This is a genomic window from Gordonia sp. PDNC005 (assembly GCF_016919385.1).
Classification (GTDB): Bacteria; Actinomycetota; Actinomycetes; order Mycobacteriales; family Mycobacteriaceae; genus Gordonia.
Genome location: NZ_CP070351.1, coordinates 109,303 through 166,252 on the forward strand (window position 1 = coordinate 109,303; position 56,950 = coordinate 166,252).

Annotated in this window: 53 protein-coding genes and 1 riboswitch (1 of these 54 cut by a window edge); of the genes, 24 read left to right on the forward strand and 29 right to left on the reverse strand. The window is 66.6% G+C overall.

The window, feature by feature from the left end; all coding sequences use genetic code 11:
- The 5 genes from JVX90_RS00650 to JVX90_RS00670 form a co-directional block, all read right to left on the reverse strand.
- A protein-coding gene (locus JVX90_RS00650) for a DUF485 domain-containing protein (RefSeq protein WP_205330585.1) crosses the window boundary here: on the reverse strand, positions 1–274 show its 5' portion. Its footprint begins 92 nt before the window's first position; only the first 274 of its 366 coding nucleotides appear in the window; the start codon lies at positions 272–274; the stop codon falls past the left edge of the window.
- A gap of 130 nt (positions 275–404) precedes the next feature.
- Positions 405–2,132 (reverse strand): cation acetate symporter, encoded by a 1,728-nt coding sequence (locus JVX90_RS00655; protein ID WP_205330586.1) that lies wholly within the window; start codon positions 2,130–2,132, stop codon positions 405–407.
- Complete coding sequence (locus tag JVX90_RS00660) at positions 2,129–2,545, reverse strand: hypothetical protein (RefSeq protein WP_205330587.1); 417 nt, start codon at positions 2,543–2,545, stop codon at positions 2,129–2,131. Before JVX90_RS00660 ends, JVX90_RS00655 begins: the two co-directional genes overlap by 4 nt.
- A gap of 1 nt (position 2,546) precedes the next feature.
- Positions 2,547–3,332 carry a LytTR family DNA-binding domain-containing protein gene (locus tag JVX90_RS00665; protein ID WP_205330588.1) on the reverse strand — a complete coding sequence of 262 codons (786 nt, stop codon included), beginning with the start codon at positions 3,330–3,332 and terminating at the stop codon, positions 2,547–2,549.
- Entirely contained in the window at positions 3,329–4,567 is a 1,239-nt protein-coding gene (locus tag JVX90_RS00670; RefSeq protein ID WP_205330589.1) for a histidine kinase, read from the reverse strand. The genes JVX90_RS00665 and JVX90_RS00670 overlap by 4 nt, the downstream gene beginning before the upstream one ends.
- Before the next feature lie 137 nt (positions 4,568–4,704).
- On the opposite strand from JVX90_RS00670, the gene phoA reads away from it, so the two are divergent.
- Positions 4,705–6,192: an alkaline phosphatase gene (gene phoA, locus JVX90_RS00675; RefSeq protein WP_205330590.1), complete on the forward strand. Its 1,488-nt coding sequence runs from the start codon at positions 4,705–4,707 to the stop codon at positions 6,190–6,192.
- A gap of 91 nt (positions 6,193–6,283) precedes the next feature.
- On the opposite strand, the gene JVX90_RS00680 is transcribed toward phoA, so the two are convergent.
- Positions 6,284–6,556 (reverse strand): excalibur calcium-binding domain-containing protein, encoded by a 273-nt coding sequence (locus JVX90_RS00680; RefSeq protein WP_240193987.1) that lies wholly within the window; start codon positions 6,554–6,556, stop codon positions 6,284–6,286.
- 241 nt (positions 6,557–6,797) lie between these two features.
- On the opposite strand from JVX90_RS00680, the gene groL reads away from it, so the two are divergent.
- Complete coding sequence (gene groL / locus JVX90_RS00685) at positions 6,798–8,423, forward strand: chaperonin GroEL (RefSeq protein ID WP_205330592.1); 1,626 nt, start codon at positions 6,798–6,800, stop codon at positions 8,421–8,423.
- Positions 8,424–8,646: 223 nt separating this feature from the next.
- Complete coding sequence (locus JVX90_RS00690) at positions 8,647–9,483, forward strand: RIO1 family regulatory kinase/ATPase (protein WP_205330593.1); 837 nt, start codon at positions 8,647–8,649, stop codon at positions 9,481–9,483.
- A 28-nt stretch (positions 9,484–9,511) separates the two neighbouring features.
- On the opposite strand, the gene JVX90_RS00695 is transcribed toward JVX90_RS00690, so the two are convergent.
- Positions 9,512–10,798: an amidohydrolase gene (locus JVX90_RS00695; RefSeq protein WP_205330594.1), complete on the reverse strand. Its 1,287-nt coding sequence runs from the start codon at positions 10,796–10,798 to the stop codon at positions 9,512–9,514.
- 57 nt (positions 10,799–10,855) lie between these two features.
- Here JVX90_RS00695 and JVX90_RS00700 point away from each other — a divergent pair, with 57 nt between their 5' ends.
- The 7 genes from JVX90_RS00700 (at position 10,856) to JVX90_RS00730 (ending at position 16,063) form a co-directional block, all read left to right on the forward strand.
- Positions 10,856–11,695 (forward strand): tyrosine-protein phosphatase, encoded by an 840-nt coding sequence (locus JVX90_RS00700; RefSeq protein ID WP_205330595.1) that lies wholly within the window; start codon positions 10,856–10,858, stop codon positions 11,693–11,695.
- Positions 11,692–12,255: a TetR/AcrR family transcriptional regulator gene (locus tag JVX90_RS00705; RefSeq protein WP_240193988.1), complete on the forward strand. Its 564-nt coding sequence runs from the start codon at positions 11,692–11,694 to the stop codon at positions 12,253–12,255. The genes JVX90_RS00700 and JVX90_RS00705 overlap by 4 nt, the downstream gene beginning before the upstream one ends.
- Before the next feature lie 51 nt (positions 12,256–12,306).
- Positions 12,307–12,741, forward strand: coding sequence for an SRPBCC family protein (locus JVX90_RS00710; RefSeq protein ID WP_205330596.1), 435 nt, complete (start codon positions 12,307–12,309; stop codon positions 12,739–12,741).
- 205 nt (positions 12,742–12,946) lie between these two features.
- The gene (locus JVX90_RS00715; protein WP_240193989.1) at positions 12,947–13,486 is read left to right on the forward strand and encodes a DUF6764 family protein; all 540 of its coding nucleotides are present in this window, start codon (positions 12,947–12,949) and stop codon (positions 13,484–13,486) included.
- Positions 13,487–13,568: 82 nt separating this feature from the next.
- Positions 13,569–14,528 (forward strand): polyphosphate kinase 2, encoded by a 960-nt coding sequence (ppk2, locus tag JVX90_RS00720; protein ID WP_223291310.1) that lies wholly within the window; start codon positions 13,569–13,571, stop codon positions 14,526–14,528.
- Positions 14,529–14,554: 26 nt separating this feature from the next.
- Positions 14,555–15,382, forward strand: coding sequence for a hypothetical protein (locus JVX90_RS00725; protein ID WP_205330597.1), 828 nt, complete (start codon positions 14,555–14,557; stop codon positions 15,380–15,382).
- Between the two features lie 9 nt (positions 15,383–15,391).
- Complete coding sequence (locus JVX90_RS00730; RefSeq protein ID WP_240193990.1) at positions 15,392–16,063, forward strand: rhomboid-like protein; 672 nt, start codon at positions 15,392–15,394, stop codon at positions 16,061–16,063.
- On the opposite strand, the gene JVX90_RS00735 is transcribed toward JVX90_RS00730, so the two are convergent.
- From JVX90_RS00735 to JVX90_RS00765, 7 genes are all read right to left on the reverse strand, one after another.
- Complete coding sequence (locus tag JVX90_RS00735) at positions 16,032–16,829, reverse strand: ABC transporter ATP-binding protein (protein WP_205330598.1); 798 nt, start codon at positions 16,827–16,829, stop codon at positions 16,032–16,034. The genes JVX90_RS00730 and JVX90_RS00735 overlap by 32 nt on opposite strands.
- The gene (locus tag JVX90_RS00740; protein ID WP_205330599.1) at positions 16,826–17,893 is read right to left on the reverse strand and encodes an iron ABC transporter permease; all 1,068 of its coding nucleotides are present in this window, start codon (positions 17,891–17,893) and stop codon (positions 16,826–16,828) included. Before JVX90_RS00740 ends, JVX90_RS00735 begins: the two co-directional genes overlap by 4 nt.
- Positions 17,890–19,083: an ABC transporter substrate-binding protein gene (locus JVX90_RS00745; protein WP_205330600.1), complete on the reverse strand. Its 1,194-nt coding sequence runs from the start codon at positions 19,081–19,083 to the stop codon at positions 17,890–17,892. Before JVX90_RS00745 ends, JVX90_RS00740 begins: the two co-directional genes overlap by 4 nt.
- Positions 19,084–19,115: 32 nt before the next feature.
- Positions 19,116–19,261, reverse strand: a riboswitch (cobalamin riboswitch).
- A gap of 12 nt (positions 19,262–19,273) precedes the next feature.
- Positions 19,274–21,316, reverse strand: coding sequence for a prolyl oligopeptidase family serine peptidase (locus tag JVX90_RS00750; RefSeq protein ID WP_205330601.1), 2,043 nt, complete (start codon positions 21,314–21,316; stop codon positions 19,274–19,276).
- Between the two features lie 317 nt (positions 21,317–21,633).
- Positions 21,634–23,007 (reverse strand): MFS transporter, encoded by a 1,374-nt coding sequence (locus tag JVX90_RS00755; RefSeq protein ID WP_205330602.1) that lies wholly within the window; start codon positions 23,005–23,007, stop codon positions 21,634–21,636.
- Positions 23,008–23,225: 218 nt separating this feature from the next.
- Positions 23,226–24,467, reverse strand: coding sequence for an NADH:flavin oxidoreductase (locus JVX90_RS00760; protein WP_205330603.1), 1,242 nt, complete (start codon positions 24,465–24,467; stop codon positions 23,226–23,228).
- Positions 24,464–25,042, reverse strand: a complete 579-nt coding sequence (locus tag JVX90_RS00765) for a TetR/AcrR family transcriptional regulator (protein ID WP_205330604.1) — start codon at positions 25,040–25,042, stop codon at positions 24,464–24,466. Before JVX90_RS00765 ends, JVX90_RS00760 begins: the two co-directional genes overlap by 4 nt.
- A 102-nt stretch (positions 25,043–25,144) precedes the next feature.
- On the opposite strand from JVX90_RS00765, the gene lpdA reads away from it, so the two are divergent.
- Entirely contained in the window at positions 25,145–26,530 is a 1,386-nt protein-coding gene (lpdA, locus tag JVX90_RS00770) for a dihydrolipoyl dehydrogenase (RefSeq protein ID WP_240193991.1), read from the forward strand.
- 85 nt (positions 26,531–26,615) lie between these two features.
- Here lpdA and JVX90_RS00775 read toward each other — a convergent pair whose 3' ends face one another.
- Together JVX90_RS00775 and JVX90_RS00780 are read right to left on the reverse strand one after the other, a co-directional pair.
- A complete protein-coding gene (locus tag JVX90_RS00775) occupies positions 26,616–27,857 on the reverse strand; it encodes an FAD-dependent oxidoreductase (protein ID WP_205330606.1) in 1,242 nt (413 codons plus the stop codon).
- Positions 27,854–29,395: an amino acid permease gene (locus JVX90_RS00780; RefSeq protein WP_240193992.1), complete on the reverse strand. Its 1,542-nt coding sequence runs from the start codon at positions 29,393–29,395 to the stop codon at positions 27,854–27,856. The genes JVX90_RS00775 and JVX90_RS00780 overlap by 4 nt, the downstream gene beginning before the upstream one ends.
- 126 nt (positions 29,396–29,521) lie before the next feature.
- Between JVX90_RS00780 and JVX90_RS00785 the strand changes: the two genes are divergently transcribed.
- The 3 genes from JVX90_RS00785 (at position 29,522) to JVX90_RS00795 (ending at position 33,100) form a co-directional block, all read left to right on the forward strand.
- Positions 29,522–30,106: a TetR/AcrR family transcriptional regulator gene (locus JVX90_RS00785; protein ID WP_205330607.1), complete on the forward strand. Its 585-nt coding sequence runs from the start codon at positions 29,522–29,524 to the stop codon at positions 30,104–30,106.
- 128 nt (positions 30,107–30,234) lie between these two features.
- Positions 30,235–31,458, forward strand: coding sequence for a Glu/Leu/Phe/Val dehydrogenase dimerization domain-containing protein (locus JVX90_RS00790; RefSeq protein WP_205330608.1), 1,224 nt, complete (start codon positions 30,235–30,237; stop codon positions 31,456–31,458).
- Positions 31,459–31,501: 43 nt separating this feature from the next.
- A complete protein-coding gene (locus JVX90_RS00795; RefSeq protein ID WP_205330609.1) occupies positions 31,502–33,100 on the forward strand; it encodes a thiamine pyrophosphate-binding protein in 1,599 nt (532 codons plus the stop codon).
- 70 nt (positions 33,101–33,170) lie between these two features.
- On the opposite strand, the gene JVX90_RS00800 is transcribed toward JVX90_RS00795, so the two are convergent.
- Positions 33,171–34,649 carry a cytosine permease gene (locus JVX90_RS00800; protein ID WP_205330610.1) on the reverse strand — a complete coding sequence of 493 codons (1,479 nt, stop codon included), beginning with the start codon at positions 34,647–34,649 and terminating at the stop codon, positions 33,171–33,173.
- On the reverse strand, positions 34,649–34,813 hold the full coding sequence (locus JVX90_RS00805; RefSeq protein WP_205330611.1) for a hypothetical protein: 165 nt from the start codon (positions 34,811–34,813) through the stop codon (positions 34,649–34,651). The genes JVX90_RS00800 and JVX90_RS00805 overlap by 1 nt, the downstream gene beginning before the upstream one ends.
- 126 nt (positions 34,814–34,939) lie before the next feature.
- Between JVX90_RS00805 and JVX90_RS00810 the strand changes: the two genes are divergently transcribed.
- Positions 34,940–36,328, forward strand: a complete 1,389-nt coding sequence (locus JVX90_RS00810; protein WP_205330612.1) for an NAD(P)/FAD-dependent oxidoreductase — start codon at positions 34,940–34,942, stop codon at positions 36,326–36,328.
- A 79-nt stretch (positions 36,329–36,407) separates the two neighbouring features.
- On the opposite strand, the gene JVX90_RS00815 is transcribed toward JVX90_RS00810, so the two are convergent.
- The 4 genes from JVX90_RS00815 to JVX90_RS00830 all read right to left on the reverse strand — a co-directional run bounded on the left by JVX90_RS00815 (position 36,408) and on the right by JVX90_RS00830 (position 41,818).
- Positions 36,408–37,001, reverse strand: a complete 594-nt coding sequence (locus JVX90_RS00815; RefSeq protein ID WP_205330613.1) for a TetR/AcrR family transcriptional regulator — start codon at positions 36,999–37,001, stop codon at positions 36,408–36,410.
- 114 nt (positions 37,002–37,115) lie between these two features.
- Complete coding sequence (locus tag JVX90_RS00820; RefSeq protein WP_205330614.1) at positions 37,116–38,276, reverse strand: acyl-CoA dehydrogenase family protein; 1,161 nt, start codon at positions 38,274–38,276, stop codon at positions 37,116–37,118.
- Between the two features lie 34 nt (positions 38,277–38,310).
- Entirely contained in the window at positions 38,311–39,747 is a 1,437-nt protein-coding gene (locus tag JVX90_RS00825; protein WP_205330615.1) for an aldehyde dehydrogenase family protein, read from the reverse strand.
- 28 nt (positions 39,748–39,775) lie between these two features.
- Positions 39,776–41,818: an acetate--CoA ligase family protein gene (locus JVX90_RS00830; protein ID WP_205330616.1), complete on the reverse strand. Its 2,043-nt coding sequence runs from the start codon at positions 41,816–41,818 to the stop codon at positions 39,776–39,778.
- A gap of 201 nt (positions 41,819–42,019) precedes the next feature.
- On the opposite strand from JVX90_RS00830, the gene JVX90_RS00835 reads away from it, so the two are divergent.
- Positions 42,020–42,895, forward strand: coding sequence for a 3-methyladenine DNA glycosylase (locus tag JVX90_RS00835; RefSeq protein ID WP_205332206.1), 876 nt, complete (start codon positions 42,020–42,022; stop codon positions 42,893–42,895).
- Positions 42,896–42,929: 34 nt separating this feature from the next.
- Here the strand turns inward: JVX90_RS00835 and JVX90_RS00840 are convergent, their stop codons facing one another.
- The 5 genes from JVX90_RS00840 to ramB all read right to left on the reverse strand — a co-directional run bounded on the left by JVX90_RS00840 (position 42,930) and on the right by ramB (position 47,339).
- Entirely contained in the window at positions 42,930–43,559 is a 630-nt protein-coding gene (locus tag JVX90_RS00840; RefSeq protein WP_205330617.1) for a hypothetical protein, read from the reverse strand.
- A gap of 143 nt (positions 43,560–43,702) precedes the next feature.
- Positions 43,703–44,344 carry a class I SAM-dependent methyltransferase gene (locus JVX90_RS00845; protein WP_205330618.1) on the reverse strand — a complete coding sequence of 214 codons (642 nt, stop codon included), beginning with the start codon at positions 44,342–44,344 and terminating at the stop codon, positions 43,703–43,705.
- Positions 44,344–44,877, reverse strand: coding sequence for a carboxymuconolactone decarboxylase family protein (locus JVX90_RS00850; protein ID WP_205330619.1), 534 nt, complete (start codon positions 44,875–44,877; stop codon positions 44,344–44,346). Before JVX90_RS00850 ends, JVX90_RS00845 begins: the two co-directional genes overlap by 1 nt.
- 50 nt (positions 44,878–44,927) lie before the next feature.
- Positions 44,928–45,863: an alpha/beta hydrolase-fold protein gene (locus tag JVX90_RS00855; protein ID WP_205330620.1), complete on the reverse strand. Its 936-nt coding sequence runs from the start codon at positions 45,861–45,863 to the stop codon at positions 44,928–44,930.
- Positions 45,864–45,914: 51 nt separating this feature from the next.
- The gene (gene ramB, locus JVX90_RS00860) at positions 45,915–47,339 is read right to left on the reverse strand and encodes an acetate metabolism transcriptional regulator RamB (protein WP_205330621.1); all 1,425 of its coding nucleotides are present in this window, start codon (positions 47,337–47,339) and stop codon (positions 45,915–45,917) included.
- 79 nt (positions 47,340–47,418) lie between these two features.
- Here ramB and JVX90_RS00865 point away from each other — a divergent pair, with 79 nt between their 5' ends.
- From JVX90_RS00865 to JVX90_RS00880, 4 genes are all read left to right on the forward strand, one after another.
- Complete coding sequence (locus JVX90_RS00865) at positions 47,419–48,189, forward strand: hypothetical protein (RefSeq protein ID WP_240193993.1); 771 nt, start codon at positions 47,419–47,421, stop codon at positions 48,187–48,189.
- Positions 48,190–48,555: 366 nt separating this feature from the next.
- Entirely contained in the window at positions 48,556–49,848 is a 1,293-nt protein-coding gene (gene aceA / locus JVX90_RS00870; protein ID WP_205330622.1) for an isocitrate lyase, read from the forward strand.
- A 127-nt stretch (positions 49,849–49,975) separates the two neighbouring features.
- Positions 49,976–50,863, forward strand: coding sequence for a 3-hydroxybutyryl-CoA dehydrogenase (locus JVX90_RS00875; RefSeq protein ID WP_205330623.1), 888 nt, complete (start codon positions 49,976–49,978; stop codon positions 50,861–50,863).
- 231 nt (positions 50,864–51,094) lie between these two features.
- On the forward strand, positions 51,095–51,847 hold the full coding sequence (locus JVX90_RS00880; protein ID WP_205330624.1) for a heparin-binding hemagglutinin: 753 nt from the start codon (positions 51,095–51,097) through the stop codon (positions 51,845–51,847).
- A gap of 292 nt (positions 51,848–52,139) precedes the next feature.
- On the opposite strand, the gene JVX90_RS00885 is transcribed toward JVX90_RS00880, so the two are convergent.
- Both JVX90_RS00885 and JVX90_RS00890 read right to left on the reverse strand, forming a co-directional pair.
- Positions 52,140–52,982, reverse strand: coding sequence for a polyphosphate kinase 2 family protein (locus JVX90_RS00885; RefSeq protein ID WP_205330625.1), 843 nt, complete (start codon positions 52,980–52,982; stop codon positions 52,140–52,142).
- Positions 52,979–53,755 (reverse strand): TetR/AcrR family transcriptional regulator, encoded by a 777-nt coding sequence (locus tag JVX90_RS00890; RefSeq protein WP_240194132.1) that lies wholly within the window; start codon positions 53,753–53,755, stop codon positions 52,979–52,981. Before JVX90_RS00890 ends, JVX90_RS00885 begins: the two co-directional genes overlap by 4 nt.
- 139 nt (positions 53,756–53,894) lie before the next feature.
- On the opposite strand from JVX90_RS00890, the gene JVX90_RS00895 reads away from it, so the two are divergent.
- The 4 genes from JVX90_RS00895 (at position 53,895) to JVX90_RS00910 (ending at position 56,749) form a co-directional block, all read left to right on the forward strand.
- Positions 53,895–55,109 carry a DUF445 family protein gene (locus JVX90_RS00895; RefSeq protein ID WP_205332209.1) on the forward strand — a complete coding sequence of 405 codons (1,215 nt, stop codon included), beginning with the start codon at positions 53,895–53,897 and terminating at the stop codon, positions 55,107–55,109.
- An 85-nt stretch (positions 55,110–55,194) separates the two neighbouring features.
- Positions 55,195–55,647: a helix-turn-helix transcriptional regulator gene (locus JVX90_RS00900; protein WP_205330626.1), complete on the forward strand. Its 453-nt coding sequence runs from the start codon at positions 55,195–55,197 to the stop codon at positions 55,645–55,647.
- 42 nt (positions 55,648–55,689) lie between these two features.
- On the forward strand, positions 55,690–55,983 hold the full coding sequence (locus tag JVX90_RS00905) for a DUF2516 family protein (protein WP_205332210.1): 294 nt from the start codon (positions 55,690–55,692) through the stop codon (positions 55,981–55,983).
- A 19-nt stretch (positions 55,984–56,002) separates the two neighbouring features.
- Positions 56,003–56,749 (forward strand): MerR family transcriptional regulator, encoded by a 747-nt coding sequence (locus JVX90_RS00910; RefSeq protein ID WP_205330627.1) that lies wholly within the window; start codon positions 56,003–56,005, stop codon positions 56,747–56,749.
- The last annotated feature ends 201 nt before the right edge of the window (positions 56,750–56,950 follow it).

Sequence of the window (56,950 nt, forward strand, 5' to 3'; positions counted from 1 at the left end):
GCACGTACGCGAACGTGATGGCGAACGTGGTCACGAACTGGAGCAGGCCGAGGATGAGACCGACGTTGATGTTGCCCCACACCTTGGTGCCCATGAAGTCGGTGGCGAACGCACCGAGCAGGACGTATACGGCGTACCAGAGGAGAAAGAACGCCGACATCGGGAAGACGAAGCGCCGGAGTGAGCTGCGGAGTTTGTGGAACTCGGGGCTGGCCTCGGCTACGAGGAACTCGTCTGATGACGGTTCGAGCCTGGCGGGAGGCTGGTCGGACACTGTGGACTCCTTAGTCGCGAACGGGGAAGCTCTTGACTAGAAGCGTGCGATGAGAGATCAGTCACAGGATGTCGGAATCGTGACGTGGTCCGCTCCGTGCGGTGAGCGGTACGTCGACGCCGACGAACGGTCATCCTCCCGGAGTGCGTTCCACACCGAGACCGAGACGCTCGGGGACGTGCATCGCGGCGAAGATCGCCGCCACGCGCGGCGGGACCGTGTCGCGAGTCGCGAGGCTGACGCCGACCATCGTGGCGAACGTCAGGGGCACGGTGATGGCGGCGGGGTAGTCGGTGAGGACTCGAGGCCAACCACCGAGGACGTCGTCCGAGACGAGTTCGCCGACCACCACGATCACCGAGGTCAAGGATGTGAGCCCGCCGACGACAAGACCGGCGACCGCTCCGGCGGCAGTGAGGCCGCGCCACCAGATGCCGAGCAACAGCAGCGGGCAGAACGTTGCTGCCGAAACGGCGAACACCAGGCCGACCGACCTCGACAGTTCGAGTGAGCCCGCACCGAGAGCGAGGCCGATGGGGACGAGACCGCCGATGACCGCGGAGATCCGGAAGCTGCGAACACCGGCGGGCAGCAGGTCGGTGGACATGACGCCGGCGATGCTGACCAGCAGACCCGACGACGTCGCCAGGAACGCGGCGACCGCTCCTGCCGCCACGAGTGCGGCGAGCAGCCGACCCCACACCCCGGACAGTGCCGCCTCGGGTAGGAGAAGTACGGCGGCGTCGGCGGTTCCCGTCGACAACACCTGCGGGGTCCAGATGCGTGCGAGTGCGCCGAGCACGGTCGGGAACAGGTAGAACACCGACAGCGCACCGATGACGTTGAGCGCGGTACGACGTGCGGCCCGTCCGTCCGGGTTGGTGTAGAAGCGGACCAGAACGTGGGGGAGCCCGACGGCGCCGAGGAACGTCGCGACGATCAGCGACAGCACTTGGTACAGCGGGTGTCCGCCGCCGAGCCCACCGCCCGACGCGGCCCACGCCGCACCGGTCTGCGGTGCGGACGACACGATCGGTGTCGCGGCTCCGGGAGCAAGTCGGATCGTCGCGCCCTCCTCGACACGGATGGTGCCGGCCGGCGGGGCCTGATCGTGGACGTCGGTGCCGTCGACCACCCCGTCGATCCTCACTCCGGACGGGTCGGAGACCGTCACGTCGACCGTCCGTCCGACGTCGACCGTCGTCGCGGTGTGGACCCGCGGCGGCAGGGGATCTCCGAGGGCCTCTGGGCCGTTCGCGAACAGCATGCCGAGGGCGAGTGCGGGGACGGCGACCGCCGTCAGCTTGAGCCAGTACGCGGCGGCCTGTGCGAACGTCACCGACCGCATGCCGCCGCCGACGACGTTGACGATCACCAGCGCGCCGATCACGACGACCCCGATCCACGGCGGCAGCCCCAGCAGGATGTCGAGGGTGAGGCCCGCACCCTGCAGCTGCGGGACGAGGTAGAGCATGCAGATCGCGACGACGACGATCATCGCGACCCGGCGTACACGTGGTGAAGCGAGTCGGAACTCGGCGAAGTCGGGGACCGTGTATGCGCCGGATCTGCGCAGCGGTGCCGACACGAACAGGAGCAGGGCCAGATAGCCCGCGGTGAAACCGATCGGATACCAGAGCGCGTCGGCGCCGTACTTGGCGACGAGGCCCGCGACTCCGAGGAACGACGCCGCCGACAGGTACTCACCCGCGACCGCCGCAGCGTTCCAGCCGGGGCCGATGCTGCGGGAGGCCACCAGGAAGTCGGACGTCGACCGCGCCCCTCGGCCCGCGTAGGCGCCGGCCGCCAGCGTGCCCGCCGCCGCGATCAGCACCGCGGCGAGAGTCCACCCAGTCACCGTTCCGCGCCTTCCTCTGCTCCTCGAAAGGTCGGCACGTCCTCTGCGGGGCCGTCGTCGGTGAGTAGCAGGAAGTCGCGTTCGGCCTGTTCCGCGAGACGCAGGTACAACCGTCCCGCGATGTAGAGGACGGGATACGGTGCGACACCGAGGATCAGCCAGTTGAGCCGGATTCCGAAGACGGTCGCCGTCGCGAACGGTTCAACGGTGGCGCCGAGGATCGGGATGGCGACGAACAGCAGAGTGACGGCCACCCCGAGACGCACAGCGAGCGCGAGCTGTGCGCGGACCAGACCCCGCACGAGGTGCTCGCCGACGCCGCTCTGCTCTGCCACTTGGACGCGAGTGCGGACCATTCGTGCGCCGCGTCGCTGGGACAGGACAACACGTTCGCGGGGCGGGACGTCTGGCACGTCAGCCCCCGGTGTCGCCGCGGATCGTGCGCATCGGGTCGCGGACCAGGCGGTCCTTCAGCTCACGGACCTGGCGGCGGCTGACAGGCAGTTCGACGGCCGCGGACCGACCGTTCGCCTGCACTCGGACCATCGTGGTGGCTCCCGCCGACCTCAGTCCGACGACCATCGGCAGGTTGACGAGATAGCTGCGATGGACACGGGCGAACCCGGCCGGCTGCCACCGGGTTTCAAGGGTGGACAGGGTGACCCGGACGAGGTGCGCTCCGGTGTCGGTGTGGAGGCGGGCGTAGTCGCCGACGGCCTCCACCCACGAGATCGAGTCGCGTCGCACCAGCGAGGTGACTCCGCCCGACTCGACGGGTATCACGTCGTCTGGCTCCGCGACCTCGGGTCCGGCCGGTTCGTCGTGGCGGGCGGTCACGTGCGCGACGACACGGTCGACGGCCTGGGCCAGGCGAGCGTCGCGCAATGGTTTCAGGACATAGTCGAGGGCGCCGATCTCGAAGGCGTCGACGGCGCGGTCGTCGTGCGCGGTGACGAAGACGACCGGTGGAGGCGACGCGTAGTTGGCGAGCACACCGGCGAGTTCCATGCCGGACAGCCCGGGCATCGAGATGTCGAGGAAGACGCCGTCGACGGTGTGGTCGGTGAGCTCCCGGAGCGCGCTCGTCGCGTCGGAGGCGGTGATCACCTGGCCGACGGCGTCGTGCCTGTTGAGGAGATAGGCGAGTTCGTCGAGGGCGGGGGCCTCGTCGTCGACGGCGAGGACTGTCAGACCGGTCATCGGTGGTGGGCCTCTCTCCCGTCTGTCGCCGGGTCGGCTCGGATGCCGGACGCGAACTTCGGGATCCGCATGCTGACCTTGGTGCCTGCGCCGACGGCTGTGTCGACCACTAGACCGTAGTCGTTGCCGAACGCCGACCGGAGACGTTGGTCGACATTGGTGAGTCCGACGTGCGCGCCGTCGGACTCTTTCGGCCCTGCCGGGTCGAGGGCGTCGATCGCCCCGGTCCGCAGCAGCTCGGGGTCCATTCCGACGCCGTCGTCTTCGATCGACAGGAGGCAGTCGGGGCCGGTGTTGCGAGCGATGATGCTGATGGTGCCGGTCTTGCGGCCTGCCAGGCCGTGGCGGACAGCGTTCTCCACGAGCGGCTGCAGGGCGAGGAACGGCACGACGACACCGAGTACTTCGGGCGCCACTTGGAGTTTCACCGTCAGACCGGGCCCGAATCGTGCACGTTCAAGGGTGAGGTATCGGTCGATGTTGCGGAGTTCGTCGGCGAGCGCCGTGTACTCGCCCGCCGCGCGGAACGAGTACCGGGTGAAGTCGGCGAAATCGAGGATCAGTTCGCGTGCACGATCGGGGTCGGTGCGGACGAACGAGGCGATCGTGTTGAGGGCGTTGTAGATGAAGTGCGGGCTGATCTGCGCGCGGAGTGCGAGAACTTCGGCGCGGTCGAGGCGGGCGCGGGACGCGTCGAGTTCTGCGAGTTGCAGCTGGCTGGCGGCATACCGCGCCACCTCGGTGATCGCACCGATCCGGCCTGGTCCGGGTTCGTCCGACGACGCCACCACCAGGACACCCGCACTTATGTCGTCAGTGAGCAGCGGAGCGGCCAGAAGATGTCGGGCGAGGGCCGAAGCACCTCCGGGGCCCGGAGCCGCCATCGGGCGCTGATCCCGCAGTGCAGCGGCCGCGAGTTTCGCCGCAGACGCGAGGACGGGCGACGTCCAGAGGCCCGCCTCGCCGTCGCTCGCGAGGAGCTCGGCGTCCGGACCGTACAGTGCGACGCCGTCGGCCGAGGTCAGCGCCAGAAGTGGTCCGACTGCCTCAGTCGCGGACTGCTCGGTGAGTCCGTCGCGCAGCGGACGCGCCGCCAGTGCCGCGGTCTGCAGGGTGTCGTAGACGGCCCGCTCGTGCGGAGTCACGACCACGCGTCGGGTCCGCAGTGCGATGACGATCAGCAGCGCCGCCAACACGGTCCCCAAGATCACGATGGTGATCAGTTCGCCCGACATGCTCCGACCCTAGCGAGCCGGAGTTCGCGGTGTTGAAGCGCTGAGAAAGTACGGCCGACTCGGGCGATCACTGTCCGTACGTCATCTGTTCAACCGACCGGTTCCGTCAGTTCATATTCAACTGTTGCCATACGTTCATGGCTCAGAAACACGGCAAGAAGAAGGTGCGCGCGATCAGCGCACTCGGCGCGGTGGCGATCCTCGGTGTCACCGGCGTCCTCGGCGCCTGCTCATCCGACGACGCAGTCGGCAATGACGGCGACAAGGTCGCCGGCGTCGACATCCAGCGAGCGGCGACGGGCGACATCACGAAGAACGGCGGCGCGCGTCGTCTGTCCGAGGATCAGACGCAGATGATCGCGGACTCGATTCAGAAGTCGGGCGCGAAGAACGTCATCCTCGTGATCGGCGACGGCACCGCGAACCAGGAGTACACGCTGGCCCGCGACTACGAGTACGGCGCGGCCGGGCAGCTTCCCGGCATCGATCAGCTCCCGTTCAGCGGCGACTACACGACGTACTCGCTGAACAAGGATTCGCACAAGCCCAGCTACGTCACCGACTCTGCGGCGTCGGGGTCGGCGTGGTCGACCGGCACCAAGACGTACAACGGCGGCATCAGCGTCGACGTGAACGGAAAGGCTCAGCGTTCGATCCTCGAGATCGCCAAGGCCAACGGACTCAAGACCGGTGACGTGACCACGACCGAACTTCAGGACGCCACCCCGGCCGTCCAGGTGTCGCACGTATCGCAGCGCAAGTGCTACGGCCCGAAGGCCACCCTGGAGAAGTGCCCGGAGAACGCCCTGGAGAACGGCGGCCTCGGATCGATCACGGAGCAACTGCTCGCCACCCGCCCCGACGTCACCCTCGGTGGCGGCTGGGAGACCTTCAACGAAGCCGCGACGGCTGGCGAATACAAGGGCAAGACCCTCGACGTCCAGGCCAAGGAGCGCGGCTACCAGGTGGTCCGCAGCGCGGACGAACTCGCCGGCGTCAAGGCCGCCGACCAGGACAAGCCGCTGCTCGGCGTTTTCGCCGACGGCAACCTGCCCCGCATGTGGTCCAAGGCCACTGCCGTCAAGGACGGCAACAAGCAGCCCGCCGTCAAGTGCACACCGAACGCGGAGTTCACATCGACCGTCCCGAAGCTCGGAGCGATGACGACTAAGGCGATCGACCTCCTCAAGGGGGACAAGGGGTTCTTCTTGCAGGTCGAGTCGGGCTCAGTCGACAAGGCCAACCACGACGCCGACCCGTGCGGTCAGATCGGTGAGACCGTTCAGCTCGCCGACGCGGTGAAGGCCGCCCTCGACTTCGCGAAGGAGAGCAAGGACACGCTCGTCATCGTCACCGGCGACCACGCGCATTCGAGCCAGATCGCCGAGACCGACGCGGAGCTCCCGATGCCGGGTCTCACCCGCAACCTGACGACAAAGGACGGCGAGACCATCACCGTCAGCTACGGCACGTCGCTCGAAGCCGGTGAAGAGCAGCACACCGGCGGCCAGGTGCGCATCGCGGCTTACGGCCCGGGCGCCGTGAACGTCACCGGACTCAGCGACCAGACGGATCCGTTCTTCTACATCACCGACCAACTCGGCTTGGACCGCGACAAGAAGTAGCGTCGGCCGCGAAAACTACACGCCACAGCGCGAACGTCGTCCTATGTGGAGGCGTACGCGCTGTGGCGTGCACATTTCGCGAGGAGGTCCGCTACTTCTTCTCGCAGGCGACGCCGTCCTTGTCCCGATCCAGGTGAGTGTTCTTCGAGTAGACGGCCCGATTGACTGCGTAACCGCGGGCGGGCTTGCTCTTGCCCTTGACCAGGTCTCGACCGCCGGGACGGGCGACGCCGTGTCGGAAGTCCTTGTTGAGTGCGGAGCAGTTGGCGTAGCGCTTGGCGGGAGCGGCGTCGGCGTCTGGGTGCGGGGCGACGGCGACGACGGTCAGTGCGATGGCTGCGGCTGTGCAGATTCTGGTGATCACCGCCGAACAGTATGCGGCCGCGAACAGTGTCGGAAAGTCCCAGAACGGGTACCCACAGGTCATCAGATCGACCTTGCACTCTCCATGTGCGAGTGCTAAAACGGAGATTGGCACTCGCGGCATGTGAGTGCCAGGTCGGAACGATGAGATCGGTTCACAAGACACCCCGATCGTCCGTCGCGGGCATCGAGTCCGGCACTACAGAACTTAGTGTCACCCCCCACCGGAGGATCACTTACCAATGGCAAAGCAGATTGCTTTCGACGAAGAGGCCCGTCGCGGACTCGAGCGCGGCCTGAACAGCCTCGCCGACGCCGTCAAGGTCACCCTCGGCCCCAAGGGCCGCAACGTCGTCCTGGAGAAGAAGTGGGGCGCCCCCACGATCACCAACGATGGTGTTTCCATCGCCAAGGAGATCGAGCTCGAGGACCCGTACGAGAAGATCGGCGCAGAGCTGGTCAAGGAAGTCGCCAAGAAGACTGACGACGTCGCGGGCGACGGCACCACCACCGCCACCGTGCTCGCTCAGGCACTGGTCCGCGAAGGTCTGCGCAACGTTGCAGCCGGCGCGAACCCGATGGTCCTCAAGCGCGGCATCGAGAAGGCCGTCGAGGCCGTCACCGCATCGCTGCTCGCTTCCGCCAAGGAGGTCGAGACCAAGGAGCAGATCGCTGCGACCGCAGGCATCTCGGCAGGCGACCAGAGCATCGGCGATCTGATCGCCGAGGCCATGGACAAGGTCGGCAACGAGGGTGTCATCACCGTCGAGGAGTCGAACACCTTCGGCCTGCAGCTCGAGCTCACCGAGGGCATGCGCTTCGACAAGGGCTACATCTCCGGCTACTTCGTCACCGACGCAGACCGCCAGGAAGCTGTTCTCGAAGACCCGTACATCCTGCTCGTCTCGGGCAAGATCGGCACCATCAAGGACCTGCTCCCGCTGCTGGAGAAGGTCATCCAGGCCGGCAAGCCGCTGCTGATCATCGCCGAGGACATCGAGGGCGAAGCTCTCTCGACCCTCGTCGTGAACAAGCTCAAGGGCACCTTCAAGTCCGTCGCCGTCAAGGCTCCGGGCTTCGGCGACCGCCGCAAGGCCATGCTCGCCGACATCGCCATCCTCACCGGTGGCGAGGTCATCAGCGAAGAGGTCGGCCTCTCGCTGGAGACCGCGGGCCTCGAACTGCTCGGCACCGCCCGCAAGGTTGTTGTCAGCAAGGACGAGACCACCATCGTCGACGGTGCAGGTGACGCGGAGGCCATCGCAGGCCGTGTCGCGCAGATCCGCTCGGAGATCGAGAAGAGCGACAGCGACTACGATCGCGAGAAGCTGCAGGAGCGCCTGGCCAAGCTCGCCGGCGGCGTTGCAGTCATCAAGGCCGGCGCTGCCACCGAGGTGGAGCTCAAGGAGCGCAAGCACCGCATCGAAGACGCTGTGCGCAACGCCAAGGCCGCCGTCGAAGAGGGCATCGTCGCCGGTGGTGGCGCTGCACTCCTGCAGTCCGAGTCCGCGATCGACGGCCTGTCGCTGGAAGGCGATGAGGCAACCGGTGCGAGCATCGTCAAGGTCGCACTCGCGGCTCCGGCTCGCCAGATCGCGATCAACGCAGGCCTCGAGCCCGGCGTCGTCGCCGACAAGGTCCGCAACTCGCCGATCGGCACGGGCCTCAACGCCTCGACCAACGAGTACGAGGACCTGCTCGCCGCAGGCATCAACGACCCGGTGAAGGTCACCCGCTCGGCTCTGCAGAACGCAGCGTCGATCGCGGCTCTGTTCCTCACCACCGAGGCCGTCATCGCCGACAAGCCCGAGAAGAACGCCATGCCGGCAATGCCGGGCGGCGACGAGATGGGCGGCATGGGCTTCTGATCTCCTGATCAGAAAGTTCACTGCAGAACTCACCGAAGGCCGGTCACCCCGAAACGGGTGGCCGGCCTTCGGCGTTAATTCAGTTGCTCCGGCCCGCGCTGGGCGGCACCATCTCTGGTGTCGGACGAGCAACACGGCTCGCTCCAGAAGAAGGGAAGTGACATGCATATGACTGCCGTCGGCGCTACCTCGAACCGCCACATCACTTCTCCCTGGAGCCACCATGACTTCGTCCGACGAGGCGTCCACCGACGCTGACCTCTACACCTTCGACTACCGCCCGATCGGCGATCCGGGCGACCACCAGCGGTTCACCCGATACTGGGACGTCGAACCATTGCAACGCGGCCCGCAGCCCGTCCCAGACTGGCTCGTCACCGATCGTGCCGCCGTCGAAACCGACCTCGGCGTCCTCAAGACAGGCAAGGAAGCCGACGTCCACCTCCTCGAACGCTCGGTTGCCGAATCGAGTTGTGTTCTCGCGGCCAAGCGGTACCGAGACGACGACCATCGCTCGTTCCGCCGCACCACGAGCTACACCGAAGGGCGTCGAGTCCGCGACTCTCGGGTGACGCGTGCACTGGCGAAGAAGTCGTCGTTCGGCCGCGAGATGGCCGCAGGGCAATGGGCGCAGGCCGAGTGGGAGTCGCTGCAACGCTGCTGGACGGCCGGTGTGCCCGTGCCGTATCCGGTCCAGATCGACGGCACCGAGATCCTGATGGAACTCGTCACCGTCGACGGGAATCCAGCGCCTCGGCTGGCTGCCGCACGTCCCGATCGAGATCTCCTCGCGGACTGGTTCGACCAGCTCAGGGCCGCGATGACAGCCATGGCTGGAGAAGGTTTCGTCCATGGTGATCTGTCGCCGTACAACGTCCTCGCGGCGGCCGACCGGCTCGTGATCATCGATCTCCCGCAGATGATCGACCTCATCGCCAACCCGAACGGCTCCGACTACCTGCTGCGCGACTGCGTCAACATGTGCGGCTGGTTCGTCCGACGCGGCTTGAACGTCGACCCGCAGGAACTGTTCGGTGAGGTGATCGCAGCGGCGTGGTGACGTCAGGGCCCGCTCGTCGCAAACGCGGTCAGAGCGGGTCGAGCAGACCCAGAACCGAGTACGCGGCGATCTTCGTCCCGAACGCGATGGCGGCGAGATCGACCACGTAGTTCGGGTTGTGCGGGTAGTACGGGACCAGCTCACCTCTGGACAGGGCCTCCGCGAACACCTCCGGCGCGGCGACGCCGACAAGCACGTAGTTGAACGGAAGGTCGGTGTGTGGGCCGCGGAGCATGTGCGCGTCCTCCGATCCGGTCACCGCCGGCATGTCCGTGATGACCTTGTCGGCGCCGATGATCTCGCCGAGGGACGTCGACATGGAGACGGCGAGGTCGGGGGTGTTCACCAGTGGCGGCGACCCTCCCTTCATCACGATTCCGGGCAGCTTGTCCTCATCGACCCCGGCCGCCCGCGCGATGGAGTCGGACACGGTGCGGATCGCGCCGAGCAGCGCTTCGCGGACGTGTGGTTCGAACCAGCGGAGATTAGCCTTGACCAGCGCTTCGGACGGGATCACGTTGTTGTCGGCGCCCGCCTGGATGGAGCCCACAGACAGCACGGCTGTCGCACTCGGTTCGACCGTCCGCGCGACCAGGGAGGAGAACTCCAGTGTCGCCTGAGCGGCCATCCGCACCGGATCCTTGGTCTTGCTCGGCATCGAACCATGACCGCCGACCCCGTGGAAGTGAACGTCCACCTGATCCGTGCCCGCCATCCGGGTACCGGGCGGATTGATCACCGTGCCGACTGGGCCGGGCGCGGTGTGCAGTCCGATCAGGACGTCGGGTGTGGGGATGAAGTTGTACAGGCCGTCGTCGAGCATCGCCTGTGCGCCCATGATGAGTTCTTCGGCCGGCTGGCCGATGAGGACGACGGTGCCCGACCAGGAGTCGCGGACCGACACCAACGCGTTCGCCATGCCGATGAGCCACGTGACATGTGCGTCGTGCCCGCAGAGGTGACCGACGGGAACTTGCGTGCCGTCGTCGCGAGTGGCGGTGACGGTGCTGGCGTAGTCGAGTCCGGTCTCCTCGCGGACGGCGTTGGCGTCCATATCGGCGCGATACATGACCACCGGTCCGGGACCGTTTCGGAACGTGGCCGCGATGCCGGTCTTCCCGATGCCTTTGGTGACGTCGAAGCCCAGGTTCTGCAAGGCCTTCTCGATCAATCTGGCCGTTCGTATCTCTTCAAAACCCAGTTCGGGGTTTCGGTGAATGTCTTTGAACAGGTCGACGAGTCGGACGTTGTCTGCGTCGATGATCTCATCCACGCGGGCGATCAGATCCTGGGGCAGGGAGCGTGCAGTCACCATGCCTGCCAGCGTATCCGTGCCGCGCAAGGAGTCTCTTCGAATAGGACTCACGGCATAATGACGGTCATGTCCCCAGACGTGAACACTCCCGCAACCGTGTCGCCGCCCGGTGCGCCGAGCCCGGTCGAATCGCTCGTCAACCTCCGCGACCTCGGCGGCTGGACGGGTTCGGACGGCAGCACCGTGCGGACCGGGATGCTGTTCCGGTCAGCGGACTTCCGTCCCCTCACCGACGACGACGCGCCCGCATACCAGGCGCTCGGCGTCCGAACCGTTTACGACTTCCGCTCAGCAGGTGAACGCGAATCGGCGCCCGACCCGACGTTCGACGGAGTGTCCAACGTCGGACTCGACGTGTTGGCGGACTCGTCGATGGCCGTCCCGGCGAACCTCGCCGAGTTCTTCAGCGACCCGGCGCTTGTCGCGAAGGCGGGCGAGCAGCTCAGCGGCGGCAAAGCAGCCGAGGCCATCACGTCCACCTACCGCGACCTCGTGACCCTGCCCAGCGCTCGGGCCGCCTACCGTCAGTTCTTCGCCGGGCTCGCGGGCGGCGCCAATCCGTCGCTGTTCCACTGCACCGCGGGGAAGGACCGGACCGGGTGGGCTGCGGCAGCCTTCCTGACGCTGCTCGGCGTGAGTCACGACGACGTGTTGACCGACTACCTGCTCACCAACGAGCGACTCGTTCCGTCGTTGCAGCCGATCTTCGACAAGTTCGCCGCTGCCGGCGGCGATCCGGCAGTGCTGCTCCCGGTCTTCGGCGTCCGCGAGGAGTTCCTCGCCGCATCGTTCGAGGAGGTCGACCGCGTTCATGGAACCATCGAGCGATACTTCGCCGACGGCCTCGGTATCAACGCGGACACCCAGGCGACGCTCCGCGCGACCTTCCTGGCATGACGTCGCAGCGCGTGAAGATGGTGGCCGCGGCGGCCGACCTCATTGCGCGCAAAGGCGTCGCAGGGACCTCGATCGGCGACGTCCTGGCTGCAGCCGACGCGCCCAGGGGCAGCGTCTACCACCACTTCCCCGGCGGTCGTGCGGAGGTGATCGGGGCTGCGGTCGAACGAGGAGCATCGCGGGTGGACGATGTGATCGTCCAGGGTGCGCGGGTGTCGCCGGCCGACGCCGTGGCCGACATGACGTCGATGTGGCGTCGAATCCTCACCGACTCCGATTTTGAGGTCGGCAGCATCACCGCCGCGGCGGCCCTCGCTCGGAAAGCCGCACCGAACGTGGCGAACATCGCCGCAGCCCGGTACGTCCGCTGGGAGCAGTTGCTGTCCGTCAGCCTCCGGGCCCACGGATTCGACACCGACCAGGCCTTATCCGTCGCCGCCACCGTGCTCGCCGCACTGGAGGGAGCGGTGATCCTGTGCCGCGCACGCCAGAGCGTGGAACCCCTCGACCGAGTCGCTGACCAGTTGCAACAGATGGTGAGATCTCCTGCGGGCCGGTGATTTCGGGCAAGAGGCGCAGCCTCGGTCGTGACTGCGGGGTAAGTTCTTCCCATGGCTGTCTCTGCAAGCACTGAATTCGACATCGACGCACCGCCGTCGGTGATCATGGAAATCCTTCTCGACGTCGAGTCCCTGCCGGAATGGTCGGGCCCGCACAAGTCCGCGAAGATCATCACCGAACACGAGGACGGAAGTCCGGCACGCGTCGAAGCATCCGTCAGCGCAGTCGGTATGACCGACGACCAGGTGCTCGACTACACCTGGACCGACAACTCCTGTTCGTGGAGCCTCGTCGAGAGCTCACAGCTCAGCGAGCAGCAGGGCACGTACACGGTCACGCCGAAGGGCGACGGTTCGCACGTCAAGTTCGACCTGAGTGTCGAGCTCAAGATCAAGCTGCCCGGCCTGATCGTCAAGCGTGCTCAGAAGATGGCCGTCGACACCGCCAAGAAGGGGCTCACCGACGAGGCCAAGCGTCGCGCTTGATCTGACTTCTGACGCCAAGGCCGCCGGGACGAGAGTCTCGGCGGCTTTTTGTTTCGCCGGCCCTTTCGACTCGCTTCGAGGCCGGTCTCGGGGCAGTGTCAGCGGGATAACGATTCATGGCACATAGCGGGGGCGGTTGTGGCGAAGGTAACCTCATCTTGAGACTGATCGAGCTACAGCAGCGCTAGGCGCAGAAGGACGGGACGTGCGTATTTCATCTGGTCACAAAGGTTTTCGGGTCATCGGCGCGCGAACCGTCATCGCCACCCTCGCATGCGGTGGCGCATTCGGCCTGATGGCACTCTTCGGCGGCGGCGACGCCGGTGCAGCGACCAACTGCAACGCCGTCGACAACGCCCGCACCGAGCACGCGAACGGGCAGAGCCACTGCATCGCCAACGCCGGACCGGGGTCACGGGCGAACGCCCAGGACACCAGCAACAGCGGGATCGCGACGGCCGTCGCCACCACCGGAGGCAGCGCGACGAGCAAGAACCTGCAGCCGGGCTCGCAGGCCCTCTCGAGTGGCATCTACGGCGGCAACGCCTACTCGATCACCACGGGACCGAAGGCAGAGTCGGTGGCGATGGCCCGCCGCGGCGGCACGTCGATCGCCATCGGCGGCTGGGGCGGCCAGGCGTACGCAGGCCCAGGTGGAACCTACTGTTCGGGCGGCTTCGGCGCCGCCTACGACAGCACCACGGGCGCCTACTGCCTCAAGACCGGCTCGATCAACATCAGCTGATCGGATGTTCGGCTTGTGCATCGCCGCGAGGGCGGGACTTTCGTACCCTGCCGAATCGGGCTGCTCGGGATAACCTGTGCCCGTGGAGAACGTCGACGGCTATGTGCAGCCTCAGCAGAACATCGGTCCGGACCTGAGCGTCGTGTCGGGGCGGGAGGCGTTGCAACAGCTCGTCGACCTGCGCGACACCGGCAACTTCACCGTTGTCGACGACGATGACGACGACCCGATCCTGTTGACGCTGCCTGAGCGGAACGTCGTCGACACGTGGCGCGAAGACTACCCGTACGAAGAGCGCATGAGCCGCCGTGAATACGAGGTCACCAAGCGTCGCCTGCAGATCGAACTGCTCAAGCTGCAGAAGTGGTCGAAGCAGACCGGCCAGCGGCATCTCTTCCTGTTCGAGGGGCGTGACGCGGCCGGCAAGGGCGGCACGATCAAGCGCTTCAACGAACACCTCAATCCGCGCGGCGCGCGCGTCGTCGCACTGGAGAAGCCGTCGGAGCGGGAGTCGACCGAGTGGTACTTCCAGCGGTACGTGCAGCATCTGCCCGCCGCAGGTGAGATGGTCTTCTTCGACCGCTCCTGGTACAACCGGGCAGGCGTCGAACGAGTGATGAGTTTCTGCACGCCGGACCAGTACGACCAGTTCATGCACCAAGCGCCCGCTTTCGAGAAGATGCTCGTCGACGACGGCGTGCACCTCGTGAAGTTCTGGTTCTCGGTGACGCCGCTCGAACAGCGGACTCGTTTCGCGATCCGTCAGATCGACCCGGTCCGCCAGTGGAAGCTGTCACCGATGGACCTCGCGTCGCTCGATCGTTGGGACTCGTACACCGACGCCAAGGAACGGATGTTCGCCGACACCGACACCGACCATGCCCCGTGGACGGTTGTGAAGAGCAACGACAAGAAGCGCGCCCGGATCAACGCGATGCGGTATGTGCTGAGCCTGCACGATTACGACGGCAAAGACGCGTCGATCGTCGGGGCGCCAGACCCGCTCGTCGTGGGCCGTGCCCGCGACCTCGTCGGCGAGTAAGCCGAGCAGCCGGTAGCCTCGAACGGGTGCGAAGTCTTGTCTCCGGCCTGTTCACCGTTGTCGCGATGGTCTGCATGATCGTCGCCGTCCCCAGCATGTGGGTGTCGCAGCGAGTCGTGTCGACGGAGGGATTCGCAGCGTCCGCGGCGGACGCGGCACGCAACACCGAAGTGCAGGACTACTTCGCCGAGAAGGTCGCGGCAGCAGTCGTCGACCAGACGAGTGTTCCACTCGCCGGGCCGATCGTGGAGCCGCTCGCGACCAACTATGCGCGGAGCGAAGGCTTCGTGATGGACTTCGAGCAGATAGCGCGGCAGCAGCACGACTGGCTGTTCAACGCGCCCGGTCCGGACACCGACACTCACGTGATGGACGTCAACATCACGCCGATGGTCAACCGGGTGCTGGCGACGGCGCCGCTGCCGACACCGATCGTCGTCGACAAGGCGATCTACGTCGGCATCGATCAGCACCGACTGACGGCGGGCTCGCTCGAGTCGTCCGGCGAGCTGATCGACAAGACATCGTGGCTGACGCTGATCGCGGCGGCGATCGCGTCCGTCGTCGCGTTGCTCACCGCCAACCGTCGAAGCACAGTGCTCGCGTGGCTCGGCGTAGGAGTCGTCCTCGCGGCGCTCGGCGCATACGGGGTGGCGCAGTACATCAACACTCTTGCGGGCGACAAGGCCGCCGACACCGACGAAGCCGCTCGCCGCACCGTTGAAGTCGTCGCGGACGGGGTCTCGTCCGATCTCGTGCAGGTGTCGCTGATCGTCGGAGCCGTCGGAGCCGTCGTGATCGCCGTCGGACTAGTGTCTCGTGTCGTCGCAGGACGACGCGCCTACAGATACTGACCACGTCCGATGGCGACCACGTCCGGCAGCAGATCTCGGGCGGTGGTTCGCGGGGTCGTCGGCTGGGTTCGCAGTGCACCCGCCACCTACCTCTGGCTGATGGTGCTCCTGGCGACGACAATAGTCCAGCACGTCGTGTCGCCCGGGTCCCTCGACGACATCCTCGGTCGTCGATCGACGAACCTCGAGAACCTGTCGGAGCACCCCCTGCGGCCGATGGTCACCAGCCTGTTCTGGCTCGACGGCGCGTACTGGCTGCCTTACGTCGTGGCGTTCACCGTGTTCCTCGCCGTCGCCGAACGGTGGCTCGGCACCGCACGGTTCGTGGCAGTCGGCCTCGCCGGACACGTCCTGGCCACACTGGCGAGCCAGGGACTCCTCGATCTCGCGATCGGGCACGGTCGGGCCGACCCCACTCTGCGCGACGCGATCGACGTCGGCGTCAGCTATTTCGTGGCCGCGGTGATAGCCGTTCTCGCTTACCGGCTCCGGTCCCCGTGGCGGTGGGTCTACGCCCTGATCGCGCTAGCGACGGTGATCACGCCCTTCGCTGCGGGGACACCGGACTTCACCGACGCCGGGCACCTGATTGCGATGCTCATCGGACTGGCCATGTACCCCGTCACACGCGGCAGACCGCGCCTGCAGCTCACCCGAGAGTCGTTCCGCTTCCGTCGATGACAAAAGTCAGCTGATCGGCATCGAAGCGGAGACGTCCACGATCGAACGCTGCAGACACCGATCCGTCGGCGGCGAGCGCACTAGGCGTGCCGGTTGTCATGGTTCCGTCACCACGTAGCAGCCAGACCTCGTCGGACAGGCGCATGACGAGTTCCAGTTCGTGCGACGACATGAGGACGGCTATGCCCTGTTCGCGGGCCAACGTCGCGAGGAGATCGAGGAACTCGACCCGCGACGGCGCATCCAGGTGCGACGTGGGCTCGTCGAGGACCAGCAGCTCCGGCTCCTGTGCGAGAGCGCGCGCGGCGAGCACCCGTTGCCGTTCACCGTCGGACAGGTCGTGGAACGGTCGGTCGGCCAGAGCCGTCGCCCGGACGGCGTCCAACGCCCGGTCGGTGATGCGACGGTCGTCGTCGGAGAGTCGCCCGGTCGGAGACAGGTAGGGCGTGCGGCCGAGGGAGGCGACCTCCCGGGCCGTGAGCGTGCCGGGATCGACGGTGTCGGTGGTGACCACGGCGACGCGGCGTGCCAACCCGGCTGGCTTCAGCGTCGCGACGTCGGTGCCGTCGGCGAGGACCGCCGAACCCGCCAAGGGCGGCTGCAGACCGCATACGGTTCGGAGCAGTGTCGACTTGCCCGCACCGTTCGGTCCGATCAACGAAGTGAGGCGGCCAGTCTCCGCGACGGCCGACAGGTTCGAGGCGACGGTGCGGCCTCTCCGCCCCCGATATCCGACGGTCAGCTTCTGCAGTTCGAGCCCGCTCACACCGCACCTCCCTGCGCGCGCCCGCGGATCAGGACGGTGATGACGACCGGTGCCCCGATGAGAGCGGTCACCGCGTTCAGCGGCAACGACATGTGATCACCGGGGAGGTCGGCGAGGGCGCCGCACCAGATGGCGAGGGTTGCGCCGAGAAGCGCGCACCCCGGGATCAACGAGCGGTGATCGGAGGTCCGGAGCAGCCCTCGGACAAGGTGCGGAATCACCAGGCCGAGAAATCCGACGGGCCCGCAGAACGCCGTCACCACACCGGTGAGGAGGGCCGCCGACAGCAGAGTGACGGTTCGGGCGACGCGGAGATCAACACCCATCGAGCGGGCGTAACCCTCCCCGAGAAGTAGGGCGTTCAATGGTCGGACGGTGAAGAACACGATCAGAATCGTCACGGCCACGATCGGCGCCGCCACCTGGATGTCGCTCCACGACGTGGACGAGAACGTTCCGAGCCCCCAGATCATGTACTTCTGGACCGAGGTGGGATCGGCGTAGACGATGAGGACCGCGACGAGCGCGCCGGTCACCGAGCCGAGCATCACGCCGATCAGCAGGAGCGTGACGGCGTTGCGGACCCACACGGCCATCAGCAGAATCACGCCGAGCACTGCCGCCGCCCCCGCTGCGGCGGCCAACACGATGCCCAGACGCCCCCATCCGGCGAGGACACCGACAAACGCCGGTCCGCCCGCGCCACCTGCGAGAGCGACGATCGCCACGCCGAGACTCGCACCCGAATTGGCGCCGAGGATGTACGGGTCGGCGAGCGCGTTGCGGAACAGTGTCTGCATCTGCAAGCCTGCGACGCCGAGAGCGGCGCCGGCGATTGCCGACGTCGCGATCCGAGGCAGTCGGACCAGACGCAGAATCGCATCGTGGCCCGCATCCGACGCCGTGCCGCCGGTCAACACGTGCACGACGTCGGACAGCGGCATCATCACCGCGCCGATCGCGGCCGTCACCAACACTGTCACCACGGCTAAGACGATCAGCCCCGCCCAGGTTCCGGCGGCGCTGCGAGCCTTCACGGTCTCGACGACGACGGGAGTCGTCACCGCTGTGGGAGCTGAAGGTAGAACGTGAATCTGTGGTCGGGGAAGAGATCGGGATGCAGGATCGCCGCGAGGTCGGCGAGTACGAGGTCCGGGCGGAGGACGCCGCGCTCCCAGTAGTCGTTCCCGCCCGTCGCGCTCATCGCTTTCGTCGCGTTCCACGCACGCTCGGCGGGCTGTGCGAACACCCGGTACCGCTCGTCTTGCTTGTACAAATCTGGGAGTGACGCGACGGTCATGTCAGAGAGGAGCCATGCATCGGCGTTACGAGACTTGTCGATGACGGACTCGATCGAGAGGCGGAGTGAGCCCGTCGACTGGTCCGATGCCCACGGGTAGTCGCCGCCGGCGTCACGCACGAGCCGTCCGAAGTAGTTGCCGCCAGCGGCGAGCGTCCACGCGCCGTTCTCGATGCCGCCGAGCAGGACGTCGGTCCTCGGTGCGTTCGCCGTCTTCTGCTGCACCGTCGTGTACTCCGACTTGATGGTGTCGAAGGCGTCGGCGGCCTTCGTCTCGGTGCCGGTCAGTGCGGCGAAGAACTTGATCCACTCGGCCCGGCCGAGGGGACTCGCCTCGAGCCAGTCGGCGTTGGCGAGGACCGGGACACCCGCCTGCCGGAGTTTCGCGTACGACGGGTCCTCGTTGCCGTCGGACACCAAGACGTCGGGCTGCCCAGCAATCACCTTCTCGACGTTCGGCACACCCGCGTCGGCGTACTGGACCACGTCGCCGTCGTCGATCCGCGCGCGGATCTCGGGGGTGGACACGTAGTCCGTGGAGCTCACGCCGGTCACCGTGTCGGCGGCGCCCAGCGCCGCCATCGCGGGCAGGTGTGTAGTGGAACCCGAATACATGGTGCGGATCGGCACCTGCACCTGCGGCGCATCCGTGAGAGCGCCGTCGAGCCTCGGCGCGGGTGCACCGCAGCGAACCAGCACGTACGACACGGGCTGCGCGCCCGGTGACGGTTCCTTGACCGTCACCACCTGGTACGACTTGTGGTACTCGATCGCCAGTCCCGACGCATCGGAGATCGTCGACTTGTCGGGGAAGTAGTCGGTGTTCGCGTCGAAATCGGTGATGCAATCGCGGGCGGAACCCGCATCGTTCGACGACGCCCCGGAACATCCTGCGACAGCCAACCCGGTGACGAGCAGACACGCGATCGTGGCCTTGCGGATATGCGGGTGCACGGCATCCGCCTCTCTCGGGGACACTCCGCCCCGACGACGAGATCAGCTCGAGCGGAGGTCTGGCTGCCGCGTGAAGCGGTCACAGTGGCGGGTACCGCGTCGGATTCACACCGACTTCCCGCGTCGAGGCTGGTTGACGCCATGAACGTAACACGCCGCCCGAACCTCATTCTCTTCCCGGCGCAAAGGGTCAGCGATCAATTGCGCCGACGGTGCGCCAGAGGAATTCGTAGGCGAGGGCCGATTTGAACGCCGCCTGCTTGTTGTCGGCCGCGCCGCCGTGACCTCCCTCGATGTTCTCGTAGTACCGGACCGGTTGGCCTGCGGCTTCGAGCGCAGCGGTGAACTTCCGGGCATGACCGGGGTGAACACGGTCGTCGCGGGTCGACGTCGTGACCAGCATCTGCGGGTAGTCGACGTCGGACCGAACGCGCTGATACGGCGAGTACTCGGAGATGAACTCCCACTCCGCCGGGTCGTCGGGGTCGCCGTACTCGGCCATCCAGGAGGCGCCGGCCAACAGGAGGTGATACCGCCGCATGTCGATCAGCGGCACCTGGCAGACCAGCGCGCCGAACAACTCCGGGTACGTGGTCGCCATGACGCCCATCAACAAGCCGCCGTTCGATCCGCCCTGTGCAGCGAGTGTCTGAGGGGTCGTGAATCCTCGTGTCACAAGATCGCGCGCCACCGAGGAGAAGTCCTCGTACACGAGGTGACGTCCGGCTTTCACCGCTTGTGTGTGCCACGACGGCCCGTACTCGCCGCCTCCGCGGATGTTCGAGTACACGTAGATCCCGCCGCGCGTGATCCAGTTCCGTGCGGCCACCGCTGCATAGCTGGGCGTCAGAGAGTTTTCGAAGCCTCCGTACCCGTAGAGCAGGGTCGGGCCCGACTCGACGTCGTTGCGCTTGATCACGAAGTAGGGGACCTGGGTGCCGTCGTCCGATGTCGCGAAGAACTGCTGGGTGCTCACATTCGACGCGTCGAACCGCTCCGGCGACGATTTGATCGGCGTCACCCCGGACACGGCGTCGCCGTACAGCAACGTCGGAGCCTGTGTGAACGAGCTCGACGACAACCAGATCTCGTCGCCGTGATCGGCGTCGGTGTCGAGCACCCCGACCGTCGCGAAATCCGGGACGCCCGGCAGCTCTGCCGGCGTCCACGTGCCGAACTCCATCGACTGCAGCCGGGTCGCGACGTCGTGCAGCGTCACCAGGATCAGCCGTGTCGCCGTGATCGCGTACGTCTCCAGGCTGGTGTGCGCGTCCGGCGTGAACAGCACGGTATGCGTGCGGTCGCCGTCGAGGAAGCGCTCGTAGTCGAACGCCAACAGGCAACCGGCGGGCCGGGCCACACCGTCGACCGTCCACTCGGACTTCGGTGTCACCAGCATCACGTCGTGCCGCACCGAGAAGTCGGCGTCCGACGGGACGTCCACCTTGCGCAGCTCACCGTCCCGGAGTTCGAACTGCTCGGCGTTGTAGAAGTCCGTCGACCGGTACACGAAGTGCCGCGGAAAACCGGGCGTCGGATCGAACGAGGCTCCGACCGCGACGTCGTCGACGGAACCGGTGAACACTGTCGTCGCCGCCGCGAGGTCGGTGCCGCGCGTCCACCGTTTCACCACGCGCGGGTAACCCGACGACGTCCACGATCCGGCGCCGTCGGGCTGCTCACCGAACTCGGTGCCCACGTACACGGCGTCCCGGTCGATCCAGCCGACGTTCGACTTGTTCTCCGGCAGCACGAAGCCGTCGTCTACCCACGAGCGCGACGGGATGTCGAACTCGCGGACCACTGTCGCATCCGCGCCGCCGCGGGACAGCGAGATCAACGCGCGGTCGTAGTCGGGGCGAAGCACCGACGCCCCGCTCCACACCCAGTTCTCGTCCTCCGCAGTCCGCAGGGCGTCGACGTCGATCAAGACGTCCCACTCGGGCTCGGCGGAACGGTACGACTCCAGCGTCGTCCGCCGCCACAGTCCGTACGGGTTGGTCCCGTCTACCCAGAAGTTGTAGACGAACTCGCCACGCCGCCGCACATACGGGATCCGATCGTCCGACGACAGGATCTCCAGCGTGTCCGACTGCATCTGAGTGAACCGCTCGGACGAGGTCAGTTCGGCGACAGTCGGCTCGTTGTGGGCGCGCACCCAGTCGAGCGCCTCGTCCCCGGTCACGTCTTCCAGCCACAGGTACGGGTCGTCGGTCGTGTTCGTCTCAGCCACGTGGTTCAGGCTACCGGCGTCGTGGTGGCCCGCTGTCCGTCTCCACTGTGCGCGGTGCGGCCGGCGGGGCGGGTCGCCTCCTCGGCAGTCCTCGCGGACTCGCCTGGCGGCTCGCTCGCTGTGACCGGAGTTCCCACGCTCTTTGAGCGAGCGTTGCCCACTGCTCCTTGAGCGAGCTTGCGAGTCGAAAGGTCCCGGTCTCACTGCCTTTCGACTCGCTCCGCTCGCTCAAGGAGCAGTGGGAAAGCTCGCTCAGTGGGAAAGCTCGCTCAAGGAGAAGTACAGGCAGTGGACGAGCTTGCGTGAGGAAGCAGGGGTCAGCGGGAGGGGAGGGCTGGTTCCTGGGCGTCGTCGACCTCAGCGTCGGGCTCGGCGCTGGGGATCTCGGTGCCGCGGAGGGATGCGCCCGCAGTCTCCTTCAGGAAATACAGGGCGACCATGCCGATCACACAGGCGGCCATCATGTACGCGGCGGGGAAGAGGTGCCAGCCCGTGTCGCCGACCACCCAGTCGTTCACCAGGGGAGCGGTGCCACCGAAGGCAGCCGTCGACACATTGTACGAGATCGCAAAACCCGCGTAGCGAACGTGAGTCGGGAACATGGCGGGGAACGTCGCAGAGATCGTCGCCAGCTGCGGGATGTAGAGCAGTCCGAGCACCACGAAGCCGACGATCGCCCACGCGAAGCCCTGGCCCATCAGCCAGTACATCGGCAACGCGAACACGAACAACCCGATCAACGACGCCCACCACATCGGTTTGCGGCCCGTCGAATCCGACCAGCGGCCGAACACCGGGATCATCAGCATCATGAGGACCTGTCCGATGAGGACCACCCATGAGCCGCCCGACTCCGACAGTCCGATCGTGTTCTTCAGATAATCCGGCTGGTACGCGAGCAGCGTGTAATTGGCGACGTTCAACGCCACGACCATGCCGAACATGATGAGAATCGGACGCCAGTAGCCGACGATCGCCGTCTTCAAGAGTTCGAGGCCCGACGGTTCGCGCTTGCGTTTGCGATCCACTTCGGCGAAGACCGGCGGATCGTCCAACTGGGAACGCAGGTAGAGGCCGACGAGGCCGAGCGGGAGGGCGACGAGGAACGGAATGCGCCAGCCCCACGATGCCATCTGGTCCTCGTCGAGGATCGAGTTCAACAGCAGGACGAACGCGGTGCCCGCCGACAGGCCCGCCATCGTGCCGAATTCGAGGAAACTGCCGAAACGGCCTCGCTTGCGGTCCGGCGCGTACTCGGCCATGAACGTCGCGGCCCCGCCGTATTCGCCACCCGTCGAGAATCCTTGAATCACCCGTAGCAGGATCAGAAGGGCCGGAGCCCAGACGCCGATCGATGCGTGCGTCGGAAGCAGGCCGATCAACGCGGTGGCAAGGGAGATCAGCAGGATCGTCAAGGCGAGAACGTGCTTGCGTCCCACCTTGTCGCCGATCGGCCCCCACACGAAACCGCCGAGCGGCCGGAGGAGGAACGACACGGCGAAACCGAGCATCGTTCCGGTTGTTCCCCACGCTCCGGGAAAGAACGCCTGGGTGAGATATGTGGTGGTGGCGGCGTAAACGCCGTAGTCGTACCACTCTGTCGCATTGCCGATCGCGGATGCCGCGATCGCTTTGCGGACCATGGTGGCCGGTGGTGCTTCGAAGTCCTTGGTGGACGGCGAGTCTGTCATTCTGGTTCGTCGATTCGTGCTCGAGGAGTCGATGTCTCCGGGTCAGGTGGACTGGGTCTCGCGGCCGCGCTGAGCACGGCGGTTACCACTTCCTGACGGTCCTCGAGGGACGGTTGACAGACGGAGTGTGTACTCCGAACGGACTACGTCCACACCTAGCATGTCTGTTCGACGATGTGAAACCCGCTACCGGACGTCCGGCCCTGTGAACGGAAGGTTCACGCAGGTGAGAAGGTGTCTGGAACCTCTCCTTCGCGGATGGGGCAGCGGGTCTGGGAGTAAATCGTCGGCATGCACAGATTGCAGTGCACACACCGCGAAACCGTCGAAGCGTCCTCCTGGATCCGCAGGGGCAGGTCCGGTTCGCGGAGCAGAGCGCGTCCCATTGCGACGAATTCGAATCCGGAGTCGAGTGCGGTCTGCATCGAGGCACGATCGGTGATGCCGCCGAGAAGGATCAGCGGGAGCGACACCGACTTGCGGAGCTCGGCTGCCAGGGGGAGCAAGTAGGCGTCCTGGTAGGGATAGTGCTTCAAGAAGACGGGGCCGACGGCCTTCATCCCGGTTCGGATGGGGCCTTGCATGGCGTCGGCGAACTCGGCCAACGGCGGTTTCCCGTGGAACAGGTACATCGGGTTGAGCAATGAGCTGCCCGCGGTCGGCTCGATCGCGTCGATGAAACCGTCGGCCTCCAAGAGCTGAGCGGTCTCGCAGGCCTGGTCGACGTTGAAACCACTCCAGGGGCGGCCGCCTCGACCGCGGCCGGGCTTGCCGACCCCGTCGAACATGTTCAGCTTGGCCCAGACCGCGGCTTCATCACCGACGGCGCCGCGCACGGCTTCGAGGACTTCGCGGGCCAGACGTGCTCGGTTGACCACCGAGCCGCCGTATCCGTCGCGGCGGTGATTCAGCAGCGGCGAGAGGAATGAACTGATCAGGTAGTTGTGGCCGCAGTGCACCTCGAGTGCGTCGAACCCGCAGTCGACGGCCAGACGTGCGGCGTCGACGAAGTTCTGTGTGACGCGTTTGATGTCGCCGGCGTCGACCTTCGCTGTGGCCGACATTCCCATCGGTGCCGGGATGCGGCCGGGGCCGAGAGCCTTGGCCCGATTGGAGATGGAGTTCGCGACCGGACCGGCGTGACCGAGCTGTGCGGCGGCGAGCGCGCCCTCGGAGTGGATGGCCCCGGTGAGACGTCGCAGTCCGTCGGCCGCTTCGGGAATCATCAGGATCTGATGCCTGTCGGTCCGGCCCTCCGGCGCGACGGCGCAGTACGCGACCGTGCTGATGCCGACTCCGCCGGCCGCGGTCTCGCGGTGGAACTCGATCAGTTCGTCGGTCACCAGGGCGTCGGGTGTGCGTCCTTCGAAGGTCGCGCACTTGATCAAGCGGTTGCGCGGGGTGATCGGGCCGAGCTGCGCCGGTGCGAACGGGTCGACGGTGGAGAGGTCGCTGGTCATCGGGGTCCTTCGGTCTGGGAGGTGGCGGGACCGGACAGGCCCGCGGTCATGAAGTCGGCGAGCGCGGCGACCGTCGCGGTGCTCACCGGTGTGGGATTGGACAGTTCGGTGATCAAGACGGTGAAGGCGAACCGCCACCGGCGTCGCGCTGTGGCCTCGTCGACGTCGACGACTCGGCGCAGAAGCGTTACCCACACCTCGGTGCGGAACCAGGTGCCGGTCCAGTCGAGATCGCCGTGGGTGAGGACGAAGCGCCCGAGCAGACGGAGGTGTTGAGCCAGTGCGGGATCGTCGGCGAGGCGCGTCACCGGCTCGAGGATCTTCTCCACGATTTCTCGAACAGAGGTCTCGCGCGTGCTCAGCTCGGTGAGAGGGTCGGCCCAGACCGGCCCGAGGCGGTCCTGCAGGAGCGTGGTGACCAATGCCTCACGCGACCCGAAGTGGTAATGGACCGCGGCCGGGTTGACTCCGGCCTCCGCGCACACTGCACGGACTTTGAGCTGCTCATACGGGGTCGTCTCGAGGATTCGCTCGGCCGCATCGAGTAGTCGGATTCGTGTCACGTCGCTGGCCATGAGGTGCAGTACATCACGTTTCAATCAACGTTTCAATCATTGATTGAAAGTTCCTCGATGGAGCTACGACACGACCGGTCGAAGAGCGTTAGGCTGGACGCCGTGGCTGAACATTTTCAAACAGTTGTCCTGGGAGCCGGCCCCGGTGGGTACGTGGCCGCGATCCGGTCCGCCCAGCTGGGCATGAAGACCGCCGTCATCGAAGAGAAGTGGTGGGGTGGTGTCTGTCTGAACGTCGGATGCATCCCCTCCAAGGCGCTGCTGCGCAACGCCGAACTCGCCCACGTCTTCAATCACGAGGCCAAGACCTTCGGCATCAGCGGAGAGGTGTCGTTCGACTTCGGCGCCGCCTTCGACCGCTCGCGCCAGGTGTCCGACGGCATCGTCAAGGGCGTCCACTTCCTCATGAAGAAGAACGGCATCACCGAGATCGACGGATACGGTGTCTTCTCGGACGCCAAGACCATCAAGGTCGGCGACCGTGAGATCACGTTCGACAACGTCATCATCGACACCGGTTCCACCGTCCGCCTCCTGCCGGGCGTGGAGCTCAGCGAGAACGTCGTCACCTACGAGACCCAGATCCTCACTCGAGACCTCCCGAAGTCGATCGTCATCGTCGGTGCGGGTGCCATCGGCATGGAGTTCGGTTACGTCCTCGCCAACTACGGCGTCGACGTCACGATTGTCGAGTTCATGCCGCGCATCCTCCCGAACGAGGACGCCGACGTCTCCAAGGAGATGACGAAGGCGTACAAGAAGCTCGGCGTCAAGATCATGACCGGCACCGGAGTCCAGACCGTGGACGACCAGAGCAGCCAGGTTGTCGTCACCTACAAGGACGCCAAGGGCAACGACGGCAGCCTGACCGTCGACAAGGTCCTCATGTCCGTCGGCTTCGCGCCGCGCGTCGACGGCTTCGGCCTGGAGAAGACCGGCGTCGAGCTGACCGACCGCGGTGCCATCGCGATCGACGATCACATGCGCACCAACGTCGACGGCATCTACGCCATCGGTGACGTGACTGCCAAGCTGCAGCTCGCGCACGTCGCGGAGGCGCAGGGTGTCGTCGCGGCGGAGACTATGGCGGGAGCCGAGACGATGACGCTCGGCGACTACCGGATGATGCCGCGCGCCACGTTCTGCCAGCCTCAGGTCGCATCGTTCGGGCTCACTGAAGAGCAGGCCAAGGCCGAGGGCTACGACGTCAAGGTCACCAAGTTCCCGTTCAGTGCCAACGGCAAAGCTCAGGGGCTCGCCGCTCCGGCCGGCTTCGTCAAACTGATCACCGACGGCGCCAACGACGAGCTGATCGGCGGACACTTGGTCGGCGACAACGTCTCCGAGATGCTGCCCGAGCTCACCCTCGCGCAGAAGTGGGACCTGACCGCCAAGGAACTCGCCCGCAACGTCCACACGCATCCGACGATGAGTGAGGCGCTGCAGGAGACCTTCCACGGCGCGATCGGTCACATGATCAACCTGTAGGTATCGCCCGCAGACGAGAAAAGTGTTGAGTTGAGGTCCGTCACGGAGCTCAACTCAACACTTTTCTTCGTTCAGGCACCTCGGGTCAGCGGAGGGGATCGAATCCCGCGAGGGCGGATGGGGTGATGCCCGTGCAGATGGTCTCCGCGAGGAGGCGTCCGGTGGCCGGGCCGAGGGTCATGCCCTCCATTGCGTGACCGCCCGCGACGAACACTCGCGGCGACGTCGTCGCGCCGACGAGCGGGAGTCCGTCCTCGGTGCAGGGGCGGGAGCCGACCCACTCCTCACGTCGGTCGTCGAGGTCCACCCCGCGCAGCAGTGGGCGCACCGATTCGACGATCGCCCCGATCCGGCGCCGGTCGACGGGATCACCGTGACGACCGAACTCCATCATCCCGGCGATCCGCATGCGGTCGCCGAGCGGCGTGCACACCACGGACGAGCCGGGGAAGTACACCGGCCCCGGCGGCAGATCGGCGACGTCGACCGCGAAGCTGTATCCGCGGCCCGCGCGCACTCGGGTCCGAACGCCGTACTTCTTCGTGAGCGCGGGCAATGCGACGCCGGTCGCCACCACCGCGGAGTCGAACGCCTCGTTCAACCCGGCCCCGGTGACACGAACCCGCTGTCCGCGGTCGATGACGTCGTCGACGGTGACACCTGTTCGCAGCGTGCCACCGCGCACCACGAACGATTCGGCGAGAGCGTCGACGTAGGCGGGCGGATCGAGGAAGCGCTGCCCACGCAGGATCAGTCCGCCGCGAATCGCGTCGGTCAGCATCGGCGCACGGGACCGCACCTCGTCAGCGGAGATCACCTCGACGTCCACCTGCTGACCGAGTGCGGTGATGCGCTCGCCCTCCTCCACCATGCTCTGCGGACCGGCCGGGTCGGTGTAGGCGAACAGGAAGTCGTCTGCGGCCTCGATCGGTCCGGCGACTCCGCCGTCGGCCATCGCGTCGAAGGCGTCGAGCGCCTGCCGATTGATCGCCGCCAGGGCTCGCACGCCCGATCTCCAGCGCGGCGCGGTGCTGTTGCGCGCCATGCGAGCGAGGAAACCGAACAGTCTCGGATCTGGGCGCGGCGGGATGTACAGCGGCGACGTCGGGCTCAGCAGACTGCGCAGGCCGTAGGTGAGCATCGAGGGATCGGTGAGCGGTGTGCTGAGCGTGGGGGTGATCCATCCGGCGTTGCCCCACGATGCTCCGGCGGCGGGGCCGACGGCGTCGAACACGGTCACCTCGACGCCGCGGTCTTGTAGGAACCAGGCGGTGGACAGGCCGACCATCCCGGCGCCGACGACGGCGACCGACGCGGGTGCGGTCATTCCGCGGCCGCCACGGCTGTGTCACGTGCGATGCGCGGCTTGATGCCCCAGTGGTAGACGGCGTAGCAGACCGGCACGCAGGCGAGACCGAGGACGAGGGACAGTCGCTGTGTCGCGTCGAAGGCCATCGAGACGAACACGACTCCGTTCATGAGGATCACGGCGATCGGGGTGAAGGGGAAGAACGGGGCGGCGTACGGGAGGTCCTTCACATCACCGCCGTTCTTGACGTACTGCTTGCGGAATCGGTACTGCGACAGCGCGATCGTCATCCAGCAGAGAGCGCCGCCGACACCGCTGATCGAGATGAGGAACACGAACACGGTGTCGGCGGCGACGAACTCGGTCATCAGGGAGAGCAGGCCGAACAGCAGGGTGAAGAGCAGGCCCCAGATCGGGATGCCGCGCTTGGTGGTGACGCCGAAGACGCGGGGTGCCGCCTTCTCCTGCGCGAGCGACCACAGGATGCGGGTGCACATGTAGAGACCGGTGTTGCCGACCGACAGGATGGCGACCAGGATGACGAAGTTCATGATGCCCGCGGCGTAGGGGATGCCGATCGCCTTGAAGACGGTCACGAACGGGCTCTCGTCCAGGCCGAGCTGCTGCCACGGGATGAGGGCGATCAGGATGAGGATGGAACCCAGGTAGAGGAAGACGAGGCGGAACACGATCGTGCGGACTGCCTTGGGGATCGCCTTGCGGGGATTCTCCGTCTCGCCTGCGGCGACGCCCATCACCTCGGAGCCCATGAACGTGTAGACCACGGTCATCATCGCGGCGAACACTGCGCCGAAGCCTACGGGGAAGAATCCGCCGTGCGAGGTGAAGTTCGCGAGGCCGGGGGCCTCCATTCCGTCCATCTTGACGACGCCGGTGATGGCGAGGATGCCGAGGACGATGAAGAAGCCGACGGCGAGGACCTTGATGGCCGCGAGTGCGTACTCGGTCTCGGCGAACGATCGGGCGGTGAAGCAGTTGACCAGGAACAGGACGGCGATGAAGAAGGCGGACCACACCCACGTCGGGGTGTCGGGGAACCAGAACTTCATGGTGATGCCTGCGGCGGTGAACTCGAGGCCGATGAACGACGCCCAGCTGATCCAATACACCCAGCCGATGGCGAAGCCGGTGCCCGGGCCGATGTACTTGGTGGCGTGCGCCTGGAAGGAGCCGCTGACGGGCATGACCGCCGACATCTCGCCGAGGCACACCATCGTCAAGTACAGCAGGACGCCACCGACGATGTAGGCGAGGATCGTCCCGCCGGGGCCTGCGGAGCTGATCACTTCGCCGGTGCCGAGGAAGAGGCCGGTTCCGATGACGCCGGCGAGGGTGATCATGAACAGGTGGCGGCTTTTCATGACGCGCTTGAGCGCGGGGCCTTCGGGAGTGTAGAAAGGCTCGTTCACGTCGCCGCTCGGGGAGGTGGTGGCCGGTTCGTCGGAACCGGCCGTGGGGGCTATGGACACGGGGATGTCTCCTGGATTGTGTGCGGCCGCGGCACGCATTCCCGTGCGTCCCGGCGATCCCGCCATCTGCTGACTATGTACTCAGTCAGCACATAGAGAATGCGATGCCGGTCACATGATTGTCAAGGCTCGCCAGCCGTCACATTTGGTGACGGCGCATATCGGGCCCGTAGCATGGGCCCTGTGGCCCGAATGACGAAGGATTCCGCCGATCGGCGTGAGGGGATTCTCAAGGCGACCCTCGACATCATCAAGGAGGCCGGCATCGACCGTGTTCGCGGCGCGGATGTCGCTAAGCGCGTCGGGGTGAGCGTCGGCCTCGTGTTTTACCACTTCGAGAATCTCGAGACGCTGATCGTCGCCGCATTGCAGTATGCGGCGAGTCGGGACATCGAGCACCGTGACGCCGCGCTCGCGGCGTCGTCAGCGGACGTCACGGAGCGGTTGGACGCGATGCTGCGCGAATACGGCCCCTCCGGCTCGGAGTTCGGCTGGCGACTGTGGGTGCAGGCATGGTCGGCGAGCTTGCGCGATCCGACTCTGCGTGCCGTCGTTCACGATCTCGATGCGGGCTGGCGTGATGTCCTCATCGAGATCATCGACGACGGTGTGGCGCAGGGGGTGTTCACCTGTCCGGACCCGGCGGGGGCGACGTGGCGCCTCACCGCGATGCTCGACGGTCTGGCCGTCCAGCACGTGGTCTTCGACGACGTGGTCACGGTCGCGCAGATTCGAGAGTGGACGCAGCTGGCGTTGACTCGCGAACTGGGCATCTGACCGGCGGTGACGGCGAAGGGTTGCCTTCGAGTTGTGATCGGTGCCATACTGACTAAGTACTCAGTCAAGCATTGACATCGCGGCGGCCTTCCCGAACCGCCCGCCCCCAAACTCTGCAGGAGCGACCAATGTCCCTGACACTTCCCAACGCCATCGACGCATCGTTCGGCGTACGCGACGACAATGCCTTCTTCGAGATCGTCTGGCACGACACCGAGAGCGACGCCACCGGCTACGTCGTCATCGACCAGTTGGTTCGTGGAGTCTCGTCCGGAGGACTGCGCATGCGTGCGGGCTGCACCCTCGACGAAGTCCGCGGCCTCGCCCGCGGGATGACCCTCAAAGAGGGCGTCCACTACGAGCCGGGCGCACGCTACGTTCCGCTCGGCGGCGCCAAGGGCGGAATCGACTTCGATCCGTACAGCCCCGAGGCCGACGGTGTCCTGCGCCGTTTCCTGCAGGCCACCGCTCCGATCATCGACACCCGCTGGACGATGGGCGAGGATTTCGGAGTCCAGCAGACCACCATCGATCGACTCCTCCCCGAGGTGGGACTCCGCAGTTCCATCCAGGCCGCAGAGCGGGTCGTCGACGATCCCGAAGCCGCCCGCGCCCGGATGGCCACGGCGTTCAACAGCGTCGTCGACGGTGTGAGCCTCGACGAGTTGGTCGGCGGCTACGGCGTGGCCAAGGCCGCCCTCGCGGCGATGGCCCGCCGCGACATGGCACCGGCCGACACCACCGCGGTGATTCAAGGCTTCGGCTCGATGGGCGGCGCGACGGCGCGCTACCTCGCCGAAGTAGGAGTGCGCGTCGTCGGCATCGTCGATGTCGAGGGCGTGGTCTACAACGCAGCCGGTCTGGACGTCGAAGAGCTGCTTCTCACGCGCAGCGCCAAGGGCAACGTCGACCGCACCAAACTCCGCGACGGCGACAGCTGCCTGGACTCGTCGGAGTGGCTCTCGATCGAGACCGACGTCCTCGTGCCGGCCGCCATCTCGTACTGCATCAACGAAGGCAACCAGGACCAGGTCCGCGCTCGTCTCGTGGTGGAAGCGGCCAACATGCCGGTCACGCCGGAAGCCGAAGCGCTGCTCAGCGCACGCGGCATCGAGGTCTCGCCCGACTTCGTCGCCAACTCGGCGACGAACGCCTGGTGGTGGTGGGTCTTCTTCGGCGACGTCGACGGCAGCCCCGAGCAGTCGTTCGCCAAGATCAATGACCGCATCACCGCGCTGAGCGACGAGATGTTCGACATCGCCGCCGCCGAGGGCGTCTCCCTCCGCGCCGCCGCATTCGAGATGGCCTCGCGCAAGTTGGCCGCGATCTCCGACGAGTTCCCGATCTACTGAGCCGGCTTCCCCGTCTCGACTTCAACAGAGAGTTCAGATATCCATGTCAGCTAGTGTTCTCCGCTCGGGAGGCGGCGCCGTCGTCGACGCGCTGGTCGCTCACGGTGTCGACACCGTCTTCGGCATCCCCGGCACGCACAACCTCGCGATCTATGCCGCGCTCGAGGCGTCGTCGATCAAGCACGTCACTCCCCGCCACGAGCAGGGAGCGGGCTACGCGGCCGACGGCTATGCACGACTGTCCGGCCGACCGGGCGTAGTCGTGACGACCACCGGGCCGGCGATCCTCAACGCATCGGCTGCTGCGGCACAGGCGTACTCGGACTCGGTTCCAGTCCTGTTCATCGCACCCGGCATGCCGTCGGATCATCCGAGCGGCTACAACGGCCTGCTGCACGAGGTGCGCAGCCAGATCGACGCGATGTCGGCCGTCGTCGCCCACGCGCAGCGCGTGACCAGCGTCGCGGAGATCCCGCACGCCGTCGCGCAGTGCTTCGCCGCGATGACCACCGGGCGTCCGCGTCCGGCGTACCTGGAGATCCCGCTCGACCTGCTCGAAGCGCAGGCAGAGGTCGTGGCGGAGGCGCCGGTCACCGTGCCGTCGATCGTCCCGGCGGAATCGGTCGTGGCCGCAGCCGCCGAGGTGGTCGCGTCCGCGCAGCGCCCGTTGATCGTGGCAGGAGGCGGCGCGAGCCGCGCCGCCTCGGAGGTGTTGGCGTTCGCCGAGAAGTTCGACGCTCCGGTCGTCACGACGGCCAACGGCAAGGCCGTTGTACGCGAGGATCATCCGTTGGCCCTGGGCGCTGGAGTGCCGCTCGAGGTGACTCTAGACCTGGTCCGCGACTGCGACGTCGTGCTCGCGGTCGGCACCGAACTCGCGCCGGCCGACTGGTGGTGGGGCCCGATGCCCGCGACCCGCCTGGTTCGCATCGACATCGATCCGCTTGCGGTCGCGACCAACGCGATCCCCGAGGTCGCCGTGGTCGGCGACGCCGCGGCCGTCCTCGCCGACCTCACCGAGCGGCTCGCCCCGGTGACCGGCAGGGCTGACCGCGGTGCCGACCGCGCGGCCGCGTGGCGCCCCAGGCTCACCGAGGACGCACGCACCATCGGTGCGGCGTACGTCGGACTCGCCGAGTCCCTCGCGGAGGTTCTGGACGACGACGCTGTGATCGTCGCCGACCAGACGATGTCGTGCTACTACGGCTTGATGGGCAACCTCCCGCGCTACGCACCGCGGTCGTTCATGTACCCGTCCGGTCTCGGCACCCTCGGGTACTCGCTGCCCGCGGGCATCGGTGCGATGGTGTCGACGCCCGGTCGACAGGTTGTCGCGGTGATCGGCGATGGCGGCGTGATGTTCTCGCTGCCCGAGCTCGCGACTGCGGCCCAGGCCGGCATCGCCCTGCCCGTGGTGGTCGTCGACAACGGCGGCTACGGCGAGATCCGTAACGAGATGGTGGACCGGGACGAGACGCCGATCGCGGTGGACCTCCCGACGCCGGACTTCGCCGGTGTCGCACGGGCCCTGGGCTGCCACGGCGTCGACGCCGCGTCGTACGCGGAGGTGGGTCCCGCCGTTCGTGAGGCTTTCGCCGCCGATCGTCCGACTCTGATCTACGTGCGCGAGCCCGCTGTCTGATCAGCTCGAACGTGAAGGCCCGGAACCTCGTCGGAGGTTCCGGGCCTTCGCGTGGGGATGTGTGCTCAGGTCACGCGTCGGCTGCGACGGTCCGGGCCGTGGGCGAGTACAGCCCGAGTCCGGCTGGGATCACAACTGCGCGTGTCAGAACGTAGTGCGCGAGTCCCGCGACGATGAACGACGGTACAGAGGCCGTCGTGTATTTGAAGATGCTCGCCGGCTCGTACGTGATCGGGTTGAGGAGCAGGCAGTAGACCAGAACACCGAGGCCGACCGATGCGAAGGCGCATACATTCACGCCACGCCAGTAGCCGTATCCCGAGTCCGCGGTGTCGGCATACAGTTGCCTGACGTCCAACCGGCCCCGCCGCAGGAGGAAGTAGTCGACGATCTGGACGCCGCACAACGGCGCGAGGAAGAGGGCGCCCCACGACAAGAACTGGCTGTAATTGTCGTAGACGGCCTGGGGGAAGAACACGAGAATCACCGCCGGGCCGAGGATCACGGTGATGAGCGCGGGCCACGAGACGCCGCGGAGCAGGCGTCCGCCGCCGCCGCGCAGTGCGACCATCGAGGCGTATCCCTGTGACAGGATCGCGGTGATGTTGGCCAAGGCCACCACCAGGAGTGCGAGCACGCCGAATGTGCTGCCGATCAGCGGGATCATCCACTCGGTGGGGTCCTCCAGCTTGAGCGTGAGGGCCGCGAAGACGCCGACGACGGCCGCCACCACGGATGCGCCGAAGATGCCGAGGAAGTTGGGCCAGAACGCGGATCGGGACGTTCGTGTGAGGCGGGCGAGATTGCCCATGTTGGGCCACCAGGCGAACCCGCCCGCGATGTTGATCTCGATGGCGAGCATGAAGCTGACGTGCGAGTCCTCCGCTGGGTCGAGCGGCGCGAGCGAAGCGATGTGATCCCAGGTGTCGCGGCGCAGAACCATGATGAGGATTGCGATGATGATCAAGATCAGCAGCGGGGCGATCACCTGGCAGACCCGTTCGACCGAGACCGGGCCGCGCGACAGGATGAGCCACGAGACGACGACTGCGCCCACCGCGATGATCGACAGCGTCGTGGTCGAGTCGGACAAGTGCCAGCCGAACATGTGACTGAGTGCGTTGACCATGCCGTGCCCGAGCATGATGGCGAGCACGGCAGACCAAGCGGCTGCGAGCAGAGTGGACATGAAGACCATGACCACCCGGGCGCCGACACTTCCGAACACGCTGCGCAGACCGATGAACTGCTCGACTCCATACTTGGCCGCGGGCAGGCACGGCGCCAACGCGACGAAGAAGACGGCGATTCCGTAGCCGATGGCGATCGTCGCGATGGCCTGCTTGGCGCCGACGTAGTACGCGACGGCGGCGCCTTGAAGGAACGCCCAGGTGGCGACGGCGAGCCCGATGTTGACCACGGAGTAGTCCCAGAAGCCCCAGATTCGTTCGCGGCGTGTGAGGGGGAGCTCGTTGAGTGTCGCGTCGTCGACAGCGGCGGTGGGTTCGTGCAGGACGGTCTCGTCGGTGACGGCTTTGCGGGTTCTCATCACAGGCACCACCAGAGCAACAGCAGAGTGCCGACGATCAAACCGACGGCGCACAGGACGATGTCGCGGAGTGGGAGATCGGGCAGGATCATCCCGTTGTCGTCGGGGGATTCGAGGAGCTGAAGGCGGCGCTCCAGCTCGGTGTCGAATGCATCGGTTGTCATGGGGAGCCTTTCTGACTGACGAACCAGTTATGTAACTGTGTGGGACGCCTCACAGTCTTGTCAAGACTCAGTCCAGATCACGCCGAGTCATTGACTGATCCGTCAGTTAATGCCACGATGGGGCCCATGTCACACTCAGAGACGAATTCGGCACGCGACGTCGACCATGTGGGCGTCGCGATCATCGGGGCAGGCTACGCGGGACTCTCGGCGGCGCTGGCACTTGTCGACGAGGGCGTGGACGCGGTGGTCCTCGAAGGCGCCGACCGCGTCGGTGGCCGGACGCTGTCGGAGGTTCGTCCCACCGGAGTTGTCGTCGATCACGGCGGGCAGTGGGTCGGGCCGACGCAGACCCGACTGCTCGCGCTCGCGGAACGCTTCGGTGTCTCCATCTTCCCGACGTTCTGGGCCGGCGATCACCTGGAGATCTGGGCCGACGGCGGCGTCAACCGGTATCGGGGCGCGGGGCCGGACGAAGGCGAAGGTCTCCACGAGTACGAAGAGCACATCAAGGTGCTCGACGCGCTGGCGGCGACCATCGACCTGCAGAATCCGCCCGCGTCGCCGAATGCCGCGGCGCTCGATGAGGAGACGGTCGCGTCGTATCTGCTGCGCGAGGTGCCCTGCGAGGGCGCGCGCCGCCGGTTCGCGCTGGCTGTCGAAGGCGTGTGGGCGTGCGAGACCGCACACGTCTCGATGCTGCACTTCCTCTTCTACATCGCCGCGGCCGGAACCTTCGACGAGCTCATGGAGACCGACGGCTGTGCGCAGGACTCACGGTTCGTCGGCGGCGCGCAGGCGCCGGCGAAGGCTGTCGCCACGCACCTGGGCGACCGCGTTCGGCTCGGGTGGTGCGCCGACCGTGTCACGGTGGTCGACGACGGGATCCTCGTCGAGACGTCCGCGGGCACCGTCCACGCGTCGCATGTGATCGTCACCCTTCCGCCACAGGCGGCGGGTGCAGTCCGGTTCGATCCGCCGTTGCCACCTGCCAAGGCGAGATTCGTCGACCGGAGCGTGATGGGCGATGTTGCGAAAGTGCACGTCACCTACCCGAAACCGTTCTGGCGCGCCGAGGGACTCAGCGGTCAGGCGACCGTGTACGACGAGCGGGAGACAGGCGTCGTGTTCGACAACTCGCCCGACGACGCGAGCTCGGGAGTCCTGGTCGCATTCGTGTACGGCCGGAGGGTCGATCCGTGGGCGCAGCTGGACGCCGATGCGCGCCGCGCCGCGATCCTGACGACGCTGACCGATCTGTTCGGAGACCGTGCAGGCGAACCGGTCGACTACGTCGAGAAGATCTGGTCGGTCGACCCGTGGATCCGTGGCGCCTACGCCGCCAATCCAACACCCGGCGCGTGGTCGTCCTACGGCGAGCAAGGGTGGCGTCGCCCGACAGGGCGCATCCACTGGGCGGGGTCGGAGACGTCGAGCGTGTGGAACGGCTACATCGACGGAGCGATCGCGTCAGGACAGCGAGCTGCGCAGGAAATCCTGGACTGTCTCGGGTAGCGCGGACACGATTCGGCTCACTTCGTTCGCTCAACGAGCGGGGTGCGGAGCAGGCGAGTCGAAAGGTCGTTCGCCGAGATCAGGCGGTGATCGCGTCGAGGTAGGAGTCGATGCGCGCGATCATCCGGTCGAGAGGCATCTCGGGAGCGTGCATCAGGTTCTGAATGCTCATCCCGTCGATCATCGATACCAGCACATCGGCGAACACGTCGGCGTCGCCCTCGACGATCTGACCGCGATCCTGACCATGGGCGACGAGGTCCCGGACCAGTTCCCGCCACTGGCCGTAGAGGCGCGCGTTGATGTCTTGCAACGTCTCGTCACGCATGCCCTCAGCCCACAGCTCGGCCCAGACCCGCCACGCCCGGATCGACGCCTCGGTCACGGGCAGATTGCTGTGCGCGAGGGCGCGGAGAGTTGCGAGCGAGTCCGTCTGGTCGCCGTCGAGCATCGCGCGTCGTCCCTCGATGGAACGCTCGTAATTCAACTCGAACGCGGCGTTGACCACGTCCCGCTTCGTGTCGAAGTAGTAGTGGACGGTGCCCGACGAGACTCCGGCGCGCTTGGCGACGTCCGACAGGCGCAGTGACTGCATGCCGCGGTCGGCGATCACCTCGCACGCCGCCGACAGGATCTGCTCGCGGCGTTCCGCTTCGACACTCGGTCGTGGCACTGCTGACTCCTTTGTAGTACTGACGCCCCTCGACACTACGCAGATGACCGGCCCGTCAGTCAAGAAAGAACCGCGGTGTCGCCGAGGCGACACCGCGGTTCGCGGTCGATCATGTCAGTCCAGGTTGCGCGAGATCACGAGCTTCATGATGTCCGAGGTGCCCTCTTCGATCTCCTCGAGCTTCACGTCGCGCATCCACTGCTCGACGGGGAACTCGCGGGAGTAGCCCCAGCCGCCGAGCGTCTGGACGGCCGCGTGGGTGACGAACATGGCGGTCTCGGAAGCCTGCAGCTTGCACATGGCGGCGAGGCCGGTGGCGCGCTGGCCGCTGTCGATGACGCGGGCGGCGTGGTGGACCAGCAGTCGGGCCGACTCGATGCGGGTGGCCATCTCGGCGAGACGGAACGCGACGGCCTGGTGCTCGATGATCGGGACGCCGAACTGCTTGCGCTCGCGGGCGTAGTTCAGGGCGTACTCGTACGCTGCGCGTGCGGCGCCGACAGCGGCGGCGCCGAGCACCACGCGCGAGATGTCGAACGTGCCCATGAGGCCGTAGAAGCCCTGGCCCTCGTCGCCGAGGCGATCCTCGTCCGGCACGAACATGTCGTCGAAGAACACCTCGCGGCAGACGATGGCGCGCTGGCCCATCTTCTTCATCGGCTCACCGAACGAGACGCCGGGGGTGTCCTTCTTGAACATGAAGGCGGTGACGCCGGCCGACCGCTTGGTCTTGTCGGTCTTGGCGAAGACGACGTACTGCTCGGCGGCGCCCGCATTGGAGATCCACGCCTTCTGGCCGTTGATCTTGTATCCGCCGTCGACCTTGGTCGCAGTGGTGATGATCGACGCCGCATCCGAACCCGAACCGGGCTCGGTGGTGGCAAGCGAGGTCATGATCGCGTCGGGGCCGGTGGTCGGCGGCAGCCACTTGCGCTTCTGCTCCTCGGTGCCGAGGACCATGAGCGGGTCGGAGAAGAAGCCGTTCGAGCAGACGAGGTTGCCGATGCCGGGATCGCCCCAGCACAGTTCCTCCTGCACGAGGCACTGGGTGAAGACGTCGGTCATGCCGCCGCCGCCGTACTCGGTGGGGATCATGAAGTCGGCGATGCCGACCTGTGCGGCCTTGCGGAAGATGTCGACCGGAGTGACGGTGTCGGCCTCGTCGACCTCACGGCCGCGCGGGCGGATCTCCTTCTCGGCGAAATCGTGGCAGAGCTCGATGATCTGCTTCTGCTCGTCGGTCAACGGGAATGCGGGGATGTTCACGGTGCTCATGGGATGCCTTTCTGGAGGTGCTCGAGGGAGGGGGCTACAACTGGATGCTGGTGATCTCGGTGAACTCTTCGAGTCCGACGGGACCGAGTTCTCGGCCGAGTCCGGAGGCCTTCCAGCCGCCGAACGGTGCACGCGGATTGAACGGCGCGCCGTTCACGTCCACCTGACCGGTGTCGATACGCGACGCCACAGCGATCGCGCGGTCGGTGTCACCGGACCAGACGGCTCCGGCTAGGCCGTACTCGCTGTCGTTGGCGAGAAGCACGGCGTGGTCGTCGCCGTCGTGCGGAAGCACAACGATGACTGGACCGAAGATCTCGTCGCGTACCGCCGGGTCGTCGGCCTGGAGGTCGGCGAGGACGGTGGGTGCGACGAAGTGTCCTCCCGGGAACTCCGGCAGGGGATCGGGTCCGCCGCACACGAGGCGGGCGCCTCGGGCGAGAGCGCCGTCGATCGCCGAGACGATCGATGTGCGCTGGGCGGCGGAGATGACGGGCCCGAGGTCGGTGGACTCGTCGCCGGGGTCGCCGACGCGCATGGCGGCGACGGCGTCGGCGGCGATCGTGAGGGCGTCCTCGTAGCGGCCGCGGGGGACCAACAGTCGGGACCAGGCGCTGCATGTCTGACCGGAGTTCAGCAGGCCCGCGGCGACACTCGTGCGGACCGCCTCGTCCAGGTCGGCGTCGTCGAGGACCACGCTGGCCGACTTGCCGCCGAGTTCGAGGCACGCGCGCTTGATGTTCTGGGCGGCCGCCACGGCGATGGTCTTGCCGACGCCGGTGGAGCCGGTGAACGACACGACGTCGACGCCGGGGTGCTCGGCGAGTGCCGAACCCACCACACGTCCAGCACCGGGAACCAGGGAGAACACGCCTGCGGGAACACCGGCTGCCACGGCCGCATCGGCGAAGAGGTACGTCGACAGGGGAGTCAACTCCGCGGGCTTCACCACGATCGGGCAGCCCGCGGCGAGGGCTGCGCCTGCCTTCGCGACCAGCTGATAGAACGGGTAGTTCCACGGCGTGATGGCTGCGACCACACCGGCGGCTCGGCGCAGGACACGCGAGTTGCCGATCGTCGTCTGCCACTCGAAGGTACGGGCCAGGCCTGCGAAGTCGGCCATGATCTCGATGCCGAGGTCGATGTGGGCCTCACGTGCCACGGTGAGCGGCGCGCCGACCTCGGCGACTGTCGCGGCGACGAGATCGTCGCGGCGGTTGCGCAGCTCGGAGACCAGGGCGTCGAGGACGTTGGCGCGTGCCTCCGGCGATGCGGTGCTCCACGCCGGGAGGGCGGCGCGGGCGGCGGACACGGCGTCGTCGACGTCGATCGCTGTGCACGACGCCGAGGTGCCTACGGTGGCGCCGGTCGCCGGGGCGTGGACGTCGACGGTCTCGGCCACGGTGCGCCATGTGCCCTTGATGAGCGCAGCGTCGCGCTGCCACAGGGCGACTGTCGTGGTGGCTGTCATGTGCTTGTCCTTCCTGGTGGAGTAGTGGTCAGTTGTCGGTGACGATGAGTGCGTCGAGAGCGAGGACGCCGTCGGGGGCCACGCGAACCGGGTTCAGTTCGATCTCGGTGATCCGTGAATCACTTGCGGCCAGCCGGGACACTGCGGCGACGACGTCGGCGAGGGCCGCGACGTCGGTGGCCGGCTTGCCGCGCCAGCCTGCGAGCAGCTTGTGGGCCTTGAGCCGCGAGATCATGTCGGCAGCGGTCGCGGCGTCGACGGGGGCCGATTCCATGACGACGTCGGCGTACACCTCGGTCGCCACGCCGCCTGTCCCGACTGTCACGGTGACGCCGAGGTCGGGGTGACGCTGGCAACCGATCAGGACCTCGACTCCGTCCGGGCGGGTGTCCATCTGCTCCAGGACGTAGTCGCCGTCGCCGAGTCGGGCGTGCATTTCGGTGAACACCGCCGCCACGTCGTCGCTGTTCAGGCCGACTTTCACTCCGCCGACCTCACTCTTGTGCTCTAGCCATGCGGCTTTGAGGACGAGCGGAGCGGTGAGGTCGGCCGCTGCGGCGACCGCTTCGTCCACGCTGGTGACGACGGTGCCCGCCGGGAAGGACACCCCTTCGTCGAGCAGCAGTGCGCGGGCGTTCCAGTACCCCGCCGTGGGAGCGACGCCGTCGGTCGTCACGACGGCGACGTCGCGGGCGGACTCGCGGTACACCGCGGTGCCCGACAGTGCGCGCAGCAAAGGTTCGACGGTCCCGAAGGTGGGGACGCCCGCGGCCCACAGCGCATCGGCGACGGGCCCGGCGGCTTCCATGGAGTGCACGTACAGAGGCTTGCCCGCGGTGCGCGCAGCGTCTGCGAGTCGCTGCGCGAGAGCGAGCTCGTCGTCCATCAGGCCGGGGTTGTCGGCGCCGTAACAACCGAAGTAGCCGGTGAGGACCGCGGAGTCGACGTCGGAATCGGCCAGTGCCAGAGCGACGGCGCTCACGTAGTTGGCGAGATCGGCTTCACCGGCTCCTGCCAGGTCGACAGGGTTCGACGTGGCCGCGCCGGCTGGAAGCAGGTCGGTGAGCGCCGCGTCGGCCGCTTCACCGAGTGGAGGGACGGACAGTCCGTGGGCGGCTGCCTGGTCGGCCGCGATGCCGCACTGGCCGCCGCTGTCGCCGACGATCACCGTGCGGCGGCCGGCGGGTGCGGCGCCCGCGATCACGCTGCGCGCCACGTCGATCACCTCGCCGGGCGACTGTGCTCGCAGGACCCCCGCCGCGCGGCACGCGGCGTCGACGATGTCGACGGGCGCGGTGAGCGAGCCGGTGTGCGAACGTGCGAGTCGGCTGCCTGCGGCACTGGCGCCGACCGTCAACAGGATCACCGGCTTGCCTGCCGCGCGGAGCGCGGCGATCGCGTCGAAGAGCTCGACGCCGCCGGTGAACGATTCGAGGTAGACGACCACGACGCGGGTGGCCTCGTGGTCGACGAGGTCGGCGAGGAGTTCGGCCGCCGTCACATCGGTCTGGTTGCCGATGGACACGAAACGTGAAACGCCGATGCCGTTGTGCTGGCCGAGGCGGGCGAGTTCACTGCCGAGCTGACCCGACTGGGAGACGATCGCCATCGGGCCGGAGGTGAAGTTGCCCCAGCTGAGGTCGAGTTCGCCTGCGGCGTCGTAGATTCCGAGGCTGTTGGCGCCGACGAGGCGGGCGCCCGCGGCGCGGATGCGCTCGGCGATCTGGACTTCGTCCTCGATGCCGGCGGTGATGCCGAGGAATCCCCGGGTGCCCATCGCGAGAGCCTCGTCGACAACGGCGCCGACCATCGGTCCGGGGACGCACAGTGCGACGAGTTCGGGCGCCTCGTCGAGGGCGCTGAGAGAAGTGACGCAGGCGTGACCGAGGACGTCGCCGCCGCGCGCGTTCACGAGGTGGACGTCGCGCCGATGTGCTCCGGCGATTGCTCCGGCCGCCAGCCAGTAGCCCCACTTGGTGCGGTTCGACGACGCGCCGACCACGGCGACCGAGCGAGGAGTGCTGAACACGGACAGCCCGTTGTGGAGGGAGTTCAGGACCGGGCTGTTCATGGGTGGTGCACCTCACTGATTCGGGGAGTGTCAATAACTGACTGGCGGCTCAGTCAATAATTGTGAATGCTGCCAGATCGTGTGTCAAGTCACATTTGAAAGCGGATGTACCGAGATCATGCAGCGAGCGAGATGTCCCAGGTCGGAGGCCTCGCCGAAGCGGTGGCGGCAGCCGCGGCGCCCGGTCACTATGGACGGACGATGATTGGCGAACGTATATGGACGGTGAACGAGCCGTACGACCTCGATGCGATTCTCGGCGTCCATCAACGCGGAGCGCACGATCCCGCGTACCGGCGGGCGCCCGACGGGTCGATCTGGCGTGCGGTGCACACACCGGACGGCCCGGGCACTCTCACAGTGATCGCTCGCGGGGGTTCGATGACCGCTCGGGCGTGGGGGTCCGGCGCGGAATGGCTCCTGGAGGCGGCGCCCGACATGGTCGGAGTGAACGATCAACCGGACGATCTCAGACCGTCTGACCCGGTTGTTCGCAGACTCGTCTCTGGTGCGCCAGGGCTGCGCATCGGACGCAGTGGTCGAGTGTGGGAAGCGCTGGTCGCCAATGTCATGGAGCAGAAGGTGGTCGGCAGCGAAGCATACCGCGGATGGCGCTACCTGCTAAGACGCTACGGGGAGCCCGCGCCCGGTCCAGTGCCGCCGGACATGCGGGTGCCGCCGCCGCGGGCGGTCTGGCGCGACATCTCTGAAGTCGACTGGCATCGCAGTGGACTCGAGCCGGTGCGGATGCGGACCATTCGAGCAGCCGCGACGGTCGACGTCGAGCGCCACGCGGACGCACTGACGGCCCTTCGGGGAATCGGACCCTGGACCGCGGCCCACACCCGAATCCGAGCCCTCGGAGATCCTGACGCCGTCCCGGTCGGCGATTATCACACCCCGTCGGTCGTGGGGACGACGCTGATCGGGGAGCGGATCGACGACGCGCGAATGCTCGAACTCCTCGAGCCGTATCGAGGGCAGCGGTACCGCGTGGTTCGACTGTGCGAAGTCGCGGGGACTCCACCGGAGCGCCGAGGCTCTCGGATGTCGGTCCGTGACTACCGCGACTTCTGACGTCCACCCGATCCGTCGGGCCGTGGGGGGTCGTTCAGCCGGACAGCACGACGATCAGTGTGCAGTCGCTGTCGGGATCGGGCTCCACGGATGCGGTGACGTCACTGATCAGGAGGTCGGTGGCGCCTTGGAGTGCCTCGTCCACTGCTCCGCGGAGAGCGCCGCGGGCCACCTCGGGGAGTCCGGGCGCGAGGTCGTTGAGCTCGCACGCGCACACGGTCAGCAGGTGACGGCCGAGTTCCGAGGTCACTGATCTCACGTCCACCCCCAGCCTCGTCAGGGTCGACTCGACGGCGATCACGGGGTCGGGAAGCGAGGTCTGAGGCGCAGGACCGAGCTGGCGCGCCCATTCGCGCCCGACGTCGGACGCAGCGTTCTCACGTGCGGCGGGCGTGTCGCCGAGCCTCATCAACAGCAGCTGTGTGAGACGTGCAGCGGCGGCCGGGGGAGCGATCCGATATGCGACGCGGGGGCGTCCCACACCTTCCGGGGGCAGTTGGACGGTGACGGCGTCGCCGTCGGTGACCAAGTTGATCAGATGGAACCGAGCTGTCGTCGAGTGGATGTCCAGCGCGCGCGCCACCTCGTGGGCGTCCAGACCCGACTCGGACTCGGCGAGCAGGTCGCGAACTCGGTCGCGCGGCTTGCCGGTCACGTCAGTCATCGTCGGGCCTGCCTCAGTTGGGGTGTCGGTGGAACTGACAAGTCTGCCAGCAGCCGCTTCCGCACCTTCAGTGCGTCGGTGCAACGCCGTGGCGAAGGTGATGTCCCCGGTCTGTCCGATGACGAGGATCGGGTGTGCACCGGCTAGCCGCGTTTGCGGGCGTGGACGAACTGGCCGACGCCGGTGATGGTCTGCTCTACGTGATCCATCCCGAGAGACGTGAACCGTCGGGTGATCTCGTGGACCCCGAAGATCTTCAGGCCGGACAGGCCGGTGAGGGCATCGGCGCCAGGAAGGGCCGCGATCGACGTCCGTGATGTCGTGAAGACGATCGCCTCTCCGCCGGGGCGGCACACGCGGGCCATCTCATCGAGGACCGGCATGGGGTCGGGGATCAAGTAGAGCGCTGCGAGGCACAGCACGGTGTCGAATGTGTCGTCCGCGAATGGCAGATGGTGGGCGTCGCCGCGCAGAAACGTGACACGGTCGTCGCGATGGTCCCGGACGGCCTGCTCGACCATCGACTGGGAGAAGTCGATGCCGATGTACCGGCCGTCTCCGGTGAGGCCGCTGGAGGCATCGCCGCTGTAATTGCCCGGGCCGCAGGCGATGTCGAGGACCGTTCGCTCGCCGGTCCGCCCGAGATACGAGCGGAGCGCGTTGTCGTAGTCGGTGGTGTCGGATGCGCCGAGACTGAACCCGCGTGTGAACAACGGCCGCCACGCACGCTCGTACACCTGGGAGAACACCGGTGCGGCCATCAGTCGCTGGGCGATGGACACCATCAGAAACTGTCTCGTTGCACGCGGAGCACCCCGATGGTGGTGGCGAGGGAGTCGTACTGCCCGACCAGGAGAGTGAACGCGATCGTCTGTCGCTCGGTGAGGTGGCGTCGCAGTGCCTCCCACGTCTGATCGGAGACGTCCCGATCGGCGACGATCTCGCCGACGGCGAGGAGCAGGGTGCGTTCACGGTCACCCCACTCGGCGTCCGGACCCTCGATGATGCGGTCGAACGCATCGGCGGTGATTCCGGCTTTGGCGCCGAGGCGACGATGGTGGTCGAGTTCGTACTGGCATCCACGCAGATGAGCCACGCGGATGATGATCATCTCCGTCTCCCGGCGAGACAGTTCACCGAACGGCATCATGCGCGACGAGAAGTGCAGCCACCCTCGGAACAGGCCCTTGCTGCGTCCCAATGTCGCGAAGATGTGCGCGTTGTCCGTGCCCGTCGCGATGGACATCGCGCGCACCACCATCCAGTTGATCGGTCCGAGATCGCCGAAGCCGCCCGGGCTCACACGAGGTGTGGTCATGCCCACACCGTAGTCCGTGTGCTCCGGTTGATCTGTCTCGTGGGGCCGCGTCAGCGATGAAGGGCGGGTGCGAGGGTGCGCCAGCTGTCTTTCAGTTCGCGGTAGAACAGGCCCCAGGTGTGCGCGCCGGTGGAGAACACCCGGTAGCTGTGGCGGACGCCCGCGCCGATGAGCGAGGCGCGCATCTGCGATGTGCAATCGCGGACGATCGTCTCGACCTGTGTCGGACCGACGATGAGTCCCGGGTATCCGAGAACTGGGCCGTCGAACCGGCCGGGGACACCGCTGCCGACACCCAGGTACACCGCCTTGCCCGTTAGACGGCGGGGATTGCGGGCGGGATCGTGAACGACCCAACCGGGACCGCCGGGGGCGCCGAACACGGCGAAGGCGTTCTGTCCGCCGCTGGCCATCGTGGCGACGGCGGCAGTGGTCCCGAGCGGGGATGTGATCGCCGGACATCCGCTGTACGACGCCGCTGCGACGAACCGCCGATCGCGGCCCGCGATGTCCAGTGCGGCCGACGCGCTGTGCGACAGGCCGGCGATGCCCGCCGTGCCCGTCGTCGGGAAGCGGGCGTCGATCGCGGTCGGGAGCTCGTGTGTGAGGTAGCGCTGCCAGCCGGGGGTCGAGTACCAGGTGTAACCGCCACCGAGCGGTGACACGACGGTCACTCGCTTGCCCGCGAAGAACTTGCGGTACCGAGTTTTGCGCAGCCAACTGTCGCCGTCGACGCCGCCCGACTTCCCGTTCAGCAGGTAGAACACCGGAGTCGCACCGGTGCCTCCGGGCAGCAGCACCTGGTTGGTGATCGTCGCTCGGAGCGCGGGGGAGTAGACACGAACGAGCGCGAGCTGTCCGTCGACTCGATGAACATTCACGACCCGTGCCGTGGCGTCGGCCGGGCCGGGCTGGGCGACGAGTGTGGCCGCGATGGCCGCGACGAGGGCCAGAAGTGAGAGTTTCGTCCGTACTGCTGTGGTCACAGTGACTGATGGTGCCCGACGGACATCACAACACGGTATCGGGACTGGGAGCTACGTGGTGGTGTACGGCGAGACCGTGCTGCGGTGCTCTTCGATGTCGAGCGTGGAACCGAGCGGCGGGAACGCTCGCTGCGGACAGTTCTTTCGATCGCAGACACGGCAGCCCGCACCGATCGGCGTCGCCCGCGCATCGGCGCCGATCCCGACCCCGTCGGAGTAGACGACACGATTCGCATGCCGGAGTTCGCAGCCCATGCCGATCGCGAACGTCTTTCCGGGTTGCCCGTACCGGGCGGCGCGCCGTTCGACGGTCCTCGACACCCAGAAGTACTCGCGGCCGTCGGGCATCTCGGTGATCTGGGTGAGGATCTTCCCCGGTGAGGTGAACGACTCGTACACGTTCCAGAGCGGGCACGTGCCGCCGCTGGAGGAGAAGTTGAATCCGGTCGCCGACTGCCGTTTGGACATGTTGCCCGCGCGGTCGACGCGGACGAACGTCCACGGCACCCCACGCAGATTCGGCCGCTGCAAGGTCGACAGCCGATGGCAGACGGTCTCGTAGGAGACGGCGTAGAACGCCGACAGTCGTTCGATGTCGTATCGGTAGTCCTCGGCCGCACCGTGGAACTGGGCGTACGGCAGCACCGCCGCTGCGGCGAAGTAGCTCGCGAGCCCCTGCCTCGCGAGGGCCGTCGCGTCGTCGGTGGAGAATCCGCCCTCGGCGACCAGTGACGTGATGAGGTCGCCGAACTCCAAGTATGCGAGTTCTGCGGCGACCTTGAACGCACGCTGGCCGGGGGACAGGGCTGCGGAGAACTCGATCAGACGTTGGTCCCTGTCGAAGCGGTGCAACACGTTGTCGCCGAGATCGACGCGCCGTGCGATGCGGACACCGTGAACGTCCTCGATGCGTGAGGTCAGGCCGGCGCGGACGTCGGCCGAATGCATGCGCATGCGTGAGGTGAGGCTCTCGGCGGCCTCGTCCAACTCGTGGATGTAGTTGCGACGCTGGTAGAAGAAGTTCCGCACTTCCTCGTGCGGAGCACTGATCGCGCCGCGCCCACCGGGTTCGCCGCGCCCCGCGGTGGCGGCGGCGAGTTGTTCGGACACCACGCGGTACCGGCTGTACATGCCCACCAGGGCCTCGGCGATCGCCCGATGCGAGCCGACCATCGCCGACACCTCGTTGGCGTCGCTCGCCGCCGGGTCGAAGTCGAGGTCCTCGTCGAGCAGCGCCTCGCGGAGTTCGGCGACGAGCCGGACGTCGTCCTGGGGATCGAAGAAGCCGATGTCGATGCCGAAGATCTCGGTGATCTTCGCGAGCACCGGTGCGGTAAGCGGTCGAGTGTCGTGCTCGATCTGATTCAAGTACGACGCCGAGATCCCCAGAGTCGATGCCATCGTCAGCTGCGACAGGCCACGCTCACCACGGAGTCGGCGCAGGCGTGCGCCGACGTACATCTTCTTGCCGCTCATCGAGTGCGGGATCCTCCCTGCCACGCAGCGCGCGGATCGAATCGGGTGCTGACATCGACCGTCGGGGTACCGTGACCGCGTGCGATCACGACTTTCGGGTACGTCCATCATCACTGTTTCGACTGCTGTTGTCGCGGCGATGCTCCTGACCTCGTGTGGATCGTCCGAACCAGCCGACCCCGGCTCGGACCTCCCGTCACGACTCCTTCCGGGTGACGCGGTACCGCAGGGCTTCACGGTGATCCCGCAGTCGGTGGGCGACTTGATCGCGGCCAATCGCAGCACCCTGGAGTCGGCGTCGACCGTCGGGTTCGTTCCGGTCGGGTGCAAGCCGACGGCCGATGCGAAGTTCAATCCGCAGCTCACCGAGGACAACACCGTCCTGCTCGTGGCGCAGTCGGAGACCGGCACGTTCAGTGAACTGCTGACCACAGTGCGACGTGACGTCGACGCCGACCGCCGCGACACCAGCGGACCGTGCGGTTCGGTGACCGCGACCCCGTCGACCGGTTCCCTCGCGGGAGTGCCGATCGTCAACACGTCTGTGGAGCTGCCCGCGCTGCACGGTGACGACATCGCCGCGTCGTACCTCGTCCGGACCGATTCGGTGAAACGCCCCGCGGGCGCCAACCCGCGATCGCGTACCGCGCTGCTCGCCAACGTGCTCGTGAAGCGGCCCGGAGGTCAGGTCGTGACCATTCAGATGGGCGTCTCGGGCGCCGAGGTCGAGGTGACGCCGGAGATGGCCGCGGTCGTCGTGCCGGGAGCTCCGCTGACCCAGCCGCCGCTCGACGAGATCGCGTTCGCCGACCTCGTGAAGACCGCCGTGGAGCGCGCGGCCGCAGAGTAAGCGACACCGCTCGTCACGCACAGCGCGGTGATGTCACTCACACGCACGAATTCTTGTGTGAGCCACCGCGCATGTGTAGACGCTGAGCGTCAGGTGAGGGTGGACGTGACTCGTCCGACGTTTTCCCAGTACGCGCGTACTTTTTTGTTGAGGCCGCCTCGATGGACGCGTCTGAATATTCGCAACATTTGCAAAAATGGAATCCTCGCTGTTCGAAGTTTGCAGCAACAAGGGCTAGACCAGGACGTTTGATCTGTGGCAACCTTGCGTCAGGCATCGCCTCCAGGTGCACTCCGGTTCGCAATCGGGGAGTACCGAGATCCAAGAAGACACTGCGAATCAGCAGTTCTAACGAAAGCGAAGGCTATGAGCAACGTCGGAAAGCCGCGTACCGCCGCCGAGATCCAGCAGGATTGGGACACCAACCCGCGCTGGAACGGCATCACCCGTGACTACACCGCAGAGCAGGTCGTGCAGCTGCAGGGTTCGGTCGTCGAGGAGAACACCCTCGCCCGCCGCGGCGCCGAGATCCTGTGGGACGGCGTCACCAAGGGTGACGGCAGCTACATCAACGCCCTGGGCGCGCTGACCGGCAACATGGCCGTGCAGCAGGTCCGCGCTGGCCTCAAGGCCATCTACCTGTCCGGCTGGCAGGTTGCAGGCGACGCGAACCTCTCGGGCCACACCTACCCCGACCAGTCGCTGTACCCGGCCAACTCGGTCCCCGCCGTCGTTCGTCGCATCAACAACGCGATGCTGCGCGCCGACGAGATCGCCGCAGTCGAGGGTGACGACTCGGTCGACAACTGGGTCGTCCCGATCGTCGCCGACGGCGAAGCAGGCTTCGGTGGCGCACTCAACGTGTACGAGCTCCAGAAGGCCATGATCTCGGCCGGTGCCGCAGGCACCCACTGGGAGGACCAGCTCGCCTCGGAGAAGAAGTGCGGCCACCTCGGCGGCAAGGTGCTCATCCCCACCCAGCAGCACATCCGTACGCTCACCTCGGCTCGCCTCGCGGCCGACGTCGCGAACACCCCCACCGTCGTCATCGCCCGCACCGACGCTGAGGCCGCAACCCTGCTGACCTCGGACGTCGACGAGCGCGACCGCCCGTTCCTGGACGGCACCCGCACCGCCGAAGGCTTCTACGGCATCAAGAACGGCATCGAGCCCTGCATCGCCCGCGCCAAGGCATACGCCCCCTACGCGGACATGATCTGGATGGAGACCGGCAAGCCCGACCTCGAGCTCGCCAAGCAGTTCGCCGAGGCTGTCAAGGCGGACTTCCCGGACCAGCTCCTCTCGTACAACTGCTCGCCTTCCTTCAACTGGAAGCAGCACCTGGACGACGACACGATCGCCAAGTTCCAGAACGAGCTCGGCGCGATGGGCTTCACCTTCCAGTTCATCACCCTCGCAGGCTTCCACGCCCTCAACTACTCGATGTTCGACCTGGCTCACGGCTACGCCCGCAACCAGATGTCGGCATACGTCGACCTGCAGGAGCGCGAGTTCGCTGCTGAGGAGCGCGGCTACACCGCCACCAAGCACCAGCGCGAGGTCGGCGCAGGCTACTTCGACAAGATCGCCACCACGGTCGATCCCAACACCTCGACTGCAGCCCTCAAGGGCTCGACCGAAGAGGGCCAGTTCCACTAAGCCCTTCGACTGCGCTCAGGAGACCGAGCGCACGGTTGACGCCTTGACGATCCCGGGTCAGGCGGGGCCTCCGGCCCCGCTCGGCCCGGGATTGTTGCTACCTACCCCTGGAGAGCGCGGAACTACCATGGCAAGTGAGAAGATCTCCCGCGTCGGCGTTGTCGGCGCAGGTCAGATGGGCTCCGGTATCGCCGAAGTATGTGCCCGCGCAGGAGTCGACGTCCTGGTCTACGAGTCGAGCAGAGAACTGGCGATCGCCGGACGGGCCCGTGTCCTCGGTTCCCTCGACCACGGTGTGTCCACCGGAACGCTCACCGAACGTGAGCGTGAGCAGGCGTCGTGGCGGCTGCGCTTCACGTCTGACCTCGCCGATTTCGCGGACCGCCAACTGGTGGTCGAAGCCGTGGTCGAGGACGAAGACGTCAAGACTGCGATCTTCCGCGAGCTCGACGCCGTCGTCGCCGACCCCGACGCCGTCCTGGCCTCCAACACGTCGTCGATCCAGATCCGCACACTGGGTTCGGCTACGCAGAACACCGCGCGTGTGGTCGGCCTTCATTTCTTCAATCCGGTTCCCATGCTCCCGTTGGTCGAGCTGGTCACCACCGACGCCACCGCGCCCGACGTCGTCGCCCGCGCCGAGACCTTCGCCCGCGACGTCCTGGGCAAACAGGTGATCCGCTCAGACGACCGTTCCGGCTTCGTCGTCAACGCGCTCCTCGTCCCTTACCTCCTGTCCGCGATGCGGATGGTCGAGAGCGGCTTCGCAACTGTGGACGACGTCGACAACGCGATGGTCCTTGGGTGTGCACACCCGATGGGGCCGCTCAAACTCGCCGACCTCGTCGGCCTCGACACCGTGAAGGCGATCGCGGAGAAGATGTTCGACGAGTTCAACGAGCCGTTGTACGCACCTCCGACGGTGCTCGTGGAGAAGGTGGCCGCGGGCAGTCTGGGAAAGAAGTCGGGTTGTGGATTCTACGAGTACTCCGACCGGGTCGCTGTCGCCTCGTAGTGACGATCCCCGTTCCGTCGGCATTTTGCTAGCAGTGAACTGAAGTCTCAGATCTGCTTGACGGCAAGGCTTTCGATTCGTAACTCCGCAGGTCAACGTTGTTAATACTCCCGGTTTCAGATGTTTTCGAATCCGGTGATCCTGGCCACGTTCGCTAGCACGGTGCTTGCTCTAGTTAGCAGATTGCGTGATACTCGAAGAGTCAAGCAACAACGTGAACTAGGAGTTCCCATGAGCACCGCCGAACGCACCATCCCCACCCCGGTCTTCGCCGTCGTCGGCGCCGGCGACGCTGCCGTCCAGGAAGTCAAGGACGCCCTCGCCGACCTGCGGACCCGCGCAGAAGCCCGCCGCGAAGCGACCCAGACTCGCATCGAGAGCGCCCGTACCCGCCTCGAGACCACCCGTACGCGCATCGAGGAGCTCCCCACCGAGTTCCCGAGCATCGACGAGCTCCGCGAGAAGCTGACCGCCGAAGAGCTTCGCAAGGTCGCCGACCCCTACGTCGAGCGCGCCACCAGCCTCTACAACACGCTCGCTGAGCGCGGCGAGAGCGCCGTCGCCCGCATCCGTGAGAACGCCGTCGTGTCGGAGAACCTGACCCGCGTCGAGAAGGCCTACAACGACGCTGTCGACCTCACCGAGGACGCACTCGGCGCCGTGTCGTCGCAGACCCGCGCTGTCGGCGAGCGTGCCGCCGGACTCGTCGGCCTCGCAGCCGACAAGGTCGAAGACGCAGCTGTCGACCTCTCGGAGGCATCGGCCAAGGTCGAAGGCGCAGCAGTGAAGGTCGAGCAGGCCGCCGCCAAGGTCAAGTCCGACACCAACGCCGCAGCCAACAAGGTCGCAGGCGCCGCAGGCACCGTCGAGGCCAAGGCTCGCACCGCCGCGGCATCGCCCGCCAAGAAGGTCGCCGCTGCCAAGAAGACCGCAGCGCCGGCTAAGAAGGCCGCCCCGGCCAAGAAGGCTCCGGCCGCCAAGTAAGGTTTACTCGAAAGACCCCGTCACCTCTCTCTGCAGGTGGCGGGGTCTTTCGCATTCCCCTGCTCATTCAGCCGCTTCCGTGTTCCTCGGCCGAGGTGCCTTCCCGCTCATTGAGCCGCCTCCGAGGCGCTAGCCGAGGTGGCGTGTCGAAATGTGGTGCCGTTGCGCCGTGAGGCGAGAACAGTGGCCGCGCAGTCCTCGCCGGCTCGGCTGGCGCCTCGCGGGCTGCGGAGTAGCGCGGCCACTGTTCTCACCTCACGGCTCCGCTGCGCTTGTCCGCGGGATGCTGTTTCTAGTCCAGCGCTGCGACGCGGGCCTTCTCGGCGTCGACGTCGAACGCGGCGGGAGGCCAGGCGAGGTCTAGCGACTCCAGCGCGTCGAGGAGCAGTTGGGCGACGGATAGACGGGCGAACCATTTGCGGTCGGCCGGAATCACGTGCCACGGTGCCGCGTCGGTGTCGGTGAGATCCAGAACGTCCTGGTAGGCGACGAGATAGTCGTCCCAGAGAGCACGTTCGTCGATGTCGTTCGGGTCGTACTTCCAGTACTTGTCGGGTCGGTCCAGTCTCTCGGCGAGGCGACTGGCCTGCTCTTCCTTCGACACGGTCAGCAGGCATTTCACGATCGTCACACCCGAGTCCGAGAGTTCCTTCTCGAACGCGTTTATCTGCTGGAACCTCGGACGCCACACACTCTCGGGAACCGTGTTGTGGACACGGACGGGAAGCACGTCCTCGTAGTGCGAGCGATCGAACATTCCGATCCTGCCGGGTTTGGGCAGGGCGTTGCGGATCCGCCAGAGGAAGTCGTGCGCGAGCTCGGCGTCCGTCGGCTTCCCGAAACCGGTCACGGCGAGCCCTTGAGGGTCGAACAACCCGCCGACGTGCCGGACGATGCCGCCTTTACCCGCGGTGTCCATGCCCTGCAGGACCAGCAGGACCGAGCGTGTTCCACCGGAACGTCCTTCGGCGTAGAGCATCTCCTGCAACGATGCGAGCCGTTCGCCGATGACTGCCAACTCGGCTGTTCCCGACGTCTTGTCGCCGTCGTACCCGGGGGTAGACGACGCGTCGAACGTCGCGATCGAGTCGACGGAACGAGCGCGGAGCGCCGACGTCTGAACTCCGCTCGTCACGACCGGCCCTCAGCCTGGATCGGCGGCATGGGCAGGGGATCCGCGGCGAAAGCGGCCGGGTCTCCGTTGCGCGTCACGATGCCGACGATGCCGCCCCACACCAGCATCGTCAATTCGTCCACCAACTGAGCAGACGAGCCGTCGCCGTGTGCGAGGACATCGTCGACCGCGCGGATGATGGCGCCGACGATCGCGGCTGCCCATGTCCGAGAACCCGACGTCAATGCGCCCCGGGCCGACAGGCGGGCCTCCAACGTCGACGCGACCGCGCCGGTGAAGATCCGTTCGGTGTGCGCGATCGACAGGCTCCCGGCCGTCCGCCCGGTGGTGAACAGGTACAGATTGGGATCCTCGGCGACCGTCTCCACGTAGGCGCCGATAACCGCGCGGACCAAGTCGTAGTCGACCAGGTCGTCAGTCAGTGCGACCGTCACCTTCGGCAGCAGCGTCGACTCCATGTAGGTGACGGTGACGGCCGCTGCGAGGTCGTTCTTGTCCGCGAAGTACCGGTACAGCACCGTCTTCGACACCCCGATGTGCGATGCGATCTCGTCCATCCCGGCTTCGGCGCCGAGATCGCGGAGCGCCTCGATCGTCCCCCATGTGAGCTCGGCGCGACGCTCCTGCTTGTGTTTCTCCCACCGTTGTTTGCGACCGTCCGATGTGACGGCCTCGACCGCAGGCACCAGGATGCGCTGCTCCAGCTCACGTGTGAGGGTGCGGGCGGCGTTCACGGCCACCGAAGCGGACGACAGCGGATTGAGGTTCGGCATCACCTGGCAACACTAGTGCGTGTTCGGGAAGACTGGTGGCGTGTCGACAACCTTGGGGCAGCAACCACAGCTGCCGAGATCGACGCCCGCAGGTCTCGACGTCGCGGGCGACGAACAACGCGCACGTGACCTCCGCAAGATGAAGATCGTCGCGACCGGCATGCTGCTCGGGGCAGCTGCCGTGTACTTCGTGATGCGCTGGATCGAGCACCGCGACGGCGCCGACACGGCTGCGTGGGTCGGCTTCGTGCGAGCGGCGTCGGAGGCCGGCATGGTCGGCGCCCTCGCCGACTGGTTCGCCGTCACCGCGTTGTTCCGGCAGCCGCTCGGCATCCCGATCCCGCACACGGCGTTGATCCCCCGCAAGAAGGACCAGATCGGGGATCAGCTCGGCGAGTTCGTCGAGCAGAACTTCATGACACCCGAAGTGATCGTCGAACGTGCTGTCTCACTCGATCTCCCACGTCGCGTGTCCGGGTGGGTGGCGGACCCCGCGAATGCGGGCCGCGTCAACGACGAGGTGTCGCGAGCGATCAGACTCGGATCCGAGATGCTGCGCGACGAAGATGTCGAGAAGTTCATCCAGGCCGTGCTCAAGTGGGCCGCCGAGCCGCTGTGGGCGCCGCCTCTCGGTCGCATCCTGGAACAACTCGTCGACGAGGACCGTGTTGAACCCATCGTGCAGATGCTCTGCGACCGGGCCCACGACTGGGCGCTCGGCAGCAACGAACTCATCGATCGTGTCGTCGACCGCGACGGTCCCGCGTGGGTGCCGAACTTCGTGAACAACCTCGTCGGCGACAAGATCTACAAGGAACTGACCGAGTTCACGTACAAGGTGCGAACAGACCCGTCCCACGACGTCCGCCGTGCGATGCACGACTTCGTCAAAGACTTCGCGTACGAGCTGCAGCACGATGAGGAGACGATCGCCAAGTTCGAGGGCATCAAGGCCGAGCTACTCGGCCGAGATGAGGTGAACGGCGCCGCGTCGACGGCCTGGCAGGCGGGCAAGGACGTCATCGAGCAAATGCTCGACGACCCGTCGTCCACTCTGCGGACGTCGATCGCCGACGCCGTCGTCAGGCTCGGCCTCCGGATCCACGACGATCAGCCGCTGCAGGACAAGATGAACACGTGGATCGCCCGGATCGCCCGCCACGTCGCCGAGAATTACTCCACCGAGATCATCTCGGTCATCACCGACACCGTCCGCGGCTGGGATGCAGAGGAGACGAGCCGGAAGATCGAACTCCAGGTTGGTCGCGACCTCCAGTTCATCCGCATCAACGGCACAGTTGTCGGCTCCCTCGCAGGTCTAGCGATCTACACGGTCTCGGTGCTGATCTTCTGACACCCTGCTCCCGAGGCCGGTGCTTGCACTTGTTAGCACTCGTTCGGCACACTGGACTTCTAGAGAGAAGCAGGTTGATCGAAACGTGAGCAGTCACAGCAAGAATCCCGACACCGAGCACTGCGACGACGCGAGCACCGCGGACGCGGTCGCGGCGGCAGCCCAGGACATCGGCGCATTCATCCGGACACAACGACTCTCGGCGCAGGTGTCCCTCCGCCAGCTCGCCGAACGCGCAGGAGTGAGCAACCCGTACCTGTCGCAGATCGAACGGGGGCTCCGGAAGCCCTCCGCCGACGTCCTCGCGCAGATCGCCAAGGGTCTGCGCGTGTCGGCCGAGGTCCTCTACGTCCGTGCCGGAATTCTCGAGGAGCGCCCGGCCAGTCCGGTCCGCGACGCACTGCTCGTCGACGATTCGATCAGCGAACGCCAGAAGCAGATGCTCCTCGAGATCTACGACTCGTTTCGACGCGAGAACACGCAGGCAGAGGACGGCGCGGACGACGCGACGTCCAACGTTGACAACGCTCGTGGGTAAGGTGGCCTGGTGACTGTTCAAGACGTGGTCCTCAACGCCCGGATGTACCTGGTGCTTGCGCTCGGTGTCATCGCCGGAGTCTCGGCACTGGCCGCGCTCGTGCACGCGGTGAGCACCCGGGCCGACGCGTTCACCGCGGTCGACGCGCAGTCGAAGACGTTCTGGGTTGCGCTCCTCGCCGGCTCCAACGTGCTGATCTGGCTGTTCGTGGTCGGTGGACTCGGGATGATGGTGCTGTTCCTGGTGGGTGTGGTCGCGTCGATGGTGTACATCGTCGACGTACGTGTTCGCGTCGACGAGATACTGAACCGCAACTGGTTCCGGAAGCTCGGATGACGCTCGTCAGGGCCGCCGCATGACCGAGTACCGCATCAACGACCTCGCACAGGTGTCGGGCGTCAGCGTCCGCAACATCCGCGTCTATCAGGACCGCGGGCTCCTTCCCGCGCCGATCATCCGCGGCCGCACCGGCTGGTACTCCGATGAGCACCTGGTGCGACTCAATCTGATCTCGCGAATGCTCGAACGCGGCTACACGTTCGCGACGATCAGTGAACTGCTGCATGCTGCGCATTACGGCATGAAGGTGGAGCACGTGCTGCGCGCGTCGCCGAAGACCAACCGGTTGATGAGCATCAAGCGAGCCGCGACGATCACGATCACCGAACTGCGCAAGTCGCTCGGCGCCTCGGACCGGGCGATCGGCATCAGTCAGAAGCTCGGGCTGCTCACCAAGGACGGCGCGCACTACGCGGTACGCAACCCGGAGGTGCTCGGCAGTGCTGAAGCCCTGGTCAAAGCGGGCATCGACATCGACGTGCTGCTCGACATGTGGGTGCGTGTGGAGCAGGATCTGGCGGATGTCGCACACAGCTTCGTCTCGTTGATAACCGACAAGTACTTCGACGAGAACCTGCCCGACCTGGGAGACCAGACGTTCACGCGGATCGCCGAACTCATCCAGACTGTGCGCCCGATGGCGCACGAGATCGTCGAGTCGGCGTTCTCGAAAGCACTCGACGACGAGATCTCCCGCGCGGTCGGCGAGGCGAGCTCGATCTTCGACAAGTCGAAAGACCCCGCGGCGTCGTCGGGTGACTGACGTCGTGCACTGAGAGGAACACTCATGGTTGACGTGAACTGGCGTCGTCTAGGCAAGGGCGCGCTGATCGGCGCGGGAGTCGTCGGAGGCGTCGTCGCCGCCGAACTCGGCACGGTCGGAGCACTGATCCTGCGCGAAGCGTTCAAGTACCCGACCCCCGTCCAAGACGGTCCGGACCCGCGGGTCGCGCCCCCCCGCGAA

Bases quoted from the DNA above. Each gene is read 5' to 3' on its own strand.
- JVX90_RS00840 (WP_205330617.1), bottom strand. From the start codon at position 43,559: ATGACTGACGTGACCGGCAAGCCGCGCGACCGAGTTCGCGACCTGCTC.
- aceA (WP_205330622.1), top strand. From the start codon at position 48,556: ATGAGCAACGTCGGAAAGCCGCGTACCGCCGCCGAGATCCAGCAGGAT.
- JVX90_RS00730 (WP_240193990.1), top strand. From the start codon at position 15,392: ATGGCGACCACGTCCGGCAGCAGATCTCGGGCGGTGGTTCGCGGGGTC.
- JVX90_RS00700 (WP_205330595.1), top strand. From the start codon at position 10,856: ATGACGGTCATGTCCCCAGACGTGAACACTCCCGCAACCGTGTCGCCG.
- JVX90_RS00670 (WP_205330589.1), bottom strand. From the start codon at position 4,567: ATGTCGGGCGAACTGATCACCATCGTGATCTTGGGGACCGTGTTGGCG.
- JVX90_RS00795 (WP_205330609.1), top strand. From the start codon at position 31,502: ATGTCAGCTAGTGTTCTCCGCTCGGGAGGCGGCGCCGTCGTCGACGCG.
- JVX90_RS00765 (WP_205330604.1), bottom strand. From the start codon at position 25,042: ATGGCCAGCGACGTGACACGAATCCGACTACTCGATGCGGCCGAGCGA.
- JVX90_RS00875 (WP_205330623.1), top strand. From the start codon at position 49,976: ATGGCAAGTGAGAAGATCTCCCGCGTCGGCGTTGTCGGCGCAGGTCAG.
- JVX90_RS00880 (WP_205330624.1), top strand. From the start codon at position 51,095: ATGAGCACCGCCGAACGCACCATCCCCACCCCGGTCTTCGCCGTCGTC.
- JVX90_RS00665 (WP_205330588.1), bottom strand. From the start codon at position 3,332: ATGACCGGTCTGACAGTCCTCGCCGTCGACGACGAGGCCCCCGCCCTC.
- JVX90_RS00835 (WP_205332206.1), top strand. From the start codon at position 42,020: ATGATTGGCGAACGTATATGGACGGTGAACGAGCCGTACGACCTCGAT.
- JVX90_RS00705 (WP_240193988.1), top strand. From the start codon at position 11,692: ATGACGTCGCAGCGCGTGAAGATGGTGGCCGCGGCGGCCGACCTCATT.
- JVX90_RS00905 (WP_205332210.1), top strand. From the start codon at position 55,690: ATGTACCTGGTGCTTGCGCTCGGTGTCATCGCCGGAGTCTCGGCACTG.
- phoA (WP_205330590.1), top strand. From the start codon at position 4,705: ATGGCTCAGAAACACGGCAAGAAGAAGGTGCGCGCGATCAGCGCACTC.
- JVX90_RS00910 (WP_205330627.1), top strand. From the start codon at position 56,003: ATGACCGAGTACCGCATCAACGACCTCGCACAGGTGTCGGGCGTCAGC.
- JVX90_RS00805 (WP_205330611.1), bottom strand. From the start codon at position 34,813: ATGACAACCGATGCATTCGACACCGAGCTGGAGCGCCGCCTTCAGCTC.
- JVX90_RS00775 (WP_205330606.1), bottom strand. From the start codon at position 27,857: ATGACCGCACCCGCGTCGGTCGCCGTCGTCGGCGCCGGGATGGTCGGC.
- JVX90_RS00710 (WP_205330596.1), top strand. From the start codon at position 12,307: ATGGCTGTCTCTGCAAGCACTGAATTCGACATCGACGCACCGCCGTCG.
- JVX90_RS00790 (WP_205330608.1), top strand. From the start codon at position 30,235: ATGTCCCTGACACTTCCCAACGCCATCGACGCATCGTTCGGCGTACGC.
- JVX90_RS00850 (WP_205330619.1), bottom strand. From the start codon at position 44,877: ATGACCACACCTCGTGTGAGCCCGGGCGGCTTCGGCGATCTCGGACCG.
- ramB (WP_205330621.1), bottom strand. From the start codon at position 47,339: ATGAGCGGCAAGAAGATGTACGTCGGCGCACGCCTGCGCCGACTCCGT.
- JVX90_RS00895 (WP_205332209.1), top strand. From the start codon at position 53,895: ATGAAGATCGTCGCGACCGGCATGCTGCTCGGGGCAGCTGCCGTGTAC.
- JVX90_RS00830 (WP_205330616.1), bottom strand. From the start codon at position 41,818: ATGAACAGCCCGGTCCTGAACTCCCTCCACAACGGGCTGTCCGTGTTC.
- JVX90_RS00785 (WP_205330607.1), top strand. From the start codon at position 29,522: ATGACGAAGGATTCCGCCGATCGGCGTGAGGGGATTCTCAAGGCGACC.
- JVX90_RS00755 (WP_205330602.1), bottom strand. From the start codon at position 23,007: ATGACAGACTCGCCGTCCACCAAGGACTTCGAAGCACCACCGGCCACC.
- groL (WP_205330592.1), top strand. From the start codon at position 6,798: ATGGCAAAGCAGATTGCTTTCGACGAAGAGGCCCGTCGCGGACTCGAG.
- JVX90_RS00845 (WP_205330618.1), bottom strand. From the start codon at position 44,344: ATGGTGTCCATCGCCCAGCGACTGATGGCCGCACCGGTGTTCTCCCAG.
- JVX90_RS00760 (WP_205330603.1), bottom strand. From the start codon at position 24,467: ATGACCAGCGACCTCTCCACCGTCGACCCGTTCGCACCGGCGCAGCTC.
- JVX90_RS00810 (WP_205330612.1), top strand. From the start codon at position 34,940: ATGTCACACTCAGAGACGAATTCGGCACGCGACGTCGACCATGTGGGC.
- JVX90_RS00820 (WP_205330614.1), bottom strand. From the start codon at position 38,276: ATGAGCACCGTGAACATCCCCGCATTCCCGTTGACCGACGAGCAGAAG.
- JVX90_RS00695 (WP_205330594.1), bottom strand. From the start codon at position 10,798: ATGGTGACTGCACGCTCCCTGCCCCAGGATCTGATCGCCCGCGTGGAT.
- JVX90_RS00780 (WP_240193992.1), bottom strand. From the start codon at position 29,395: ATGGCGGGATCGCCGGGACGCACGGGAATGCGTGCCGCGGCCGCACAC.
- JVX90_RS00690 (WP_205330593.1), top strand. From the start codon at position 8,647: ATGACTTCGTCCGACGAGGCGTCCACCGACGCTGACCTCTACACCTTC.
- JVX90_RS00890 (WP_240194132.1), bottom strand. From the start codon at position 53,755: ATGCCGAACCTCAATCCGCTGTCGTCCGCTTCGGTGGCCGTGAACGCC.
- JVX90_RS00825 (WP_205330615.1), bottom strand. From the start codon at position 39,747: ATGACAGCCACCACGACAGTCGCCCTGTGGCAGCGCGACGCTGCGCTC.
- JVX90_RS00800 (WP_205330610.1), bottom strand. From the start codon at position 34,649: ATGAGAACCCGCAAAGCCGTCACCGACGAGACCGTCCTGCACGAACCC.